This window comes from Corynebacterium sp. HMSC078A10 (assembly GCF_001811565.1).
In the GTDB taxonomy this organism is placed as follows: domain Bacteria; phylum Actinomycetota; class Actinomycetes; order Mycobacteriales; family Mycobacteriaceae; genus Corynebacterium; species Corynebacterium hesseae.
Map to the genome: position 1 here is coordinate 171319 of NZ_KV805195.1, position 56819 is coordinate 228137.

General features: G+C 60.3%; 55 protein-coding genes (1 of these 55 running past the window's edge). 40 read left to right on the plus strand and 15 right to left on the minus strand.

Annotated elements, in window-relative coordinates; all coding sequences use genetic code 11:
* Positions 1–256 precede the first annotated feature (256 nt).
* The 9 genes from HMPREF2808_RS04480 (at position 257) to HMPREF2808_RS04520 (ending at position 8914) form a co-directional block, all read left to right on the plus strand.
* Positions 257–844, plus strand: a complete 588-nt coding sequence (locus HMPREF2808_RS04480) for a copper resistance CopC family protein (protein ID WP_070562965.1) — start codon at positions 257–259, stop codon at positions 842–844.
* Positions 845–920: 76 nt separating this feature from the next.
* A complete protein-coding gene (locus HMPREF2808_RS04485) occupies positions 921–1616 on the plus strand; it encodes a copper chaperone PCu(A)C (protein ID WP_070623932.1) in 696 nt (231 codons plus the stop codon).
* Positions 1617–1680: 64 nt separating this feature from the next.
* Complete coding sequence (locus tag HMPREF2808_RS04490) at positions 1681–2961, plus strand: Dyp-type peroxidase (protein WP_070522076.1); 1281 nt, start codon at positions 1681–1683, stop codon at positions 2959–2961.
* Positions 2962–3054: 93 nt separating this feature from the next.
* Entirely contained in the window at positions 3055–5118 is a 2064-nt protein-coding gene (thrS, locus tag HMPREF2808_RS04495) for a threonine--tRNA ligase (RefSeq protein WP_070623936.1), read from the plus strand.
* A gap of 6 nt (positions 5119–5124) precedes the next feature.
* Positions 5125–5742 carry an ATP adenylyltransferase gene (locus HMPREF2808_RS04500; RefSeq protein ID WP_070522237.1) on the plus strand — a complete coding sequence of 206 codons (618 nt, stop codon included), beginning with the start codon at positions 5125–5127 and terminating at the stop codon, positions 5740–5742.
* On the plus strand, positions 5735–6370 hold the full coding sequence (pgsA, locus tag HMPREF2808_RS04505; RefSeq protein ID WP_070623937.1) for a phosphatidylinositol phosphate synthase: 636 nt from the start codon (positions 5735–5737) through the stop codon (positions 6368–6370). The genes HMPREF2808_RS04500 and pgsA overlap by 8 nt, the downstream gene beginning before the upstream one ends.
* 63 nt (positions 6371–6433) lie before the next feature.
* On the plus strand, positions 6434–7336 hold the full coding sequence (locus HMPREF2808_RS04510; protein WP_070623940.1) for a phosphatidylinositol mannoside acyltransferase: 903 nt from the start codon (positions 6434–6436) through the stop codon (positions 7334–7336).
* Between the two features lie 18 nt (positions 7337–7354).
* Positions 7355–8455, plus strand: a complete 1101-nt coding sequence (locus tag HMPREF2808_RS04515; protein WP_070562976.1) for a glycosyltransferase family 4 protein — start codon at positions 7355–7357, stop codon at positions 8453–8455.
* Positions 8456–8914 (plus strand): LemA family protein, encoded by a 459-nt coding sequence (locus HMPREF2808_RS04520; RefSeq protein WP_070563239.1) that lies wholly within the window; start codon positions 8456–8458, stop codon positions 8912–8914. It abuts the gene before it with no gap.
* Here the strand turns inward: HMPREF2808_RS04520 and HMPREF2808_RS04525 are convergent.
* Both HMPREF2808_RS04525 and HMPREF2808_RS04530 read right to left on the minus strand, forming a co-directional pair.
* Positions 8899–10101 carry a diguanylate cyclase family protein gene (locus HMPREF2808_RS04525; protein ID WP_083309028.1) on the minus strand — a complete coding sequence of 401 codons (1203 nt, stop codon included), beginning with the start codon at positions 10099–10101 and terminating at the stop codon, positions 8899–8901. The two genes, HMPREF2808_RS04520 and HMPREF2808_RS04525, sit on opposite strands and share 16 nt — an antisense overlap.
* A gap of 52 nt (positions 10102–10153) precedes the next feature.
* A complete protein-coding gene (locus tag HMPREF2808_RS04530; protein ID WP_070624057.1) occupies positions 10154–10636 on the minus strand; it encodes a DUF3817 domain-containing protein in 483 nt (160 codons plus the stop codon).
* Between the two features lie 101 nt (positions 10637–10737).
* On the opposite strand from HMPREF2808_RS04530, the gene HMPREF2808_RS04535 reads away from it, so the two are divergent.
* Complete coding sequence (locus tag HMPREF2808_RS04535) at positions 10738–11604, plus strand: acyl-CoA thioesterase (protein WP_070623946.1); 867 nt, start codon at positions 10738–10740, stop codon at positions 11602–11604.
* 129 nt (positions 11605–11733) lie between these two features.
* The gene (locus HMPREF2808_RS04540) at positions 11734–12489 is read left to right on the plus strand and encodes a YebC/PmpR family DNA-binding transcriptional regulator (RefSeq protein WP_070529978.1); all 756 of its coding nucleotides are present in this window, start codon (positions 11734–11736) and stop codon (positions 12487–12489) included.
* Positions 12490–12495: 6 nt separating this feature from the next.
* Here HMPREF2808_RS04540 and HMPREF2808_RS04545 read toward each other — a convergent pair whose 3' ends face one another.
* The gene (locus HMPREF2808_RS04545) at positions 12496–13191 is read right to left on the minus strand and encodes a nitroreductase (protein ID WP_083309029.1); all 696 of its coding nucleotides are present in this window, start codon (positions 13189–13191) and stop codon (positions 12496–12498) included.
* Between the two features lie 156 nt (positions 13192–13347).
* Here HMPREF2808_RS04545 and ruvC point away from each other — a divergent pair, with 156 nt between their 5' ends.
* From ruvC to HMPREF2808_RS04600, 11 genes are all read left to right on the plus strand, one after another.
* A complete protein-coding gene (ruvC, locus tag HMPREF2808_RS04550; protein WP_070562988.1) occupies positions 13348–13959 on the plus strand; it encodes a crossover junction endodeoxyribonuclease RuvC in 612 nt (203 codons plus the stop codon).
* Positions 13960–14000: 41 nt separating this feature from the next.
* Positions 14001–14609: a Holliday junction branch migration protein RuvA gene (gene ruvA, locus HMPREF2808_RS04555; protein WP_070562990.1), complete on the plus strand. Its 609-nt coding sequence runs from the start codon at positions 14001–14003 to the stop codon at positions 14607–14609.
* 15 nt (positions 14610–14624) lie between these two features.
* Positions 14625–15710, plus strand: a complete 1086-nt coding sequence (ruvB, locus tag HMPREF2808_RS04560) for a Holliday junction branch migration DNA helicase RuvB (protein ID WP_070522109.1) — start codon at positions 14625–14627, stop codon at positions 15708–15710.
* Positions 15711–15749: 39 nt separating this feature from the next.
* A complete protein-coding gene (gene yajC / locus HMPREF2808_RS04565) occupies positions 15750–16082 on the plus strand; it encodes a preprotein translocase subunit YajC (protein ID WP_070623949.1) in 333 nt (110 codons plus the stop codon).
* A gap of 186 nt (positions 16083–16268) precedes the next feature.
* Positions 16269–18116 carry a protein translocase subunit SecD gene (gene secD / locus HMPREF2808_RS04570; protein ID WP_070623952.1) on the plus strand — a complete coding sequence of 616 codons (1848 nt, stop codon included), beginning with the start codon at positions 16269–16271 and terminating at the stop codon, positions 18114–18116.
* 2 nt (positions 18117–18118) lie between these two features.
* Positions 18119–19270 (plus strand): protein translocase subunit SecF, encoded by a 1152-nt coding sequence (gene secF, locus HMPREF2808_RS04575; protein ID WP_070529989.1) that lies wholly within the window; start codon positions 18119–18121, stop codon positions 19268–19270.
* Between the two features lie 3 nt (positions 19271–19273).
* The gene (locus HMPREF2808_RS04580; protein ID WP_083309030.1) at positions 19274–20884 is read left to right on the plus strand and encodes an ABC transporter substrate-binding protein; all 1611 of its coding nucleotides are present in this window, start codon (positions 19274–19276) and stop codon (positions 20882–20884) included.
* On the plus strand, positions 20881–21435 hold the full coding sequence (locus HMPREF2808_RS04585; RefSeq protein ID WP_070522126.1) for an adenine phosphoribosyltransferase: 555 nt from the start codon (positions 20881–20883) through the stop codon (positions 21433–21435). Before HMPREF2808_RS04580 ends, HMPREF2808_RS04585 begins: the two co-directional genes overlap by 4 nt.
* A gap of 34 nt (positions 21436–21469) precedes the next feature.
* On the plus strand, positions 21470–23767 hold the full coding sequence (locus HMPREF2808_RS04590; RefSeq protein ID WP_070563258.1) for a RelA/SpoT family protein: 2298 nt from the start codon (positions 21470–21472) through the stop codon (positions 23765–23767).
* Positions 23768–23938: 171 nt separating this feature from the next.
* Positions 23939–26047, plus strand: coding sequence for a bifunctional metallophosphatase/5'-nucleotidase (locus HMPREF2808_RS04595; protein WP_070563261.1), 2109 nt, complete (start codon positions 23939–23941; stop codon positions 26045–26047).
* 101 nt (positions 26048–26148) lie between these two features.
* On the plus strand, positions 26149–26706 hold the full coding sequence (locus HMPREF2808_RS04600; protein WP_210386955.1) for a DUF421 domain-containing protein: 558 nt from the start codon (positions 26149–26151) through the stop codon (positions 26704–26706).
* A 121-nt stretch (positions 26707–26827) separates the two neighbouring features.
* Here the strand turns inward: HMPREF2808_RS04600 and HMPREF2808_RS04605 are convergent, their stop codons facing one another.
* The 3 genes from HMPREF2808_RS04605 to HMPREF2808_RS04615 all read right to left on the minus strand — a co-directional run bounded on the left by HMPREF2808_RS04605 (position 26828) and on the right by HMPREF2808_RS04615 (position 28638).
* The gene (locus HMPREF2808_RS04605) at positions 26828–27079 is read right to left on the minus strand and encodes a hypothetical protein (protein ID WP_070623958.1); all 252 of its coding nucleotides are present in this window, start codon (positions 27077–27079) and stop codon (positions 26828–26830) included.
* Positions 27080–27126: 47 nt separating this feature from the next.
* The gene (locus tag HMPREF2808_RS04610; protein WP_070623961.1) at positions 27127–27489 is read right to left on the minus strand and encodes a hypothetical protein; all 363 of its coding nucleotides are present in this window, start codon (positions 27487–27489) and stop codon (positions 27127–27129) included.
* A 288-nt stretch (positions 27490–27777) separates the two neighbouring features.
* Positions 27778–28638 (minus strand): peptidylprolyl isomerase, encoded by an 861-nt coding sequence (locus HMPREF2808_RS04615; protein ID WP_070623965.1) that lies wholly within the window; start codon positions 28636–28638, stop codon positions 27778–27780.
* Between the two features lie 106 nt (positions 28639–28744).
* Between HMPREF2808_RS04615 and tpx the strand changes: the two genes are divergently transcribed.
* The 3 genes from tpx to hisS are packed head-to-tail and all read left to right on the plus strand — an operon-like array spanning position 28745 to position 31169.
* Complete coding sequence (gene tpx, locus HMPREF2808_RS04620; protein WP_070623968.1) at positions 28745–29242, plus strand: thiol peroxidase; 498 nt, start codon at positions 28745–28747, stop codon at positions 29240–29242.
* On the plus strand, positions 29242–29886 hold the full coding sequence (locus HMPREF2808_RS04625; protein ID WP_070623971.1) for an MBL fold metallo-hydrolase: 645 nt from the start codon (positions 29242–29244) through the stop codon (positions 29884–29886). Before tpx ends, HMPREF2808_RS04625 begins: the two co-directional genes overlap by 1 nt.
* Positions 29887–29891: 5 nt before the next feature.
* Complete coding sequence (hisS, locus tag HMPREF2808_RS04630; protein ID WP_070623974.1) at positions 29892–31169, plus strand: histidine--tRNA ligase; 1278 nt, start codon at positions 29892–29894, stop codon at positions 31167–31169.
* Here the strand turns inward: hisS and HMPREF2808_RS04635 are convergent.
* From HMPREF2808_RS04635 to HMPREF2808_RS04660, 6 genes are all read right to left on the minus strand, one after another.
* The gene (locus tag HMPREF2808_RS04635; RefSeq protein WP_070596723.1) at positions 31166–32575 is read right to left on the minus strand and encodes an L-serine ammonia-lyase; all 1410 of its coding nucleotides are present in this window, start codon (positions 32573–32575) and stop codon (positions 31166–31168) included. The two genes, hisS and HMPREF2808_RS04635, sit on opposite strands and share 4 nt — an antisense overlap.
* A 74-nt stretch (positions 32576–32649) precedes the next feature.
* Positions 32650–33327 (minus strand): FMN reductase, encoded by a 678-nt coding sequence (locus HMPREF2808_RS04640; protein ID WP_070596724.1) that lies wholly within the window; start codon positions 33325–33327, stop codon positions 32650–32652.
* Positions 33328–34434: an LLM class flavin-dependent oxidoreductase gene (locus HMPREF2808_RS04645; protein ID WP_070623977.1), complete on the minus strand. Its 1107-nt coding sequence runs from the start codon at positions 34432–34434 to the stop codon at positions 33328–33330. It lies immediately after the preceding gene.
* Positions 34435–34479: 45 nt separating this feature from the next.
* Positions 34480–35202, minus strand: a complete 723-nt coding sequence (locus HMPREF2808_RS04650; RefSeq protein WP_070623980.1) for a CBS domain-containing protein — start codon at positions 35200–35202, stop codon at positions 34480–34482.
* 128 nt (positions 35203–35330) lie between these two features.
* Positions 35331–36920, minus strand: coding sequence for an inorganic phosphate transporter (locus HMPREF2808_RS04655; RefSeq protein WP_210386591.1), 1590 nt, complete (start codon positions 36918–36920; stop codon positions 35331–35333).
* Positions 36921–37247: 327 nt separating this feature from the next.
* The gene (locus tag HMPREF2808_RS04660; RefSeq protein WP_070563032.1) at positions 37248–38141 is read right to left on the minus strand and encodes a KPN_02809 family neutral zinc metallopeptidase; all 894 of its coding nucleotides are present in this window, start codon (positions 38139–38141) and stop codon (positions 37248–37250) included.
* A gap of 204 nt (positions 38142–38345) precedes the next feature.
* On the opposite strand from HMPREF2808_RS04660, the gene aspS reads away from it, so the two are divergent.
* The 15 genes from aspS (at position 38346) to nusB (ending at position 54324) form a co-directional block, all read left to right on the plus strand.
* On the plus strand, positions 38346–40166 hold the full coding sequence (gene aspS, locus HMPREF2808_RS04665; RefSeq protein ID WP_070563035.1) for an aspartate--tRNA ligase: 1821 nt from the start codon (positions 38346–38348) through the stop codon (positions 40164–40166).
* 83 nt (positions 40167–40249) lie between these two features.
* Positions 40250–41452, plus strand: a complete 1203-nt coding sequence (locus HMPREF2808_RS04670) for a phosphotransferase family protein (RefSeq protein ID WP_070563177.1) — start codon at positions 40250–40252, stop codon at positions 41450–41452.
* Positions 41452–42807, plus strand: a complete 1356-nt coding sequence (locus HMPREF2808_RS04675; RefSeq protein ID WP_070563038.1) for a replication-associated recombination protein A — start codon at positions 41452–41454, stop codon at positions 42805–42807. The genes HMPREF2808_RS04670 and HMPREF2808_RS04675 overlap by 1 nt, the downstream gene beginning before the upstream one ends.
* Positions 42808–42874: 67 nt before the next feature.
* Complete coding sequence (gene alaS / locus HMPREF2808_RS04680; RefSeq protein WP_070563289.1) at positions 42875–45562, plus strand: alanine--tRNA ligase; 2688 nt, start codon at positions 42875–42877, stop codon at positions 45560–45562.
* A gap of 57 nt (positions 45563–45619) precedes the next feature.
* Complete coding sequence (gene ruvX, locus HMPREF2808_RS04685) at positions 45620–46168, plus strand: Holliday junction resolvase RuvX (RefSeq protein ID WP_070563044.1); 549 nt, start codon at positions 45620–45622, stop codon at positions 46166–46168.
* 22 nt (positions 46169–46190) lie between these two features.
* Positions 46191–47381, plus strand: coding sequence for an endolytic transglycosylase MltG (gene mltG, locus HMPREF2808_RS04690; protein ID WP_070563047.1), 1191 nt, complete (start codon positions 46191–46193; stop codon positions 47379–47381).
* 4 nt (positions 47382–47385) lie between these two features.
* Entirely contained in the window at positions 47386–48192 is an 807-nt protein-coding gene (locus tag HMPREF2808_RS04695) for a shikimate dehydrogenase (protein WP_070623983.1), read from the plus strand.
* Positions 48193–48248: 56 nt separating this feature from the next.
* Positions 48249–48641, plus strand: a complete 393-nt coding sequence (locus HMPREF2808_RS04700; RefSeq protein WP_070623986.1) for a prepilin peptidase — start codon at positions 48249–48251, stop codon at positions 48639–48641.
* 51 nt (positions 48642–48692) lie between these two features.
* Positions 48693–49904 carry a chorismate synthase gene (gene aroC / locus HMPREF2808_RS04705; protein WP_070529862.1) on the plus strand — a complete coding sequence of 404 codons (1212 nt, stop codon included), beginning with the start codon at positions 48693–48695 and terminating at the stop codon, positions 49902–49904.
* A complete protein-coding gene (locus HMPREF2808_RS04710; protein ID WP_070563060.1) occupies positions 49901–50410 on the plus strand; it encodes a shikimate kinase in 510 nt (169 codons plus the stop codon). The genes aroC and HMPREF2808_RS04710 overlap by 4 nt, the downstream gene beginning before the upstream one ends.
* Positions 50411–50485: 75 nt before the next feature.
* Positions 50486–51556, plus strand: a complete 1071-nt coding sequence (gene aroB, locus HMPREF2808_RS04715; RefSeq protein ID WP_070623989.1) for a 3-dehydroquinate synthase — start codon at positions 50486–50488, stop codon at positions 51554–51556.
* An 18-nt stretch (positions 51557–51574) separates the two neighbouring features.
* Entirely contained in the window at positions 51575–52000 is a 426-nt protein-coding gene (gene aroQ, locus HMPREF2808_RS04720) for a type II 3-dehydroquinate dehydratase (protein WP_070623991.1), read from the plus strand.
* Positions 52001–52042: 42 nt separating this feature from the next.
* Positions 52043–53134 (plus strand): M24 family metallopeptidase, encoded by a 1092-nt coding sequence (locus HMPREF2808_RS04725; protein ID WP_070623993.1) that lies wholly within the window; start codon positions 52043–52045, stop codon positions 53132–53134.
* Positions 53135–53228: 94 nt separating this feature from the next.
* Positions 53229–53792 (plus strand): elongation factor P, encoded by a 564-nt coding sequence (gene efp, locus HMPREF2808_RS04730; protein WP_070623996.1) that lies wholly within the window; start codon positions 53229–53231, stop codon positions 53790–53792.
* A gap of 1 nt (position 53793) precedes the next feature.
* A complete protein-coding gene (nusB, locus tag HMPREF2808_RS04735) occupies positions 53794–54324 on the plus strand; it encodes a transcription antitermination factor NusB (protein ID WP_070623999.1) in 531 nt (176 codons plus the stop codon).
* Between the two features lie 179 nt (positions 54325–54503).
* Here nusB and HMPREF2808_RS04740 read toward each other — a convergent pair whose 3' ends face one another.
* The 3 genes in view from HMPREF2808_RS04740 to HMPREF2808_RS04750 are tightly spaced (each overlapping or abutting the next) and all read right to left on the minus strand, a layout consistent with a single transcriptional unit that may run on beyond the window.
* The gene (locus tag HMPREF2808_RS04740) at positions 54504–55268 is read right to left on the minus strand and encodes an amino acid ABC transporter ATP-binding protein (RefSeq protein WP_070522216.1); all 765 of its coding nucleotides are present in this window, start codon (positions 55266–55268) and stop codon (positions 54504–54506) included.
* Entirely contained in the window at positions 55268–56221 is a 954-nt protein-coding gene (locus HMPREF2808_RS04745; protein ID WP_070624002.1) for an amino acid ABC transporter permease, read from the minus strand. Before HMPREF2808_RS04745 ends, HMPREF2808_RS04740 begins: the two co-directional genes overlap by 1 nt.
* Positions 56214–56819, minus strand: the 3' portion of a protein-coding gene (locus HMPREF2808_RS04750) for an ABC transporter substrate-binding protein (RefSeq protein ID WP_070624004.1). The gene runs 276 nt beyond the window's last position; only the last 606 of its 882 coding nucleotides appear in the window; its start codon lies beyond the right edge, outside the window; it ends in the stop codon at positions 56214–56216. Before HMPREF2808_RS04750 ends, HMPREF2808_RS04745 begins: the two co-directional genes overlap by 8 nt.

The following is a 56819-nucleotide window of genomic DNA, read 5'->3' on the forward strand; positions in this document are numbered from 1 at the left end:
GGTCGCGAGTTCGAGTCTCGTCATCCGCTCCACGTCGAGTGCCCCTCCACTATGGAGGGGCACTTTTCGTTTTCTTGTTTGCCGGGGTGTATGGCTAGGGGCGGTCCAGGGAACTTTTCCACTGCATGCAACGACTACTTGGTAACCTCGCACAATCCGTGCGGGGTAAGGATTGGCTCGAGGATCCCTCCCGGCGATAGGATGAGGGAACCTTCAACCAAAAGTTTCATCAGACCATCAAGGAGTTGTTCTGGACATGCAGCTGCGTCAGGTCACCACAGGGATTGCTGCCGGGGCAGCCTGCCTCGCGGTCGGGCTGTCCGCGCCACTAGCGGCGGCACATGACTCAGTCATAGGCGGCAACGTTGTGAGTGATACGCCGCTGGAGGAATTCCCCCGCGAAATCACGTTGGAATTCTCTGGTATTCCAAAGGACAACTTCAACACCTTTGCCGTGAGCGATAAGACAAGCGGCGACGTTCTCTTTGACGCAACCCCGACCATTGACGGCCGAAACCTCACCGTCGAAGTCCCCCAGGACGTCGAGCCCGGTGATGGTGACTACCAAGTAGGTTTCCGCATTACGTCCTCCGATGGGCACTCCACACTCGGTTCCGTGCCATTTAGCGTGGCCTCCGGGGCTGGGGGAGATAAGACTGCAGATGCTTCTGCCGATGGTGCCAAGGAAAGCGACGATGCAGAAGAGTCTCAGGATCCCCTGAGTTCCTTGCCAACCGCGGCCAAATGGATCATTGGTGTAGGAGCAGTTCTCGTCGTCGGCGCAGCCCTTTTCGCCTTCGGAGCAAAGACCCGCCGCTCTGGTGGAGAAGACCCAGAAGGCTAAGCACCACACGGTTCTGATGATGCGAGAGTCAAACCGCATTTTCCTTAACTACTGTTACTGCAGAAAGGCATGTCACATGCTGAATTCCCGTATTTTCCTCCGCGCTTCCGTCGTTGCCGTTGCTGCTGCCAGCCTTGCACTGGCAAGCTGCTCGACGAGCGAGGAAGATTCCACCGCAGCCCCATCGAGCGCTGCAGCCAGCACTGAGAATGGCGCTGAGAAGGACAAGGAAGCAGCGACCAGTGGTTCGGCTACTTCCTCCGCTGAGTCGGGTGTCACCTTCGAGGATGCTGTCGTGCGCGCCATGGAGAAGGATTCGGATATGACCGCGATCTTCGGCACCCTCCACAACCACACGGACAAGGACATCAACGTGGTTGGCTTCACCTCGTCGGTGAAGGCGGAGCACTACGAGATCCATGAGGTCGTCGATGGCGTCATGAAGGAGAAGGAAGGCGGCTTCGATATCCCTGCTGGCGAATCCGTCGAGCTCGCACCGGGTAGCTTCCACTTCATGCTGATGGGAGTTACAGAGCCCGTTATGGCTGGCGAGACCGCCACACTGACGCTGGAGCTTAGCGACGGCTCAACGGTCGACCTGGGCGACATCCCCGTGCGTTCCATCGGCGCAGGCGACGAGAACTATGGCGATATGGGCGGCATGGATCACGGCGACGATATGGACCATGGCGACATGAAGCATGGTGATCACATGGACCACTCAGAGTCCGCAGACATGTCGGGCATGAAGACGGAAGAGCACGCTCACTAGAAAAGCGTTCTCTGGGTCAAGGTAGGCAAGTTATCGGTTCTCACGAGATAGGGAGACAACAACGATGAGCGGGTTCGAGGAACCTGTCAGCCGGCGTGGATTGCTCGCCGGAAGTGCTGTGGCTGCAAGCGCGGTAGCCCTCGCTGGTTGCGCGAAGGGGGAGGAGCCAGGGCAATCTTCGGCGGAGTCTGCAGACGCTTCCCAAGCAGCGCAGGCCGGTGACGCCGGAAGCACCGGGCCGGAGCGCCGCGAGGAAACCATGGGTGGCGATATCGTCGCCTTCGATGGTAAGCATCAAGCAGGCATCCAAACCCCGGTCCAGGCCCACGTGGAATTGGTCGGCTTCAACCTGAAGAAGGAGACCACCGCACGCGGTGCGGCCGCACTCATGCGTCTGTGGACGGAGGACGCTCGCCGCCTGTGCACCGGCGAGAACCCGCTGGGCAGCCTCGAGCCTGAATTGTCTACCACCCCGGCAAACCTCACCGTCACGTGCGGTTGGGGAGAAGGATTCTTTGACACGGTGGGCGTCGCCAAGCCCAGCTGGCTGCGAGATATCCAGGACTTTGAACACGATGATTTGCGCCCTGAATGGGGGCAGACCGATATAGTCCTACAGATCTGCAGTGATGATGCCTTCACCGCGGCCTATGTACTGCGGCATATGACTCGTGCCGGTAAAGACTACGCCGACGTCGCGTGGATTCAACAGGGGTTTAGCCACGCTTATGGTTCCGCACCGAAGGGGACAACCGCGCGCAACCTTTTTGGGCAAAAAGACGGCACGGTCAACCCGCGAAGCGATGAAGATTTCAATGAGCAAGTGTGGATCGAGGACGGCCCCTTTGCCGGCGGCAGCGCCATGGTGGTTCGCCGCATCCACATGAACCTCGATACGTGGGAGCAACTTGATCGTGCTGCGCGTGAAAACGCTACGGGCCGAGCTCTCGATACCGGCGCACCTCTAGGTGGCAAGGACGAATTCGACGAGGTTGACCTGGACGCGCGAAACGAGTTTGGCCTCAAGGCCATTGATGAAAACTCGCATGTTGCCCGGGCGCATCCTCCGGTCGATTCTCCTCATCAGAAGCTGCTGCGCCGTCCGTATAACTACAACCTTCCGCCTTCCCCGGAGACCACCAAGCGCGGTGAACTCAGCAACGCTGGATTGATCTTCATTTGCTACCAGAAGGATCCTACGGCGCAGTTCGAGCCCATCCAGGCGCGGCTCGACAAAGCGGATCGCCTCAACGAGTGGATTACCCACATCGGCTCGGCCGTGTACTACATGCCGGCCGGAACTGAGGGCGAAACCTTTTGGGGCGAATCGCTCATCCGCAGTTAAGAGGGGTAGACTAAGCCGCTGTAACTTTCTCGTTGAGCGCTGCTCGGCCAGGTATGTCGAGCGGCGCGTGAGCGCAAAGGAGCGCAACAAGTCATGGCGGAAATGATTCCAGCAGTCCCGGTGAACTACGAGCCGATCGCGGTCCCGGCCGGTACTGCCGTGGGAGCAGCGATGCGCGAGCATGAGCTGCCCAACAAGGGCCCCGAAGCAGTAGTCGTCGTCCGCGGCGCCGACGGTACTCTCTACGACCTTTCCCACACGCCGGACACTGACGCCGAGTTCACTCCGGTTGCTGCCTGCGAGGAAGACGGCCGCGCCGTTATTCGCCACTCCTGCGGGCACGTCATGGCCCAGGCCGTGCAGGCGGAGTTCCCCGGTACCAAGCTGGGCATCGGCCCGGCCATCGAGAACGGCTTCTACTTCGACTTCCAGACCGCAGAGCCCTTCACTCCGGAGGACCTCAAGGCCATTGAGAAGCGCATGAAGAAGATCATCAAGGGGGGCCAGCGCTTCGAGCGCCACGTCTACTCCTCCCCGGAGGAAGCGGAGCAGGCGCTTGCTGCCGAGCCGTTTAAGCTCGAGCTGGTCCAGGACAAGGGCAACGTGGACCCTGATTCCGATGAGGCTGCCGAGGTTGGTGCCGGCGATCTGACCCACTATGACAACGTCAACCCGCGCACCGGCGAGGTGGAGTGGTTTGACCTCTGCCGCGGTCCGCACGTGCCGACCACCAAGTACATCCCGGCATTCACCCTGACGCGTTCCTCTGCTGCCTACTGGCGCGGCGACCAGTCCAAGGCTGGCCTGCAGCGCATTTATGGCACCGCCTTCGAATCCAAGGAAGCACTTGAGTCCTACAAGACCATGGTGGAAGAGGCGGAAAAGCGCGACCACCGCCGTTTGGGTGCCGAGCTGGACCTGTTCTCCTTCCCGGATGAGATCGGTTCCGGTTTCCCGGTGTTCCACCCCAATGGCGCTACCGTGCGCATGGAGATGGAAGAGCACTCCCGCCGTCGTCACATCGCTGATGGCTACTCCTTCGTGTCCACCCCGCACCTGACCAAGGGAGACCTCTTCAAGAAGTCCGGCCACCTGGACTTCTACGCCGATGGCATGTTCCCGCCGATGCAGCTCGACGGCGAGTGGGATGAGGACGGTAATTGCACCAAGCAGCCGCAGGACTACTACGCCAAGCCGATGAACTGCCCGATGCACAACCTCATCTTCGCTTCTCGTGGCCGCTCTTACCGCGAGCTGCCGCTGCGCCTCTTCGAGTTCGGTACGGTGTACCGCTATGAAAAGTCCGGCGTTGTTCATGGTCTGACTCGCGCCCGTGGCTTCACCCAGGATGACTCCCACATCTACTGCACCCCTGAGCAGCTCGAAGATGAACTGACCAAGGTTCTGGAGTTCATCATTTCTCTGCTCAAGGACTACGGCTTGGACGACTTCTACCTGGAGCTGTCCACCAAGGATCCGAATAAGTACGTCGGTTCTGATGAGATTTGGGAGCGCTCGACGGCTATTCTGCAGTCCGTGGCGGAGAAGTCCGGTCTTGAGCTGGTTCCGGACCCGGCGGGCGCGGCCTTCTATGGCCCGAAGATCTCTGTCCAGGCTCGCGATGCCATCGGCCGTACCTGGCAGATGTCCACCGTGCAGCTGGACTTCAACCTGCCGGAGCGCTTCGAGCTGGAGTACACGGCGTCGGATGGCAGCAAGCAACGCCCGATCATGATTCACCGCGCGCTCTTCGGTTCCATTGAGCGCTTCTTCGGCGTGCTGCTGGAGCACTACGCCGGCGCCTTCCCGGCATGGCTGGCCCCGCACCAGGTGGTGGGCATCCCGGTGGCGGATACCTTCGCCCCGCACCTCGAGAAGGTATGCGCCGAGCTGCGCTCCCGCGGCCTGCGCGCTGACGTCGATACTTCCGACGACCGCATGCAGAAGAAGATCCGCAATCACACCACTGGCAAGGTCCCGTTCATGTTGCTGGCGGGCGAGCGCGACGTTGAGGCAGACGCCGTGTCCTTCCGCTTCCTTGACGGCACGCAAGTTAACGGCGTGCCCGTGGAAGCTGCAGTCAACGTCATCGAGGCTTGGGTGCGTGAGCGCAACAACGATCAACCGACCAAGGAAACCATCGCCGAGCGTGTCTAGGTGCAGATGCATCTAGACAGAGCTGAGAAAGGGAGCACACACAGAGTGGGAGAGTACGTCGATACCGGCCTGGGAACCCCCGACCGCTTAGAGCGCCTGTGGGCGCCGTACCGTATGAGCTACATCAAGCGTGAGGGCGGCGCCGGCGACGTGCCAAAGGAAGCCCGTAACCCGTTCGTGGAGATCCCACAGATGTCGGACGAGGACGGGCTCATCGTTGCCCGCGGTGAGCTTGTCTATTGCGTGCTCAACCTTTATCCCTATAACGCCGGCCACATGATGGTCATCCCGTACCGCCAGGAATCTGAGCTGGAAAACCTCACCGAGGAGGAGTCCCGCGAGCTCTTCCAGTTTGCCCAGGCCGCCATCCGGGTCCTGAAGAAGGTGTCCGGCCCCGATGCCGTCAACGCCGGTTTTAACCTGGGGCGGGCCTCGGGCGGATCGGTGGGGCAGCACCTGCACATGCACATCGTTCCGCGGTGGAGCGGAGATTCAAACTTCATGACTATTGTGGATGGCGTTAAAGTGTTGCCGCAGCTCCTCAAAGACACCCGTTCCCTTCTTGCTCAGGGATGGGCGGAGCTCGCCGCCGAAGGAATCATCTCAGGAGAAGCGCATGCTTAGTGTTCACGGGCGCAAACCCGCCGCCGTGGTTGTGGTCCCGGTGGCCAAGCTCTTCCTCAAGATGGGCCTGACCCCGAATATCGTCACCATTGTGGGAACGATCGTCACCATTGCCATTTCGGTCATCCTCATCCCACTTGATCACCTTTTGGCCGCCGCGCTGTTGTCGGGTCTCTTCGCGGCCTTCGACATGCTCGACGGCACGATGGCGCGCCTGACCACGGGTGGCTCCAACTTCGGTGCTACTCTCGACGCCTCCTGCGACCGCATTACTGACGGTGCCTTGTTCGCGGCGATCGCTTACTGGATGGTGTACGTCGACAACGCTCACCCCATCAACTTCGCCGCCTGCATGGTGGTGCTGGTTAGTTCCCAGGTCATCTCTTATGTCAAGGCGCGCGGCGAGGCCTCCGGTTTCAAGATGGTTGGCGGCCTCGTCGAGCGCCCAGAGCGCCTCATCCTAGGACTCGGCGGCGTGGGGTTGGAAGGCCTGGGCGTGCCTTATGCGCTGGAAGTCGCCCTGTGGCTGCTGGCTGTGGGGTCTATCTTCACCATTTACCAGCGCATGCGCCAAGCGGCGCGTCAGGACACCAAGGCGCGTTTCAAGAAGGAACTGAAGCACCTATAGCTCAATCCCCGCTCCCACCGGAAGGTACCGTGCCCCCGGCCCGCACAGAAAGGCTCCTGAACTGTGGCTCTACTGGATCGTGACCGGCTGACCGCCGCCGCGTACATCGCGTGCTGGAAGGTCGTGCGCTTCCTCCCGCAGCCTCTCGCTGCCTGGCTCTTCGAGCGGGGCGCGGACTGGGCTAGCGACAACGGCAAGGGCATGGAGCAGCTGCGCCAGAACTTGAACCGGGTTGTGGGGCCCGAAAACGTTACGCGGGAGCTGGTGCGGAACTCGATGCGCTCCTACATGCGCTACTGGCTCGAGGCCTTCCGCTTGCCGGCCATCCACTCGGACCCTGAACTGCAGAAGCGGTTGCTGGCTGGCCTGCGTGGCAAGGAGTACTCGGATGAGTCGGTGGCATCTGGGCGCGGGGTGATTTTTGCGCTGCCGCACTCAGGCAACTGGGACATGGCGGGCGTCTTCTGTGTGGGCCACTATGGCGGCTTTACTACGGTGGCTGAGCGCTTAAAGCCGGAGGCGCTTTTCGATGCCTTCGTGGACTACCGCGAGAGCCTCGGATTCACTGTTCTGCCGCTGACAGGAGGCAGCTCTTCGCCTTATCCGCGCCTCAAGGATGCCTTGGAACGGGGCGGAGTGGTGTGTTTGCTGTCCGAGCGTGATCTCACGCGCACCGGCGTGCCCGTAGACTTCATGGGCGAAGAAGCCAACGTTGCCGCCGGCCCCGCCCAACTCGCCATTGAAACAGGGGCGGCTCTCCACGTGGTGCATTCGTGGTTCGACGGCAAAGGTTGGGGGCTGTCCGTCAGCCCCGAGGTTGAGGTCACGACTCTTCAGGAGACGTGCCAGCGCCTCGCGGACGGCTTCGCAGAAAACATCCGGGCGCATCCGGAAGATTGGCACATGTTGCAACCGCACTGGAATGCGGACGTCGAGCGCCGGCGCGCTGCTCGCCACAAGAAGTAGAAAGGCAGAACACACTCCATGCGCATAGGTATTATCTGCCCCTATTCCTTCGACGAACCCGGCGGAGTTCAGGCCCACATCCTTGACCTAGCCACAGTCTTCATTGAACAGGGGCACCACGTGGAGGTGCTGGGGCCGGCGTCGACAAGCACGCAGGTGCCCAGCTTTGTGCGCAAGGGTGGCTGGGCCGTGCCAATTACCTATAACGGCTCGGTGGCTCGCCTGTCTATCGGCCCGCACGTGCGCCGCAACATTAAGCGCTTCATTCGCGAAGGGAACTTCGACATCCTACACATCCACGAGCCGAATTCCCCGAGCTATTCCATGGCTGCGCTGGCAGCGGCACGTGGCCCTATTGTGGCGACGTACCATGCTTCGGCATCAAGCTCCGTGGCGCTGACCCTGGCCAAACCTTTCCTGCGCCCGTACCTGGAAAAGATCCGGGGAGGCATTGCGGTCTCAGAGATGGCTCGCCGTTGGCAGGTAGAGCAGTTGGGTGGTGACCCCGTGCTCATTCCCAATGGGGTAGATACCTCTGTATATGCGCGCGAGCGTGCTTGTGCCGAGCATAAAGAGAATGATTCAGAGATTGAGATCGTGTTCTTGGGGCGTCTCGATGAGCCGCGAAAGGGCCTGGACATTCTTCTTGAGGCCCTCACCCTGCTCCCAGAGAAGGTGCGCGTGACAGTCATGGGCGGCGGTCATCCGCGGAGCGTTCCGGGAGTCGACTTTGTGGGGCGCGTCAGCGATGCCGAGAAAGCGGCCATCTTAGGGCGCGCCGATATCTACGTGGCTCCCAACACCGGCGGCGAGAGCTTCGGCATCGTTCTGGTTGAGGCAATGGCAGCTGGCTGTGCAGTGGTGGCTTCGGATCTAGAGGCCTTCGCTGCAGTGTGCAATGCCGACTCGGAAGAACCTGCTGGTGCCTTGTTCAGAACCGGCGACGCTACGGACTTGGCGCGCGTGCTGCAGGATGTAGTGAACGATACGGACAAGCGACAGGCCTTGATCAAGGCAGGGGTGGAGCGCGCCCGCGACTACGATTGGGATCATGTGGCCGCTGCCGTCATGCGCGTGTACGAGACGGTGGCGGATGGCACGAAAGTGCGGGTGTCTTAAATGCCCATTGAAGTTGTCATTGCTCTTGCCGTCCTCCTCATCCTGGGGATGTGGGCGCTCTATACGGCGCAGCGGCTGAACTCCCTCCATATCCGCACAGACGCGGCCCTGGCTCAGCTTGAGGCCACGCTGGATCGCCGCGCGGCGGTGGTTAGCGCGCTAGCTCCCGAGCTTGAGGGCATTGCGGCGCGCGCAGAGGCGACGGAGCTTGCGCAGGGGAGTTTCGATGAACGGGCCACCCGGGAGCGTGAGCTGTCGGCGGCCATCGCACAGCGCTTTGAAGCGCGTCCGGCCGTGCTTGCCGACGCCGAAGGGCGCATCCACTTAGCTCACCGCTTCTACAACGAGGCGGTCAGCGATACCCGCGCGCTGCGCCTGCGCCCGGCCGTCAAGCTGCTGCGCTTGGGAGGCACGGCGAAGCTGCCGGAGTATTTCGAGCTGAGTCAGATTGAGGTGTGATCCACCTGGGACTGTTGAGCCCGCGCCACGCGGGACTCGAGGGAGTACCAGTACAGAGCAAAAGCGGTCATCGCCAGGATGAGGAGGTTGCGCAACACGAGTGCGTACACCGGGTTGAGGTTTTCGCCCACAAAGAACCAGATGTAGTCATAGCCATAGGGGTAGATGACGGTTCCCAGGGCTGCTGTTCCCACGGCGAGTACTGCCATGATGGCGCGCACCCCAGCGATACTAGCGGCCTTGTTTCGGTAGGAAGCAGACTCCACGGGGACGGGGGAGCGGAGCGCCACCGCCAGAATCGGCCCAAGCCACACGATATATTGCGGAGAAAAGACCTTATTCGTCGCCATAAGCAGCAGGATTGCCGCGATGAAGAAAACAAGTGTGGAACGTGGGCTCCATCCGCCGCCCAGAAAGTGAACGAGCGCTACTGCAATGATCCAGAGGAGCGCGGCACCCATCGCGATGGTGCTCACAGTAATCGCCGTATCGACACCAGGCCCGGAGATCTCAAAGCTTTTCGACGCCGCGTATTCCATCGTCCACACTCCAGGCTGGTGATGGGCTTGGTAGACGAACCAGGTGGCGGCTAGAGATTCAATCTGGAGGCCGCGTTGACCTTGATATGTCAGAGGAGAGAGCAACCTATCCACACCGGCTATCGCAGCTACGCCGAGGCAGAGGGCGGCGAGGCTTCCGAAAAAAGCGGCCAACCGCTGCCAAGTACCACGAGAGGTTGCGCGTCCGACGAGCCCGGCAGCGAGGACCCCGGGCCACAGCTTGGCTGCGGTGGCCCAGGCCAACAAAGCCGAGGCAAGACGCGGGCGGGTGGCCAGAAGTGCGCCCGCACCGGCGACGAGCAAGGCGGGATAGAGGTCCAGCCGCCACGCGAAAACGTGGCCTGCCGCGGTGCCGAAAAACACCCAAAACCATCCGGCGCTATACGCTGCGGGGTTGTCGCGGTGATGGCGCAGGAGGAGGGCAAGGAAGGTTGCGTCGGCAAGCAGCACCATGGCCGTAAAGCCGATGGCATAGCGGTCAAAGTCGTAGCCAGTAAGCCACGCGAGCAGGACGCTGGGCCAAGTTCCGACCTGCGGATACTCCGTCATGTCTTGAGGATTATCGCCAAAGACGCCCTCGAGGTAATACCGAACGTCTCCGAGCGGGTCCGTGTCGTTGACGAGCATGTAAACGAGGAGAAGTCGCGCCAGGACCCAGCCAGCCCAAATACTTGGAGTTTTAGCGATTATTTTCAATGGCGGACTCTACATCAACGGGTGGTCCCAACACGAGCAGGATGCTAAACACTACGGCGACGACGAGTAGCGCGATGAGCGCGCTGCGCACTGGGTGGCGGATGACCTGTGCCAAAACCGAATCGAAGAAGCCGTGCGGCTGCGCGTCGTCGGTAAAGCGCCACGGCCCATCAACGAGTCCGCGCCGAGATACCCAGACCGCATAGGGTAGCGCCGCGAAGGGAATCACGGTCACTACCAGGCCCAGGATTCCAACCCCCACCGGCCACCGGTTGTTGATCCACACCAGGGCCGTCATGAGCAGGAAGCAGAGGAAGCCGAAGCCGTGGATGCCACCTGCAATCGGTGTGAGCGCCTCGGTGGTGCCGGAGTACTTGAGGATCATGGAGAGGATCAGCAGACCCCACGTGATCATTTCTAGGTAGGCGGCCACGCGGTGCACGCTGTGCGGGGTGGTTGAAGTCATGCGGAACATAGTACGCAACTCCCAGGAGCAGATCAGCTCGTGAGTAGGATGGTCGGAGTGAGTGTGGCGGGCGCCATAACAGCGATGGAAATGGAGTAAAGATGGCATCGGTGGCTCAAGCAGTCGACATCGAGCGGATTGGCGATGACGAATTTCGCGCCCCCGCGGTTCCCTCGCTCATCGCTCGCACCTTTGGGGGACAAACCATGGCGCAAGCGCTTCGGGCGGCGCAGCTCACCGTTGATGACAAGTTGGCGCACTCCATGCACTGCTACTTCGTGGGGCCTGGTGACTCCAGTGCGCCCACAACCATCCGCGTGGAGCGGATACGGGATGGCCGCTCTTTTGCGCATCGCCACGTGCGCGTCTACCAAAAGGACCGCATGATCTTCATGCTCAGCGCTGGTTTCCACGCGTCAGGCGATGTTGGTCCGGAACATCAGGCAGGCATGCCGCAGGTGCCGCCGCCGGAGAGCATTACAGAATCCCCGTACTCCACCCGGATCATCTTGAAGGAGTGGGAAGACTGGGACGTGAGGCTGGTCCCCGACGCATCCCGCGATGACGTCGCCGCGGAAACCACAGGCGCTGGGTTTCGAAATATCTGGTTCCGTAACACGGGTGCCTTGCTTGCCGACGCCCCCGATCCGTCCCTCCATCAATCGGCGCTGCTCTACATGTCCGACATGACGTTGATTCGCTCAGCGCTGCTCCCGCACCAAGGGGAGAGGATCCAACTAGCCAGCTTGGATCATTCATTGTGGTTCTTGCGTCCGGTCCGGGTCGATGAATGGATGTTGTACTCACAGTCGAGTCCCTCAGCACAGACCGGGACTGGTCTTGCACAGGGCAAGATATACAACCAACGCGGGGAGCTACTCGCGGTGGCCATGCAGGAGGGGCTGACGCGGACCATGCATCCTGAAAGTGAAGGCACCAGCGCCAACGGCAATTGGCAAAATGTGTGATGCTACAGCGAACCGACAGTTAGGAATGAGGCTTCCACGCGTACCCCTGTGCGGAGGTACGTGGCGTGAGGCCGTATAATTGCACCAGTTTCTAGCAATTTATTGCACAGCCATATCGAAAGGGATGACATGTCAGGCCACTCCAAATGGGCAACGACTAAGCACAAGAAGGCTGCCAACGATGCCAAGCGCGGCAAGGAATTTGCCAAGCTGATTAAGAATATCGAGGTGGCGGCCCGCACAGGCGGCGGCGACCCGGCGGCGAATCCCACCCTCGATGACATGATTAAGAAGGCCAAGAAGGCCTCCGTTCCGAACGACAACATTGAGCGTGCCCGCAAGCGCGGTTCCGGCGAAGAGGCCGGCGGCGCAGATTGGGAGACCATCATGTACGAGGGCTACGGCCCCAACGGTGTGGCCATGCTCATCGAGTGCCTGACGGATAACCGCAACCGCGCAGCCACCGACGTTCGTACCGCGATGTCCAAGAACGGCGGCAACCTCGGCGAGTCCGGTTCCGTCGCGTACATGTTCTCCCGCACCGGCTTGGTCATGGTGGAGAAGGGTGAGCTTAGCGAAGATGACATTCTGCTCGCTGTGCTGGAAGCTGGCGCCGAGGAGGTCAACGACAACGGCGAGAAGTTCGAGATCACCTGTGCACCGGGTGATGTTCCGGCCGTGCGCGAGGCCCTTGTTGCTGCTGACATCGAAGTTGATGACACCGACACCGATTTCCGCGCGTCCGTTGAGGTTCCGCTGCAGGCAAATGATGCCCGCAAGATCTTCCGCCTCATCGATGCGCTTGAGGATTCGGACGATGTCCAGAACGTCTACACCAACATGGACCTCAGCGATGAGGTTCTCGCCGAGCTCGACGAGGACTAAGGGCTTCTAGCTGAGCTTAAGGCCTTCCAGGCCATGTACCGTCACCGTCTCTGATAACGGCGCGCGCCCCGGGGCAGTCTTGAACACAGGGCTGGATTCATCGGCCACGCCGAAGGTGAGGGCGGTGACGAGCTTGTACTCCTCGTCCACCCCGAGGAATTCACGGACCGTGGGCGCGAGGAGTGAAATCATGCCCTGTGGGACACCGTGGTAGCCGTGTGCCTGCAGCGAGAGCAAAAAGTTCTCAGCATAGGTGCCTTGATCGAAGGCAGCGCGAATGCGATCACCCAGCGGTGGAATGAAAAGCAGCGCCGCGTGCGGGGCTCCGAAGAAACGAAGGTTTTCGCGGATGAACTCCGTGCGCGCCTCTTTATCCTCGCGCGCAATGCCGAGCAGCCCGTACATCTTGGCGGCGAGCTGCTGCGAGCGTTGCGGGTGGACTCCCTGACCATAGTCAATCGTGAAGTCTGGATTAATTCCGTTCTTATCGAACTCCGCGATCAGCGCGGCGCTTAATTCTTTCAAAGCAGCGCCGCCCACGAGGTGTACGTTCCACGGTTGAGTGTTGGAATTGGAAGGCGCGGATTGGGCGTCGATAAGCACCTGCTCGATGACATCAGTGGGGATGGGATCCGGCAGGAACGCCCGCGGGGAATGACGGGATCGGATAAAGCCTGAATAGTCATTTGGTTGTTGAGACATGCGCGCCACTCTACCCGCGGTGATGAAGAGGAAACAGATGGGATGGGCCTGACTGATTTGGCAGGCATCGTTCGCAGGGCGCTGATTGCGCTAGAACACATGTGTGTACACTATGCCCCAGGCAAGTGAGTTCATCAGTAGGGCGAGGAGGCGGCCGTGAATTTGGAAGGGCTGCGCGTCATGGGTATTGATCCTGGATTGACGCGCTGCGGCCTGTCCGTTGTCCAAGCAGGACGTGGGCGCGCGGTTATTCCCATCGCAGTAGGTGTCGTGCGCACCCCCAGTGACAAAGAGTTGGGGGAACGCCTGAAGCGGCTATCTGTGGCGGTGAGGGAATGGATGGATGACTACCAGCCGCATGTCGTGGCGCTCGAGCGCGTATTCGAACGCGGCCAAGTGTCAACCGTCATGCAGACCGCTCATGCCGTCGGAGTCTTGGTGCTCGCGGCAGCAGAGCGCGATATTCCTGTGCACATGTACACGCCCTCCGAGGTGAAGAAGGCGATTTCAGGAAATGGGCGCGCTGACAAGAAACAGATGACAGCCATGATTACCCGTATCTTGGGGCTGAGTGAGGCCCCCAAGCCGGCTGATGCGGCGGATGCTTTGGCCCTTGCGGTCTGTCACTGCTGGCGTGCTCCAGCGCTGGCATGGATGAGTGGCGGTGACACGAGCGCCGGCATAGGGGCGGGCGCACGAACAAGCGGGGTACGGGGTTCTTCACCGCGTACCGCGTCTGTCTCTCGCGCGGCAAAGTCAACCTCTTAAGCTAACTGGCATAACCCTTCGAACCAAGGAATTTTTATTTAATGATTGCATCTCTGCGCGGAACAGTCCTCGACATCCAGCTTGATCACGCCGTGCTCGAATGTGCCGGCGTGGGCTATAAGGTCCTTGCCACCCCGGCCACGTTGGGGACGCTCCAGCGCGGTGAAGAGGCCAGGGTTATGACTACGCTCGTGGTGAAGGAAGACTCGATGACGCTGTATGGCTTCACGAGCCACGATGACCGCGACATGTTCCACGTGCTCCAGACGGTCTCTGGGTTGGGGCCAAAACTGGCCTTGGCCGCCCTGTCGGTGATGAGCGCCGGCGATTTAGCTCAGGCGATTGCGGGGGAGGAGACAGCACGCCTGCAAAAGATTCCGGGTGTGGGCAAACGAGTTGCACAACGATTGATTCTTGAGCTCAAGGACAAGGTTCAAGCTTTTGCTTCTGTGGATGGCGGAGATTCTTCGGTTGCTGCGCAGACCGCGTCCGGACCGGTTGTTGAGGATGTTGTTGAGGCGCTCGTCGGGTTGGGCTTTACGGACAAGATGGCTCGCCCGGTGGTGGAATCAGTTGTGGCTGAAAAACCTGAGGCGGCGACACCAGTGGTGCTGCGCGCAGCACTCAGCAAGCTGGGGTCCAAGAAATAGGGGAGAGTGGGTGACATGTCAGACGTAGAACGCACAGAATTCTCACTGCCGGACGGGGTGGAGCTTAACTCTCCACTCCAGCGCAACCAGGATATGGATGCCACCGAGCAACAGGGCGAGCACGATATTGAGCGCTCGTTGCGTCCGAAGTCGCTCGGCGAGTTCATTGGCCAGCCTAAGGTGCGCGAGCAGCTATCCCTTGTGCTTAATGGAGCGAAAAATCGCGGCGTAACGCCAGATCACGTGTTGCTATCCGGCCCTCCCGGACTGGGCAAGACGACGATGGCGATGATCATCGCCCAAGAGCTGGGAAGCTCGCTTCGCATGACTTCGGGGCCAGCTCTGGAGCGAGCAGGTGACCTGGCTGCGATGTTGTCGAATTTGATGGAGGGCGATGTGCTCTTCATCGACGAGATTCACCGCATTGCCCGCCCGGCTGAAGAAATGCTCTACATGGCGATGGAGGATTTCCGTATTGACGTCATCGTGGGCAAGGGCCCAGGGGCTACCTCTATCCCGTTGGAAATTCCGCCTTTTACCCTGGTGGGGGCGACTACTCGCGCCGGAATGCTGACCGGGCCGTTGCGTGATCGCTTCGGCTTCACCGCGCAAATGGAGTACTACGATACCGAGGACCTCACCCAGGTCATCACCCGCGCAGCGCGAATCTTGGAGGTTGACATTGACCAAGATGCTGCGGTGGAGATTGGATCTCGGTCGCGCGGAACTCCGCGAATTGCCAACCGCCTCCTGCGCCGGGTCCGTGACTACGCCGAGGTCAATGGGGATGGTCACATCAACGTTGGCGCAGCACAAGCAGCGCTGCGGGTTTTTGACGTGGACGAACGTGGGCTGGACCGCCTTGACCGTGCGGTACTCGAGGCTCTCATTAAAGGGCACGGCGGTGGCCCCGTGGGTGTCAATACTCTGGCCATCGCGGTGGGCGAGGAGCCGTCGACAGTGGAGGAGGTGTGCGAGCCCTACCTCGTGCGCGCGGGGATGATCTCGCGAACGGGCAGAGGCCGTGTCGCGACTGCGGCGGCATGGCACCACCTAGGCCTTGAGGCGCCCGAGGGAACGGTGGGCGGGACCCTCTTCTAATTGGCCCAGAGGCGGGAAGGTCTGGCACACTGACCACTTATGAACGGAACCCAGATTCTTCTACTCCTCGTACTCGCAATTCTCGTTATTTTGCCGAGCTTTATGTCAATGCGCGCTCAGCGCAAACGCCAAGCGCAGATGCAAGAATTGCAATCCTCCTTGAAGCCTGGCCTGGAGGTGATTACCGCCGGTGGACTGCACGGCACCGTGGTGGAAGCCGGTAAGCAGCAGGTTGATTTGCGCGTTAAAGACGGCACCGTGATTACCTTCGACACGATGGCTATCGTGCGAACTGCTGAGCAGGCTGGCACGGTCAACGATGCGCCGGCTGAGGCGGAGGGCGACAACGACGAACGCTTCCCGAAGCTCTAATTCGAGTTGCGCTCGTCACACTGCGGGCGCCTCACCTTAAGCCTGTTAAGGAAAACCGCGGTCCATGACGTACCATGGTGGACCGTGCTTTAGTCATGGTGGCGTCATGGCGCTCAATCGCGTCGTGGAGATGGCTACCATGACCTATGATTTTTAGCCCTGTTCCACACAACACAGGAGAACTTTGTGTCCGCTTCGAAACGTGGTGGCGTTAGCAGCCGTCAACGGCAATGGCCTAAGCGCGCGATAGCGCTGTTTGCGCTCATTGTCATCGTGATTTACGCACTGATATTTCTGACCGGTGAAAAGTCACCAACCCCAAAGCTCGGCATTGATCTACAGGGTGGTACTCGCGTAACCCTGGTTCCGCAGGGTGAGGACCCAACCCAGGAGCAGCTGCAGCAGGCGCGCACCATCCTCGAGCAGCGTGTGAACGGCATGGGTGTTTCCGGCTCTGAGGTCGTCATCAGTGGATCCAGCTTGGTTATTACTGTTCCGGGCGAAGATGCGTCCCAGGCGCAGGCAGTGGGCCAAACCTCTCAGCTGCTGTTCCGACCGGTGGGCGAGCAGCCCATGCCGGATATGGACAAGCTTGAGAAGTCCATGACTGATACGGCTAACCGCTGGGTCAAGTACGGAGTCGTGACGCCAGAGCAGGCCAATGAGGCGCTGGCCTCCATCCACGATGCGCTCAACCAGAACGCTGATGCAGCCGCCCAAGGCGGGGAGAAGAAGGACGAAAAGAAGTCTCCGGCTCCTACTGTGAGCGAGAAGCCGCTTCCGGCCCCAGCGAACTCTCTCGAGGAATCTGAGCGCCGCGATAAGGTTACTGAGGTTCTGCTTAAGGACCGCCAGTCTGAGGATCCCACCCAACAAACGGCAGCACTGGGCTTGATGACGTGTGACGCGGAATCCGACCCATTGGCCGGAACCGATGACCCGGCAAAGCCGTTGGTGGCTTGCGACTACTCTAATAAGCAGCCCTACCTGCTCAAGCCAGCTCCGCTTCTGGACGGTATTGAGGATCCGAACGGAACCCGTCTGACTGGTAACGAGATTGATAGCAACTCTCCGATTCAGGGCGGCCTGAATTCCCAGACCGGCCAGATGGAGATCAGCTTCGCCTTCAAGACCGGCGATGGTCCCAATGGCTCGCAGACGTGGTCCACCTTGACCCAGGAGTACCTGCAAAAGCAGGTGGCCATCACCCTCGACTCCGGCGTGATTTCTGCTCCGGTAATCCAGGGCGCGACCCCGGTTGGTGCCGCTACCTCCATCACTGGTGATTTCTCTCAGGAGGAAGCACAGAACCTGGCAAATAACCTGCGTTATGGTGCACTGCCGCTGTCCTTTACCGGCTCCAATGGCGAGCCGGGCGGAACGGTGGAGACCGTGCCGCCGTCACTGGGCAAGGCCGCCCTTGAGGCAGCACTCATCGCCGGCATCGTCGGCCTGATTCTGGTTTCGCTGTACTCCATCTACTATTTCCGCGCTCTGTCTTCGGTGGCGCTGCTGGTGCTCGTCACCACCTGCGTCATGCTGTACGGTGCCCTGGTCCTGCTGGGTCGGTGGATCGGCTACTCGCTTGATCTTTCTGGCATGGCGGGCTTGATCATTGGTATTGGTGCCACGGCCGACTCCTTCGTTGTCTACTACGAACGTATGAAGGATGAGATCCTGGGCGGGCGCACATTCCGGTCTGCCACCCGCACGGGTTGGGAGCGCTCGCGGGCAACGATTGTCACGGGCAAGGCCGTGACGCTTATCGGCTCCGTCGTGGTGTACTTCCTCTCTATTGGCGCCGTCAAGGGCTTTGCCTTCACCATGGGCTTGACCACCATCTTCGACCTCATCGTTTCCTTCCTGATCATGGCGCCGCTGATGCAGCTCCTTGGCAGCCACCCAGCTTTTGCCAAACCGTCGATGAACGGCCTCGGCGGCATCTACAACCTCGTGGAGGAGCGCCGCGAACGCGGCTTTTATGCCAAACCGGCCAAGAAACCCGTCGCTACTGCTACGGATGAGGAGAAGTAATCATGGCTGTCGAAACTACTAACCGCAAGATTTCCCGCTTTGACCGTCTCTACGTAGACGGCAGTGGATTTGACTTCGTAGGTCGGGCCAAGACCTGGTACACCATCGCCGGTGTGCTGCTCATCGCCTCCATCTTGGCTATTGCACTTCGTGGCTTCAATCTCTCTCTGGACTTTGAGGGAGGCACGAAGCTCAACATGCCAGCTGGGGATCTGTCCACCGAACAGGTAGAGGAAACCTTTACGGAGGCCACCGGTGTTACCCCAGAGCTGGTGCAGATCGTGGGCGCGGGTTCCTCGGAGACGCTGGAAATCACCTCCGAGCGTCTGAGCCAGGATGAGGTTAATCAGGCCCGCCAAGCCATCTTTGAGAAGTATCAGGTCAAGGATGATAACGGTAAGCCGAGCCCGGATGCGATTGGTTCTTCGACGGTGTCGGAATCGTGGGGCTCGTCGATTACCAAGCGCATGGTCATCGCGATGGCCGTATTCCTCGTGCTGGCCACCATTTACGTGGCGGTCCGCCTGCAGCGGGACATGGCCTTTGCGGCAATTCTTGCCCTCATTTTTGATGGTGTGTTCATTGCCGGTATCTATGCGCTCTTTGGCATCGAGGTGTCCCCGGCAGTCATCATTGGTCTGCTGACGGTGCTGACCTTCTCCCTCTACGACTCCGTCATTGTCTTTGACAAGGTGGACGAGAATACGACGGGATTGGAAGGCCAGCGCAAGAAGACCTATGGGGAGCTCACCAACTTGGCCATTAACCAAACGGTGATGCGTTCGATCTCCACGTCTATTATCTCAGCCCTGCCGATCATCGCTCTGTTCGTTGTCGCCGTATGGCTGATGGGTATCGGCACACTGCGAGATCTTGCTCTTGTGCAGTTCATTGGCGTTATCGAGGGCGTATTCTCCTCAATCTTCCTCGCTACGACGCTTCTGGTGACTTTGTCGAACCAGCGAAAGAGCGTGAAGAAGCACAACGCCGTGGTTGCTGCCTACCGTGCGGAGGGCGAGCCTACGAAGGCAGGCGAAGGCGATGAGGAACCGAAGGCTACGCGCACCGTCGTTTCCCCATCCGCGGCTTCGCATTCTGAGCCCGAGTCACGCACTGACGAGTCGGGTGGGGCGTCCTGGCGCCCCGGGCGTTAAGCCGTGCGTACTTCTCCAGTCGCGGCACTGCTGGCCCTAGCCCTCACCGTGACAGCGTGCGGCTCTAATGAGGAGGGTGCGGGGGAGGACTCTTCGGCATCACGTTTCGCGGTGCTGAGCGATTCCCCCCTTGCTACTAGTAACGCAGCCTCCGCGTGGGGCGATGCCGTCGGGGCTGCCCAGCTAGCAAGCCGCGTCTATCCTGCGCTGTACGTACCGGGCCCAGCCGGGCAGATGGTGCCCAACTCAGATCTTGCTCACGCGGAGTATTTCGCTCCCGACGGCGATGAGACCGGGGCACACGTGGACTTCACGCTGACGGAGCAGGCTCGCTTCGCCGACGGTGAGGCAGTGACCTGTGACGATTACCTCTTGGCCTACACTGCTGGCCAGTTGAGTGAGACCTTTGGCTCCCACCTTCCGCTGATGGAAGAGGTCAGCGGAGTGGAATGCGCGCCTCACAGCAAGAAATTTACCGTGTGGTTTACGCCCGATGCGGGGTCGCGGTGGCGCTACTTGTTTGGCCCCGGCACGGTTCTCCCAGCGCACGTGATGGCTAAGCGGGCGGGGATGAGCGTCGAAGAGCTTAACGCGGCGCTTCATGCTCAGGACATGGCAACCTTGCAACCAGTGGCGGAGGCTTGGCGCGATGGCTTTTCGACGGAACCGGGGCGTTTTGACCCGGACATGCAGGTTTCCTTCGGGCCATATCAGATTGACCGCGTCGAGGATGATGGCTCAATCGTTCTGACGGCGAATGACAACTACTACGGCGACAAGCCTGCCGTGCGTGAAGTAGTCATGTTGCCCAGCAGCGCGGATGCGGCAGCGTTTGTAGCCTCAGACGAGCTTCGCGTTGCAGAGTCGCCCACGGCTTCACCCTCGTGGTTGGACCGCAATGCCGAGGGGAAGCCGGTGGACGTGACATCCGTAGCGGGTAGCCTGACCGACACTCTGGTCTTCTCGGAGGCTGGGATTTTTGCCCAGCCGTGGGCACGCGCCGCATTCGCCGCGTGCGTGGATACGGAGCGCTTGGCGCAGGCCTCCTCCAAGGAATCAGGCGTGGATGTTCCTGCCGTCACCGTGCGCACGGTGCGCAACGATGATCCAGTTGCGGCCCAGATGGCCTCGCTAACAACAGTCCCCGTCGACAACGCAGCTGCGTCGGGTCTGTCCGGTTACACCATCGGCGTAGGCTACCTCGCTCCCAACCCTCGCTATAAGGCAATGGTTGAGCAGTTGCGCGCGGCCTGCGAGCCCGCAGGAATCACCGTGGAAGACCGCTCCGGAGACCGTGTTTCCCGCGAACAATTGTCCGCGGATCCCGCGACAGGCCAGCCGGAGATCGACGTCTACCTTGGGGCAGTAGATCCGATGCGTGAGCATTCCGCTCCCGCCTCCAGCGTGAAGAATGCGTCGGCATTGCGCACGTTGGAACAGGATTTGTGGGAGGAATTGCCGTCTATTCCCATATCCGCGCAGCCCCGGACCTTTATCACTGACCGCGCTGTGACAGGCGTGGTGCCCTACACTGGCCCTGCGGGTATCGGGTGGAACCTCGACCGTTGGAGCTATACCCCACAAACAGCAACCGAAACTAAGGAAGAGTCGTGAGCGAGATTTACGTCGCAGCAGCACAAGCCTTGAAGGATAAGGTCCGCCTTGTCCAAGACTTCCCGGAGGAGGGAATCCTGTTTGAGGACCTGACCCCGGTATTGGCAGATGCGGAGTCCTTCGCCGCCGTGGTCGATGGCTTGGCTGAGGCCTGCAAGGAGCTCGGTGCCGATTTGGTCGGTGGCCTCGATGCGCGCGGGTTCCTTCTTGGTTCCGCCGTGGCGTACAAGTTGGGGGTGGGAATCCTCGCCATCCGCAAGAAGGGCAAGCTTCCGCCACCCGTGTTGACCCAGGAATATGAGCTGGAGTACGGCACGGCAGCGCTGGAGATCCCAAACAGTGGTATTGACATTAAGGGCAAGCGCATCGTGCTTGTCGACGACGTCCTCGCCACCGGCGGTACCCTCCACGGAGCCGCATTGCTGCTGGAATCAGCGGGCGCGGAAGTGGCGGGCAACGTCGTGGTTCTGGAGGTCAATGGACTCCAAGGACGTGAGCGACTGCAAGGTTCCCCGCTAATTGTGCTCAATCAGATGGGAGCAAAGGACTAAGGTTGTATGCCTAAGCTACTTCGCGGAGGCAGACATGACGACTGAAAAGCAGGACAAGACTGCGTGGCGGCCGGGCAGTGTGCGCGGCATGTCCGCCCGCTTGGCGCGCTCGCTGACGGGCGGTCGCGTAAAGATCAATCCGGCGCTGGACCCGTTGATGTCTATCCACCGGGAGTTTCACCCGAAGGCAGACGCGGAGCTTCTCAACAAGGCCTATGCGACGGCGGAGCGGCTGCACGAAGGCGTATTTCGCAAGTCCGGCGAGCCTTACATCACGCATCCGCTTGCGGTGGCAACCATCGCGGCGGAGATCGGCATGGACACCACGACCGTTGCGGCGGCCTTGCTGCACGATACAGTGGAAGATACTGACTATTCGCTGGAGGACCTCACCCGTGATTTCGGTCCCGAGGTGGCCCGGTTGGTCGATGGCGTAACGAAGCTCGACAAGGTCGCCCTCGGCGCCGCCGCCGAAGCCGAGACGATTCGGAAGATGATCGTGGCTATGGCTACGGACCCGCGCGTGCTCGTCATTAAGGTGTGCGATCGCCTGCACAACATGCGAACCATGCGCTTCCTCCCGCCGGAGAAGCAGGCGAAGAAGGCACGGCAAACCCTTGACGTCATTGCGCCGCTTGCTCACCGCCTGGGCATGGCAAGCGTTAAGTGGGAACTCGAAGATCTTGCTTTCGCGATTCTGTATCCCAAGAAGTACGACGAGATCGTGCGCATGGTGGCAGATCGCGCTCCCTCACGCGATAAAGCGCTTAAGGAAATCAAGGCCCAAGTAAGCCAAGCCCTCAAGGCAAACGGCATTCAAGCCGAGGTAATGGGGCGCCCGAAACACTACTGGTCGATTTATCAGAAGATGATCGTTCGTGGGCGTGACTTTGCGGAGATCTTTGATCTCGTCGGAATCCGCATCCTCGTCGACGACATCAACTCCTGTTACGCCGCCATCGGCGTGGTGCACTCGTTGTACCAGGCTCTTCCGGGGCGCTTCAAGGATTACATCTCCTCGCCTCGCTTCGGCGTCTACCAGTCGCTGCATACCACCGTTATCGCGGACGGCGGCTCCACACTTGAGGTGCAGGTGCGCACGCACGAGATGCATTACAACGCCGAGTTTGGCGTTGCGGCACACTGGCGCTACAAGGAGACCAAGGGCAGGAATTCCGGCCACCAAGAAGAAGTGGATCAGATGGCGTGGATGCGCCAGCTGTTGGATTGGCAGAAGGAAGCCGCCGATCCCAACGAGTTCCTGGACTCTCTGCGTTATGACCTGACCGCCAAGCAAATCTTTGCGTTTACCCCGAAGGGTGACGTGATCAATTTGCCCGCTGGTTCCACCCCCGTGGATTTCGCCTATGCGGTGCATACGGAGGTAGGCCATAGGTGCATTGGTGCCAAGGTCAACGGCAAGCTCGTGGCATTGGAATCGGAGCTGAAATCCGGCGATAAAGTTGAGATTTTCACCTCCAAGGATCCGAATGCGGGTCCCTCGCGGGATTGGCAGGAGTTCTTGGTCTCGCCACGGGCTAAGACGAAGGTGCGGCAATGGTTTGCCAAGGAACGCCGCGAGGAGCACCTCGAAGCCGGGCGGGATGCCTTGGCCGCCGAGGTTCAGCGTGGCGGTTTGCCCATGCACCGGCTGTTCACCGCTAGCTCGATGAAGCAGGTAGCCGAGCAGCTGCACTACCCGGATGTGGATGCGCTCTATACCGCCATCGGCGCCGGCCATGTCTCAGCTCAGCACGTTGCCAACCAGCTCATGGCGCTCTTCGGAGATAGGGACGATGCAGTCGATGCCTTGGCTTCTCGTACCCCGCTCAGCGAGCTGGAGAATTCCCGCGCTCAGCACACGAAGGATTCCGCATCCGGCACCGGAATTTTGGTGGAGGGCAGCCCGGACGTCATGGCCAAGCTGGCGAAGTGCTGCCAGCCTGTGCCTGGTGACGCCATCTTTGGCTTCGTGACCCGCGGCGGTGGCGTGTCCGTGCACCGAGCTGACTGCACCAATGCTGAAAAGCTCAAGTCCGAACCCGAGCGCATGATGCAGGTGGAGTGGGCTGGCGGGCCGAAGTCTTCCGGTGCCTTCTCCGCGACGCTGCAATTAGAGGCCATTGACCGTCAAGGTCTGCTCTTTGAGCTCACCCGGATCTTTAGCGATCAGAGCCTCAACGTATTGTCGATGACCTCCAATCGCGGCGATGACCACATTGCGACAGTGCGCTTCACCTTCTCGGTCTCTGACACCAAGCAGCTGGGGCAGTTGATGACAACCCTGCGTAATACCGAGGGCGTCTTCGACGTCTATCGCGTCACAGCTTAAGGCATCACCCCTCAACCGGGGGTGTGTGGCTGAACGGGAGGTTGCGCCTGGGTGAAACTAGGGGAGATGTTTGGTGAACGCGCTGGTCGTGGCGTCAGCAAGCGCTGCGCAATCGTGATGGATGCGTTATAAACACGTGGACAAGATTTCTCTCATACCCAGGAGATCCACGTGAACTTCCGTCGCTTTGGCCAGCTTCTGGCCGCCACCACCGTCACCGCCGTTGCCGTCTCCGGCGCGCCTGCCTTCGCCGCTGAGGCCGACCAGGTGACCATTTCCGTCACCAACTTCACCGACTTCCACGGCCACCTTGAGCTGGCCGAAAACTTTGACAAGGAATCCGAGGAACTGGTTGGTTACTCCGAGATGGGCGCTGCTCGCATGGCTGCGCTCATCAAGGCCGTCAACAAGGACCAGGAGTACGCCTTGACCTCCTCCGGTGATAACGTTGGTGGTTCCGCTTTTGTGTCTGCGATTTCTGAGGACAAGTACACCAACGAGGCCCTCAATGCTATGAATCTCGATGTCACGGCCGTGGGCAACCACGAGTTCGACAAGGGCACCGATGACCTGATGGGCCGTATCAAGGACCAGTCCAACTTCCCGATCCTGGGCGCCAACGTCACCAAAGATGGCAAGCCCCTGCTCGATGCTTCCTTCGTCAAGGAGGTAGACGGCGTGAAGGTGGGCTTCGTTGGTACCGTCACCGAGAACACCAAGTACAAGGTGTCCGCTGCGTCCATCCCGGGCGTCGAGTTCTCCGACCCGGTCGAGGCCACCAATAAGGAAGCCAGCCGACTGAAGGAATCCGGCAAGGCTGACGTCGTTGTGGCGCTCATGCACGAGGACGCTCAGCAGTACGCGGAGGGCTTCAGCAAGGATGTGGATATCCTCTTTGGCGGTGATACTCACGTTAAGACCCAGGGCGAGGTTGCTCGTGAGGGGGCAATGCCGCTGTACTGGGCACAGGGCTACGAGTACGGCAAGGTGCTTAACGACGCCGACATCACCTTCGACAAAGCCGAGAAGAAAATCACCAAGATTGATCTCAAGCAGTACGACGTGGCCAACGCAGAGGTCTTCGCCCAGCTGCAGGGCCTCGAAGACGACCCCGAGGTGGCTAAGATCGTCGAGGAAGCAAAGAAGGTAGCGGAGATTGAGGGTGCCAAGACTGCTGGTACCACCGAGAAGGCCATGTACCGCGGTTCTGATGAGGGCAAGGACACCGGTACCAACCGCGGTGTGGAGTCGACCCTCAACAACTTTATTGCCGATGGCCAGCGCTTTGCTCTATCTAAGCAGACGGACAAGGACATCGAAATCGGTGTTATGAACGCAGGCGGTGTGCGCGCTGACCTCAAGCAAGGTGATGTTTCCTACCAGGACATCTTTGCCGTTCAGCCATTCGGTAATTACGTGATCACCGCGGAGGTTAGCGGCGCAGACTTCATTACCGCGTTGGAGAACCAGTGGAAGCCTGGCCAGTCCCGCCCGCGCCTGGCTCTGGGCCTGTCCAACAACGTCACCGTTGTCTACGACCAGAAGGCTGAGCAGGGCAAGCGCGTTAAGTCTGTCACCATTAACGGTGAACCGATTGACCCGGAGAAGAACTACAGCATTGCTCTGTCCTCCTTCCTTGCCTCCAGCGAGACGGAGGCCGGCGGCGATGGCTTCTTTGAGCCCGGTTCCATCAAGAACCGCAATGACGTTGGCTACATGGACACCCAGGCGATGATTGACTACATCGCTTCCGGCGAGTCCAAGGTCCGCACCGGCCAGGGCCAGATTGGTGCCCACGTGTCTGGTGACCTGAAGCCGGGGGAGGAGATCACAGTCGACCTTTCCTCCCTGAACTACTCCAACGCAGAAGAGCCACAGGCTAAGAAGGTCACCGTTGCTCTGGGTGACGCTAAGGCCGAGGCAGACATTGACAACGCAGCACAGCCCGGTGACGAGCAGTTCGGCGAGCGTGGCCGCGCAACCGTCAAGCTCACCATCCCGGAGGGCCTAAAGGGCGAGCAGAAGCTGCTCATTACTACCGATGCTGGCACTGAAGCCGCCCTTCCGATTTCCCTCGACGGTGACGACGACGCGAAGGACCCGAAGGATACTGGTTCCGCCAAGGATGCAGCTTCCTCCATCGGCTTGGGTGTGGGTATCACCGCCGCTATCGCTGCCGCCATTGCCGCTGTGATTGGTGCCATCAACATGCCGGTTGCTGCGCTCCCAGCACCGGTGCAGCAGCTGATTGAGCAGCTGCGCAAGCAGTTCAACATCTAGTCTGTACTGATGCACAAGCCCGCACTATCGTGCGGGCTTTTCTCATGTGGAAGGTATGGTGGAAAGCTGTGGATACACTGAGGCTGTTTGGACGCGAGGCAATGTACCAGCTAGGTATCGAGCCTCACCGAATCCCACTGGTGATGCTCGCGACGCTGGGTATTTATTTGGCCTTTATGGTCTTGGTCAAGCTCTTTGGCAGCCGCGTTTTGACGTCCATCACCGCCTCCGATGCCGTCATTATCATTATGTTCGGTGCGGTCTCGGGCCGCGTTATTGTGGGCAACCCACCGACGCTTGCCGCCGGCATCATTGGCCTGTTTACCCTCATGCTTTTGGAGGCCGCCTTCGGCACATTCCGCCAATTGGTGACGTGGTCACGGTTTATTGACCGCAAGCCGGTATTGCTGGTCTATAAGGGGCAGCTGCAGGAAGACAATATGAGCTTTGCGCACATCACCGAAAGGGATATCAATTCCGCTGTGCGTAAGGCGGGCCTTGGTCGGCGCACCGACGTGCAGCTAATGATCTTGGAACCAACCGGCCAGATTTCCGTCATCCGACGAGGCCAGCTTGTTGACGCCTCCGTGTTCAAAGATGTGCTCGGCGCCGAGCGTATTCAGGAAGTTGAGGAAGATTCACAAAGGGATGGCAATTAGGTCTTAGCCCCTTGGAGAGGCTTAGCCCCTTTGAAGAGCCTTCGAACGAGCTTGGTGTACCGGAAAACGAAAAATCTCCTCTTGTGCACAGTGCACAAGAGGAGAGTGGCGAGTTCGCGGCTTACTTGCCAGCGAGCTGGTCGCCGAGACGCATTGCGTCATCCATCGCATCGATGATGGAGGTAAAGACCTTGATCCACTCGCGGATCTCCTTCGGGCTGACGTTGCCCTCATCGTCAGAAGAGAGAGCGAAGAAAGCCTTGGATGAGCTGTCATCCTCAACCGGAGCTGCAGAAGCAACTGCGGTGCCGGAGAAAGCGATGGTTGCGGCTGTAGTAGCGGCAACGATGGACTTACGGGAGAAGAACTTCATGGTGGTGTGTCCTAAACTGAATTGAAGGTGAACGGAGAACGTCCGACTTACTTAGCGTTAGGTGCGAGGTTCTTGTTGTAGAAAGCGAATGCGGTGCCCAGAGCGCCGATGATGGCGGTGAAGACGGCGATCCAGTCGCGGATTTCCTTCGGGTCCATGTCGGAGATGGAGGAACCCTTGGAGTCATCGGAGGAGGAAGAAGAAGAGTCCTCGTCGGTCTTGCTCGGGGTCGTGGTGGTCTCGTCGGCCGGCTTGGTGGTGGACGGAGCTGCCGGGGTGGTGGTGGACGGAGCTGCCGGGGTGGTGGCCTCCGGGGTGGTGGTCTCAGCGTTAGCAACGGTCACGCCGGACAGGGAAACGGTAGCGGCGGTAGCAGCAGCAACAAGGGCCTTACGGGAGAAGAGCTTCATTCTCGTTCCTTATACATCTCGGGAATTTCAAAGACCTCACAGATGCTACTGAGCTATTGCGGGTTTTGCAAGGGATCTAGCGATCAGCTGATGAATCTGTGTGGCTGCTGTCCGTCGTATGTGAGCTGGGGTTTGGTCCGGTGCAGGTTGTGGACGTGGGTAATAGTTTGCCAAATGAACAGCTCAAGGCTAAGAAATTCTTAATCCAGGTGGGGAGGGGCGGTTGGAATGGGAAAGGCCCCGCTCGCTGAATGCGAGCGGGGCCGGTCACCGTAAAGGGGGTAAAACTTAGCTCTCGACGGTTGCCTTGGTGATGCGAACTTCTTCAGCAGGAGCGCCGTCGGACTGTCCATCCTTGACGCCCTTGGCGGCAATGGCGTCGATGGTCTTCTGTCCCTTCTCCGTCAGGTCGCCAAAATAGGTGTAGGAGGGCGGAAGCTGCGAGTCCTTATAGTTAATGAAGAACTGGGAACCATTGGTGTCTTCGCCGGCATTAGCCATGGCGATGGAACCCTTCGGGTACAGAGCAGGCTGTGCCTTAGCGGCGTCGTCAGCCTCATCGGTCGGGTACTCATTGGCAAACTGGAAGCCCGGTCCACCAGAACCCTTGCCGGTCGGATCACCGCACTGCAGGACGGAGAGGGTGCCCTCCGTCATGCGGTGGCACACGGTGTCGTCGTAGTACTTCGCGGAAATCATGTCCGTGATTGCGTTGACGGTACACGGAGCAAGTGAGCGATCGAGAGTCATCTCAATATCGCCTTGCTTGGTGGCGAAATTGACGGTCACTTCACCCTTGGCAGGAATGTTCTTTCCTTGCGGAGTAGGGACATCGCGGGAAGCGTCGCCAGTCTCGTTGTACTCGCAGGTGACGGTCTCACCGAACGGCTTAGCACGCTTGCCGCTCAATGCTTCGGCGGTAGGGGCTTCAGTGGGCGTATCGGCGGCGGAGGTTTCCTTGGCCTGAATCTCTTCTTCCTCCGGCGAGCGCGTGGCCAAGAACCAGATACCGCCGACGAGGGCAACAATAACGACGGCGGCCATCAAAACGACGCCGAGCGGACGGCTCTTCTGTTTACGGTCGCGGGATTTCAGCTCGCGATCGAGCTGGTTGAGCGCATCATCCAAGCGCTGGCTGTTAGTAGACACCTATGTTTCCTCCACAGTGGTGGTTTAAAAACTTTGACCCACCTATCCTAACCGCACGCTAGTTCACCGTGGCGCGCCGCCCCGCACGTCAGTACGCTTGGGTGCCATGGCTACTACGAATTTTCAGAATGAACCCGTCGAAACCAATGCTGAGCTGCCGAAGGTCGGTGACGCCCTGGCGGGCTTCACCCTCGTCGGCACCGACTTGTCTGAGCTAACCAATGCGGACTTCGCTGGTAAGCGTCTGGTGGTGTCCTGCTTCCCGTCCGTGGATACCGGCGTGTGTGCAGCGCAGCTGCGCAAGTTCAATCAAGAGGCGGCTGGTCTGGAGAACACCGTTGTCCTGTCCGTCTCCCGTGACCTGCCGTTCGCACAGGAGCGTTTCTGCGCTGCTGAAGGTATCGACAACGTCGTCAGCGCTTCTGATTTCCGCTCCGATTTCGCCGACAAGCTGGGCCTCGTCCTGGAAGGCTCCCCGCTCAAGGGCCTGTTTGCCCGTGCGGTCATCGTCACCGACGAGAACCACAAGGTGACCTACACCGAGCTGGTTCCTGAGGTTACGACGGAGCCGGACTACGACGCAGCGTTGGCCGCCCTCAAGTAATGCACACACCGGATATCTACGGTTTCGCCGCAGGGCCTTATAAAACCAACACCTATGTTGTGGCCAACGGCTCGCGGGCGTTCATCGTGGATCCAGGGATGCACACGCGCGAGCGCCTTGAGCAGCTCGCGCGTGAGAAATCCCTGGAATTTGAGGCCGTCGTGCTCACCCACGGTCACATTGACCACACGCGTGATGCCGCTGAGTTTGACCTGCCGGTCTACATCCACCCGGATGACGCGTTCATGTTGGTGGATGGCTCCGGAGTATCTCCCGAGTCGCAAATGCTTTTCGCCGCCGCTTCCATGAAGCAGGTGGCGGACCGGCGTGATCTGCTGGGTGGTGAGACGCTGAGCCTCGTCGGCCTGGAGTTTGAATTACTCCATGCGCCGGGGCATTCACCGGGGTGCGTCATGCTCGTGGCCGGGGATTTTGCGCTGACCGGTGACGTGTTATTCAAGGGCTCGATCGGCCGTACAGACCTTCCGCATTCCGATCCCGCGGCGATGCAGCGCTCATTGCGCGGTCCGGTGTGGGGCCTTGATGATTCCCTTGCCATCTTGCCGGGCCACGGCCCAACATCGACGATGCGCCGCGAACGCGCGACTAATCCGTTTCTCCGTGCGGCGGGGGATGTACTCTAAAGGGCGTGAGTGATAAGAAGCAGTTCAAAGCCCTGTCCGCGCCCAAGGGTGTGCCGGACTACGTTCCGCCGCAATCGGCCATCTTTGCCAAGGTTCGTGAGACCTTCGTGCATCAGGCACATCTGTCCGGCTTCCAACACATCGAACTCCCCGTCTTTGAGGACACGTCGCTTTTCGCCCGAGGCGTGGGGGAGTCCACGGACGTCGTGTCGAAGGAGATGTATACCTTCGCCGATCGCGGCGACCGCTCCGTGACTCTGCGCCCCGAAGGTACCGCGGGTGTTATGCGCGCAGTTATTGAGCACAACCTCGACCGCGGCCAGTTGCCGGTCAAGCTCAATTACTTTGGCCCCTTCTTCCGCTACGAACGCCCGCAGGCTGGCCGCTACCGCCAGCTGCAGCAGGTCGGTGTCGAGGCCATTGGTGTCGATGATCCGGCGCTGGACGCGGAAATCATCGCGCTAGCGGACCGCTCCTACCGCAGCCTGGGGCTTAGCCAGTTCCGTCTGGAGCTGACCAGCTTGGGTGACCACGACTGCCGCCCGGCCTACCGCGAAAAGCTGCAGGAATTCCTGTTCAAGCTGGACCTCGACGAGGAAACCAGGGCCCGCGCGAAGCTGAACCCGCTGCGCGTGCTCGATGACAAGCGCCCGGAGGTCCAGGAGCAGCTTGTCGACGCCCCCCTCATGCTCGACCACCTCAATGCCGAGTGCCGCGAGCACTTTGAGACGGTCACTGGCTTGCTCGATGACATGGGCGTGCCCTACACCATCAACCCGCGCATGGTCCGCGGTCTTGATTACTACACGAAGACCTGTTTCGAATTCGTCCACGATGGCCTCGGTGCGCAATCCGGCATTGGCGGCGGCGGCCGCTACGATGGCCTCATGGCTCAGCTCGGCGGACAGGAATTGTCCGGTATCGGCTATGGCCTCGGCGTGGACCGCACGGTTTTGGCCCTGGAAGCCGAGGGCGTGGAGCTCGACGGCGTCGAAGAGCGCGTGGCTGTTTATGGCGTTGCTTTGGGCGCTGCGGCAAAGAAGAAGATGGTCAGCATCATTAATGACCTGCGCAAGGCCGGTATTTCCGCGGACATGTCCTTCGGTGACCGCGGCCTCAAGGGAGCGATGAAGGGCGCTGATCGCGCCAACGCTCGTTTCGCGCTGGTCCTCGGTGACCAGGAGCTAGAGTCTGACACCGTGGCGCTGAAGGATCTGCGCGCGCACGAGCAGCACGACGTCCCGGTGGGGGACGTCGTCAAGCAGCTCAGAGCAGTGGTTTAGCACTCCACCTGCGAGACGGTGAAGCCCATCGTCTTCGCCAGGCCGCCGAGCGAGGTCTCCTTGTACTTGGAGAGCATGTCGCGTCCGGTTTCGGCCATGGTGCGCACCGCGTTATCGAGGGTAACGTGGTGCGTTCCCTCACCCATGAGCGCAAGGCGCGCGGCGTTGATGGACTTGACGGCACCGATGGCGTTGCGCTCGATACAGGGAATCTGCACGAGGCCGCCGACGGGGTCACAGGTCAGGCCGAGGTTGTGCTCAAGGGCAATCTCGGCGGCATTTTCAACCTGTTCCGGTGTTGCTCCGAGTAGTTCTGCCATGCCAGCAGCTGCCATGGAGGACGCTGAGCCAACCTCGCCCTGGCAGCCCACCTCGGCGCCGGAAATCGAGGCATTGGACTTGATGATGATGCCAATGGCACCTGCGGTCAGCAGGTAGCGGCGGGCATCGGAGCGGGTGAAATCAGCCTGGAAGTCACGCGCGTAGTGCAGCACCGCGGGGATGATGCCACACGCGCCGTTAGTGGGGGCGGTGATGACGCGGCCGCCGGCGGCGTTCTGTTCGTTGACGGCAAGCGCGTAGAGGTTGACCCATTCCATCGCAGACAAGCCACAGGACTCATCGTTTTGCTTGGCCAGAAGTTGGTGGTACATGCGTGGCGCGCGGCGGTTCACGCGTAGGCCACCGGGAAGGATTCCCTTGGAGGAAATGCCCTCGGTCACGCACTCGCGCATGATATCCCAGACCAAGTCGAGGTGCTGGTAGACGTAGTCGAGACCGCCTTCTTCGCGGTGCAACACGGCCTCGTTGGCGGCGACGATTTCCCAGATAGCTTTGTCATTGGCCGCACACAGGTGAAGCAGGTGTTCGCCGGACTGGAACTCATAAGGAACGGTGTCCTCAGCGGTGGCCGCGGCGACACCGGCTGGCACACCGGTGTCTGTTTGGAGCTGGGCATCGTATTCCTCGCGGGACAGGATAAAACCGCCGCCGACGGAGAAGTACTCTGCATTCTCGGCGAGTACCGTGCCGTTCTCGTCCCAGGCCGTAAAGATGAGGCAGTTCGGGTGTTCCGGCACCGGTTCGTTGTTGAATTCGATGCTGTACTGCACTTCGCCTGCGGGGCCAGAAATGGTGCCCTCGGTGGGGATAAAGGCATCGGCGCGTGGCTCTGCGTCGAGCGGTACGGACAGCGGATCCCATCCGGCGAGGCCCAGAATCACGGCGCGATCCGTGGCGTGGCCGCGGCCGGTAGCGGACAGGGAACCGCGCAGTACGGTGTGGACCTTGGCCGGGTGTTGATCAAGCGCCTCGAGGAAGGCCTTAGCCGCGCGCATGGGGCCGACTGTATGGGAGGAGGAGGGGCCGATTCCGATGGAGAAGATATCGGTCACGCTAATTGTCATGTGGGGGTGAAACCTCCTTGGGAGCGTTAGATAAGTGTCGCCTTACGATAGTACCGAGAGCCCTCCGCAACCGCTTAGCTCGGCTGCCCGTCGTGGCGGGAAAGCAGCGCGCGGAATCCTGAAGGGTCTGGATCGACGTCCTGTGATAGCTCCCCCTGGGGCGCTTCCTCCGCCTCGCCGAGCCTCCCGGCAAGTCCAGAGACCCGGTCGAGCGGGCGCACCATGAGGTCCGCTAGCTCCTCGGCGGCGCGTTCTATGCGTTTGTCATTGCGCGCGCCTTCTGCAGTGCCAAAGTCTTCCGTGGCCTGGAAGATCCCGGTGGGGACCACTGTGGCATGCAGGTAGTTAAGCAGCGGGCGCAGAGCATAGTCGAGCACAAGCGCGTGCCGGCTTGAGCCGCCAGTGGCAGCGATGAGCGTGGGCAGTCCTTCCAGTGAATGCGGCTCCAAAGTGTCGAAGAACATCTTGAACAAACCCGAATAACTGCCCTGGAACACCGGGCTGACGGCGATGAGACCGTCCGCCTTGGTCACGGCAGTCTGCGCGGCATGGAGGCGGGGTGTGGGTGAAACCCAGTTGGTCATGGCTTCTGCCAATTCGCCGGCAAGCTCGCGCAGCTCAACGACGGTCACGTCGACGCCTTCACCTCGGGCACTAACGCGGGCGGTGGTGGCGGCGGAGAGGGCGTCGCCAAGTGCACGCGTCGAGGAGGGTGATGAGAGTCCAGCCGTAACGAGTACGAGAGAGCGCAACTACTTCTCCTCTCCAGGGTTGACCAGCGCGTGCGGGGCATAAGCGCCGAGCGTGGCATGGGTGGGCGGGTCAGAAGGTACATGATCTGCGCAGCGTTCCTCAAAGCGGCGGCGCAGCTCGGGCACCACCTGTGTACCAAGGATTTCGATCTGCTCGAGCACCACCTCTTGAGGCAGTCCGGCGTGGTCGATGAGGAAGAGCTGGCGCTGGTAATCACCCACCCAATCTGCGAACTGTAGTGTGCGCTCCACCACCTGCTCTACGGTGCCTACGGTGAGCGGGGTCTGTGCCGTGAACTCCTCCAAGGAGGGGCCATGACCGTACACCGGGGCATTGTCGAAGTAGGGGCGGAAGAAGTCCTTTGCCTGCTGCTCCGTGGGCGCGATGAAGACATGCCCGCCGAGGCCCACGATGGCCTGGTCGGCGCGGCCGTGGCCATAGGACTCGTAGCGATTGCGGTAGAGGTTCACCATCTTCGCGGTGTGCTCCTTGTTCCAGAAGATGTTGTTGTGGAAGAAGCCATCGCCGTAAAAAGCCGCCTGTTCCGCAATCTGTGGGGAGCGAATGGAGCCGTGCCAGACAAAGGGTGGGATGCCATCGAGAGGCGCGGGCGTGGAAGTAAAACCCTGCAGCGGGGTGCGGAACTTTCCTTGCCAGGACACGACGGGTTCGCGCCAGAGGCGGCGCAGCAAGTGGTAGTTCTCCACTGCGAGCGGAATGCCCTCACGGATGTCCTTGCCAAACCACGGGTAAACCGGGCCGGTGTTGCCGCGGCCTAGCATGAGGTCGACGCGCCCATCTGCCAGGTGCTGGAGGAATGCGTAGTCCTCCGCGAGGCGAACAGGGTCGTTGGTAGTGATCAGCGTGGTGGCAGTGGAGAGCTGAAGGTTCTTCGTCTGTGCCGCAATGTATGCCAGGTGGGTGGTGGGGGCCGAAGGCACAAAGGGCGGGTTGTGGTGCTCGCCGGTGGCGAAGACGTCGAGGCCCACCTCTTCTGCTTTGAGGGCAATCTCCGTGATAGCGCGGATGCGCTCGGCCTCAGTGGGGGTGTGGCCGGTGGTCGGGTCCTGGGTGACATCGCCGATGCTAAAGACTCCAAATTGCATGACATCCTCCTTTCTATGTCATGTCAACAAGGTTAGGGAGGGGAGTTATTCCCATTCGACTGCAGCAACCAATGTCGCGAGGTCGGCAGGCGTAGCAATGGATACAGGAAGTTGGGAAGGTTTGCCGTGCTCGGTGAGGAGGACCGCGCCGGGGTGGGTGCCGTCTGCCGCAGGGTCGGTGAGGGCATCGATGACCTCTTGCGCGCTGGCGGTGCGGGGCAGGAACTCTGCGCGGTCCTTGCGCTCTGCGAATTCCAGCACAGTGCTAATCGACGCCGCGTTAATCACACCGTCATCACCGAGATCTGCCGCAACCCATCGTGCAATGACGTTGGTGGTGAGAAGCGCCTGGTAAGTCCCGGATTCATAGATTGGGATCTGGGAATAGCCGGTCGTGTTAATAAGCTTCAAAGCCTCCATGATCGGGGTGTCAGGGGCAAGGGTGGTCACATCACGGCTAGCGAGCAGAGCCTGCGCTGTGGGTGGATCCGTGAGCAGGCGTTGCAGGTTTTCGAGCTGCTTGATGACGTGAGGGTGTGGGGTAGCGATGGGCTCACCGCTGAAGTAGCGGCCATGGGCGATGGCGTTGCGGAGGTTGCTAAAGTCCTTCAGCTGTTCTGCTTGGCGCTTGCTCAAAAGGTGTTTGTCGTGCGCGCGATCAACAATCCACCAGAAAGAATCAGAGTTCTTTGCCCCGATAGCTTGGCGGAGGAACTGCTCAATGTCATTAAAAGCGGAAAAGAATCTGGCCAAGGAGTTGTCGCTCATGCCGCCTAAGTGTACGGGTTCTTGGATTTGTGCTTAAGGCTCAAGCGATAAGAAAAATCTCGCCGTGAGCAACCCCGGTGGTCGGGGAAACTCACGGCGAGAATGCGGTATGCGCGATGCGTTGACCTTTAGAAGACGACGCGCAGGATGGACACCGTCGCCGCAGCGATGGCGGCGGCCGCCGGAAGGGTGATGACCCATGCCAAAGCGATGGGCTTCATCAGCTTCCAGTTGGCGGCGTGGTTCACAATGCCGACACCAAGGACGGCACCGATGAGGATGTGGGTCGAGGAGACCGGCAGGCCCAAGAGGGAAGCGGCCATGACGACGGCAGCAGCGGCCAGCTCGGCGGCGAAACCGGAGGAGGGGTGCATCTGGGTGAGGCCAGAACCAACGGTCTGGATGACGAAGCGGCCGATGAACCAGAGGCCGGCAACCAAGGCGATACCCATGGCTACCATGACCGGCAGCGGCACGGAAACTTCATCGGAGATCTGGTTGGTCTGCAAGACATCGAAGACCGCAGCGAAGGGGCCGATGGCGTTGGCGATGTCATTGGAACCGTGCGAGAACGCAAAGGCGGAGGCGGTGAAGACCTGCATCCAGGAGAAGAGGAGGAAGGTAGAGCGCTTCAGGGACTTCTTCTTCAGGGAGCGGGCAAAGATGAAGACGGCCATCCAGACGATGGCTCCAACCATGCCCATGACCAGGAAAGTTTCTAGGGCAGTGACATCGATGCCGGTGTGCTTCAGACCCTTGAAGAGCAACATCGCGGAGATAATCACGGCACCCAGAGCCGCGAGCAGCGGAACCCAGTTCTCGAGCGCGCGGTGTGCATTGACATCCTCGAGATCCTTGTTGAGGTTGTGCAGATCGCGGTAGTAGTCGGACTCGAGAGCCTCTGGGTCGTAGTCCTCTTCGGCGGTAAGAGCGGCGTCGCGAGCCATCGCATTTGTATAGGAGATCTGCTGCAGCTCGTTCATGCGCTCAAAGCGGGTCTTGTGCTCCTTGCGCAGCTCGGCGCGGCGAAGTTTGATGTCACGCAGGCGTTCGTCTGCGGCGTCGTTGTACACCAAGATGGAAGACTTGATCCACTTGAAAAGGAGGTACGCGGCAATACCGCCGAGAACCGGAGACAGCACCCAGGAGAAAGCGATGGTGCCAATTCCGCCCCATTGCACCATGTCCATGCCGCCCTTACCGGTGATGAAGCCGACGGTCAGAGCGGCGCCGACGATGCCGCCGACGATGGAGTGGGTGGTAGAAACCGGCCAACCCATGCGGGTGGCTACCAAAAGCCAGATGGCAGCGCCGAGCAGTGACGCCATCATGATGTAGACAAATTCCATCGGGTCGAGGCCATCGATGGCATCGAGGTCAACGATTCCGGAGCGGACCGTATCAGTCACCTCGCCGCCGGCGAGGATGGCACCGGATACCTCAAAGACCGCCGCGACAGCGAGGGCCTGCTTCATGGAGAGGGTTCCCGCGCCCACGGAGGTACCGAAGGAGTTGGCGACGTCATTGCCGCCAATGTTGAAGGCCATAAAGACAGCGAAGATAATTGCTGTAACAAGGACTACCTTGTTGGTTCCCTCAGCAACTTCTCCGTTGCCCCAAATGATGAAAAAGATCAGGGTGACAGCCGTGATGGCGCCGAAGAACAGGTGCCAAATCCAGTCCTTGTTCTTGCCATTCATCGACTCAAGATCAGGCATCGTCGGCGTGGCGGTGCTCAAGACGTCGTTCCTTTCATGAAGAGAACGCTGCGTGATGAGACAGTGTGAGCAGGCCGCGGGCGGGGCGCATTCGGCGTTGGCCCGGGCAGCGACATACCTGCCGCGGTGCAGGTGATAATGACATCACGCGCAGTTCTTTTATGCTTTTAAAGACAGAGCGGAACCCACCACGAACCGGCGGGAACTTGACTACCTTAAGGCATTAAGGTGTACGGCAGGTAAACATCTGGTGTATGTGAATCTAATCTGGGCTAATGGGGCACATTTGGGGGTGGTGCGACCTTGGGGTGGGCGCTTCTTAAGACCCTAAGACTTGTAAACCCCACGGCCTAAGGTGTCACACTGCTCCATTTTGCCGGAATTATAACCGGCGAGGAACGACTGCGCTCGGTCTTCGGAAGAGCCGTGCGTCCACGTATCGGGGCGTACTTCGCCGCCTGAGCGGCGCTGAATATTGTCATCACCCACGGCGCGTGCAGTGTTGACAGCATCAGTCACCTGCTGCTCGGTAATGGTTTCGAGCAGGGCATCGTCACCTTTGTCGGCGTAGTGCGCCCACAGGCCGGCATAGCAATCGGCCTGCAACTCAATCTTCACCGCGTTGGAATCCTCGCCGGGTTCGTTGTAATTCGACAGGCTGAGAGTTCCTTCCAGCTTTTGAATGTGGTGGCCGAATTCGTGGGCCACGATATACATTTGTGCCAATGGGGCGTTATCGCCGCCAAAGTTGCGGAGCTGATCAAAGAAGGCGGTGTCGAAGTAGGCCGACTCATCCGCCGGGCAGTAGAACGGGCCCGTGGCGCCGGAGGCCTGGCCACAGCCCGACATAGTGGTGTTGTTAAAAATGACGCGGCCAGGTTCGACGTAGTCGATGCCAGCCTGGTCTGGTAGCTGCTGCGCCCACACCTTGTCCACGGACTGGGCCGCAAACATGACGCGGCAATCGTCATACTTGTTGCCGTCTTCAGCGGTTTGGCAGTGCGCAAACGCGTCCTCCCCGCTTTCTTCGGGGCCGACCTGGGTCTGGTCGGCCTGGGGATCGCTTCCGGTGATGGCGCCGGGATCGCCGCCGAGAAGGAGATAGAGGCCGATGAGGAGGAGCGAACCAATGCCGCCGCCGGTAGCGATCATGCCGCCGCGGCCTCCACCGCCGGAGCTTGCTCGCTTACCATCAAAATTGGCGCCAGATTTAAAAGTCATGCTCCAGATTTTGCCACATGCTGGTGGTGGTGTCTGCTCGATAGTGGGTGCACCGCCATGCGCGCGGTGCTCACCCTAGCGCTGAGCAAGTCCGGTGCGGGCGGTAGACTTGGGCCGTTCAAGTACTTGCATCCCTCGGCGCGTGCTGTCTACGCGTGGCGTGAGTGGGTGTGAGCGTCAACGATGAGAAGGGATTGAACGAGAGTGCTGCGTACACATTTGGCAGGCGAACTGCGCAAGGAGTTGGCGGGGGAGACCGTCACCCTGACGGGGTGGGTCGCACGCCGTCGCGACCACGGTGGTGTTATCTTCATTGACCTGCGTGACCGCTCCGGCGTTGCCCAGGTTGTTTTCCGCGAGACCGAGGTAGCTGAGCGCGCCCACGATCTGCGTTCCGAGTACTGCGTCAAGGTCACTGGCGTCGTGGAGCCCCGCCCGGAGGGCTCGGCCAACCCGAACCTGGCCTCCGGCGAGATCGAGGTCAACGTCACGGACCTGGAGGTACTCAACAAGTCCGCAGCGCTGCCGTTCCAGATTGATGATCCATCCTCCTCCGGTGAGGTCGGTGAGGAGACCCGCCTGAAGTACCGCTACCTGGATCTGCGCCGCGAGCGCCAGCACGAGGCACTGCGCCTGCGCTCGGCCGCGAACCGCGCTGCCCGCCAGGTCCTGGACAGCCACGATTTCACTGAGATCGAAACCCCGACCCTGACTCGCTCCACCCCGGAGGGCGCCCGTGACTTCCTCGTGCCGGCACGCCTGAAGCCGGGCAGCTGGTATGCGCTCCCGCAGTCCCCGCAGCTGTTCAAGCAGCTGCTCATGGTCGCCGGAATGGAGCGCTACTACCAGATCGCTCGCTGCTACCGCGATGAGGACTTCCGTGCTGACCGCCAGCCGGAGTTTACGCAGCTCGACGTCGAAATGTCCTTCGTGGACCAGGATGATGTCATTGCTCTGGCAGAAGAGATCGTCTCCGCCCTGTGGAAGCTCATCGGCTACGAAATCAAGACCCCCATCCCGCGCATGACCTATGCCGATGCCATGAAGTACTACGGTTCCGACAAGCCGGACCTGCGCTTCGACATTAAGATCGTGGAGTGCACGGACTTCTTCAAGGACACCACCTTCCGCGTCTTCCAGAACGAATACGTCGGTGCCGTCGTCATGGAAGGCGGAGCCTCCCAGCCGCGCCGCCAGTTCGATGCATGGCAGGAGTGGGCAAAGCAGCGCGGTGCGAAGGGCCTGGCCTACATCACCGTTGCTGAGGATGGCACATTGGGTGGCCCGGTAGCCAAGAACATCACGGATGCCGAGCGCGAGGGTATTGCCGCCCACGTCGGCGCCAAGCCGGGCGATGCCATCTTCTTCGCTGCCGGCGAGACCAAGGCTTCCCGTGCGCTGCTGGGCGCAGCTCGCGGTGAGATTGCGAAGAAGCTCGACCTCATCAAGGACGGCGACTGGGCCTTCACCTGGGTCGTCGACGCACCGCTCTTCGAGCCCTCCGCCGATGCCACCGCCTCGGGTGACGTGGCTTTGGGCCACTCCAAGTGGACTGCAGTCCACCACGCCTTCACTTCGCCGAAGCCGGAGTACCTGGATAACTTTGACCAGAACCCGGGAGAGGCCTTGGCTTATGCCTACGACATTGTCTGCAATGGCAATGAGATTGGCGGCGGCTCCATCCGTATCCACGACCAGGATGTGCAGAAGCGCGTCTTCGACGTCATGGGCATCGGCGAAGAAGAAGCCCAGGAGAAGTTCGGCTTCCTGCTCGACGCCTTCCAGTTCGGTGCTCCGCCACACGGCGGCATCGCTTTCGGCTGGGATCGCATCGTCTCCCTGCTGGGTGGATTCGAGTCCATCCGCGATGTCATCGCCTTCCCGAAGTCCGGTGGCGGCGTCGACCCGCTGACCGACGCCCCCGGCACCATCCCCGCCGCGCAGCGCAAGGAGACCGGTGTGGACTTCAAGCCGGAGAAGGCTGCGAAGGCTGCCCAGGGTGAAAAGGCTGGGAAGGAGTCCTAAAGGCCCCACACCATGGGTGTACCTCATTGGGCCGACAACAAGTGGAAGCAGGCAAGCAAGTGAATCCGACGGGACACGAGTCCATGAATAATTCTGTGGCTGATGTCGTGGTAGCAGAAGCCTCACAGATGATTTCGCGCCGCTATGGCGGGGAGCCTGAGCTGAGTGACGTTGAGCAACTCACCGGCTCGGGCAATGCCGTGGTACTTCGTGCTCGGACGACTCCCAGCGCCTTCTTCCCGCATCGTTCGGTCGTCATCAAGTACAACCCGGTCACCGGGCACACTATTGATGACGCCGCACTTCTCCGTGAAGTGGTGGCCTATCAGTTCACCACGGCGCTGTCTGAGGAGGTCCGCCCAGGACCTGTGTTGCTCGCGCACGACGTGGACAAGCGCATTCTTGTGCTGTCCGACGCCGGCGAAGGCGACACCCTGGCGGACACCCTTGCGCGCAGCGGTGATGAAGACCGCGGCGAGCTGCTCAGGGCTCTGGGCAGCGCGTTGGGCAAAATGCATGCTGGGACCGCCGGGCGCGAAGAAGACTATGACGCCCTGCTCAAGCGCCAGTTACGTCGGCATCCCGAATACGCTGAGCACCAGGCATTGCGCGATGATTCCTTGCAGAGCTCCATTCTGATTGGTGCGGATATCCTCAGCGAGGCAGGACTGGAACCGCCGGAACACGTCCGCACATTGGCCCGTGCCGCCATGCAGAGTCTGAGTTCTGGCCGCAACCGCGCTTTTACTCCCTTCGACCTGTCCCCAGACAACATCATCGTCGGCTCAACGCTGACCTTCTTGGACTATGAGTGGGCCGGTTTCCGCAACGTCGGCTTTGACGTGGCCTGCGTGGTGGCCGGCTTCCCGCAGTTTCTTTTTTCTCGGCCGATCACTGATGCCGAGGCGGGGCTTTTCATCCATGCCTGGCAGCGCCGCATTGTCGATGTCTGGCCGCAGCTCGCCGATGAGAAGACGCTGCACGAGTTGCTCGTCTCCTGCCTCATCGGTTGGGCTCTGTCGAGCGTGACCACGATGTATGCCGGCGGGATCGAAGGGGTCGTCGCGTTGGCGGAAGGCAACGCTGAGATCTACCGTGACCCGCACCGTTCTCTGCTTCGTCGATCCGACCATGGTCCGTTCAGCGAGGATGAAATACTGATTCGGCGCGATCTTTATGAGACCTTCGAAGCGCTGTCGCGGTTTGCCGCGCAATGTAGCAATGACGGGTGCTCTGCGGTCGCCGAGTTTGGGCGAGCCGTGGCCTCTCGACTCCGGGAGCCCTGATGGGGCAGGAGTCACTCTTCGGCGATGACCAGTCAGCGCCAAGCCTGCCGGGTGGCCCCGATATGTTTGCAACCCACCCCGGTTCGCCGCTGGCCGCGCGCATGCGGCCGCAAAACCTCGATGAAGTAGTGGGGCAGAAGCACCTCCTGGAGCCGGGAACCCCGCTGCGTAGGCTGGTGGAAGGCTCAGGCGAGGCCTCCGTCATCCTGTACGGGCCGCCGGGAACCGGAAAGACGACGCTGGCCTCACTCATCGCATCTTCCTTGGGAGATAACTTCATTGGGCTTTCCGCCTTGGACTCCGGTGTGAAGCAGGTTCGAGAGGTGATCTCCCACGCCCGCCGTGAGCTGATTCAAGGGCGCCGCACCGTGCTGTTCATCGATGAGGTGCACCGCTTCTCCAAGACTCAGCAGGACGCGCTGCTCGCGGCCGTCGAAAACCGCACCGTGCTGCTCGTGGCCGCCACCACCGAAAATCCTTCCTTTTCCGTCGTGGCCCCGCTGCTTTCGCGTTCCTTGTTGCTGCACTTGGAGCCGCTGGACGACGCCTCCCTGCGCACCCTCGCCGAGCGCGCATTGACCAGCGAGCGGGGATTGGCGGGAAGGATCACCGCAACGGACGATGCTCTAGACCAGCTGGTGCTGCTCGCCGGGGGCGATGCTCGGCGCACACTGACCTATCTTGAGGCGGCGGCCGAGGCAGTGCCCGATGGCGGTGAACTCACCGTTGAGGTTCTCAAAGAAAACGTCAATCGCGCGGTGGTGCGCTATGACCGCGACGGCGACCAGCATTATGACGTGGTCTCCGCGTTTATTAAGTCCATCCGCGGTTCCGACGTGGATGCCGCGCTGCATTACCTGGCCCGCATGATTGAGGCAGGCGAAGACCCGCGTTTCATCGCCCGCCGGCTTATCGTGCATGCCTCCGAAGACATCGGAATGGCTGATCCCACCGCGCTGCCCACTGCCGTGGCCGCAGCGGAGGCCGCGGCCCTTATCGGATTACCCGAGGCGCGTATTCCGCTGGCTCAGGCGACAATCCATCTCGCTACGGCACCGAAATCCAATTCCGTTATCAACGCCATCAACGCGGCCCAGGCCGACGTTCGCGCCGGCAAGAGCGGGCATGTGCCCGCGCACCTGCGCGACGGCCATTATGAGGGAGCGAAACGCTTGGGCAATGCAGTGGGCTATCAGTACCCGCATGATGATCCGCGCGGTGTACTGTCCCAGCAGTATTTGCCGGAGACGCTGGCGGATGCCGAGTACTATCACCCCACCGACCATGGCGCGGAGAAGCGTGTGCGCGAGTACCTGGGAAGGCTGCGGGACATCATCCGGGGGCGGCGTCGCTAAGCACAGCACCGGACGGGTAAAGTTGAGCGCTGACTAGAAACCATTCAACAGTGAAGGAATTTTGCTCGTGAAGACTCATGAGATCCGGGAACGCTTTACCCAGCACTTCGTCAAGGCCGGCCACGAGGCCGTCCCCAGCGCGTCGCTGATCCTGGATGACCCGAACCTGCTCTTCGTTAACGCCGGCATGGTTCCCTTCAAGCCCTACTTCCTGGGCCAGCAGAACCCGCCTTTTGCTAACGGCACGGCGACCTCTATCCAGAAGTGCGTGCGCACCTTGGACATCGAGGAAGTGGGCATTACCACCCGTCACAATACCTTCTTCCAGATGGCGGGTAATTTTTCCTTTGGCCAGTACTTTAAGGAAGGCGCAATTACCCACGCCTGGAACCTGCTGACCACCTCCGTCGATGAAGGCGGTTTGGGCCTCGACCCGGAGCGTTTGTGGGTCACGGTCTACCTCGACGATGATGAGGCGGCCGATATTTGGCACAACAAGATCGGCGTGCCCACCGAGCGTATTCAGCGCCTAGGCATGGAAGACAACTACTGGTCCATGGGTATTCCCGGGCCGTGCGGTCCGTGCTCTGAGATCTACTATGACCGCGGGCCGGAATATGGCCAGGATGGCGGCCCGATTGCGGATGATAACCGCTACATGGAGATCTGGAACTTGGTCTTCATGCAGAACGAGCGTGGCGAAGGCATCGGCAAGGGCAACTTCGAGATCGTGGGCGAGCTGCCCAAGAAGAACATTGATACCGGCATGGGCATCGAGCGCGTGGCCTGCATCCTGCAGGGTGTGGACAACGTCTACGAGACGGACCTGCTGCGCCCGGTCATCGACGTAGCCGAGGAACTTACCGGTGCGACGTACGTTCCGGATGCTCCGAAGGAAGACCTCATTCGCTTCCGCGTGGTGGCGGACCACTCGCGTACCGGCATGATGCTCATTTTGGACGGCGTTACCCCCGGTAACGAGGGTCGTGGCTACATTCTGCGTCGCTTGCTGCGCCGCATCATCCGCTCCGCCAAGCTGCTTGGCGCGAAGGGTGAGACCATGGAGCGTTTCATGAACACCATCATGGACACCATGACCCCGTCCTACCCGGAGATCGCCGACAACCGCGAGCGTATCCTGCGCGTTGCCGTGGCGGAGGAGAAGGCCTTCCTGAAGACGCTGGAGTCAGGCACCAAGCTTTTCGACGAAGCCGTGGAGGAACTGAAGAGCACCTCTCGTGCGGCCACCCCGAAGGTCCTCTCCGGCGAGAAGGCTTTTGAGCTGCACGATACCTATGGTTTCCCCATCGACCTGACCTTGGAGATGGCTCAGGAAGCCGGTTTGACCGTAGACATGGAAGGCTTCGACGCCGCCATGGGCGAGCAGCGCCGCCGCGCCAAGGCCGATAATCAGGCTAAGAAGCATGGTCATGCTGACCTGTCGCTCTACCGCGAGTGGGTGGATAACCACCCGACGTTGTTCACGGGCTATGAAACCCTGGAGTCCGAGGCCAAGGTCATCGGCCTTGTGCGCGATGGTCAGAAGGTAACCGAGGTCGAGGCAGGAGATACCGTCGAGGTAATCCTGGACCAGTCGCCGCTTTATGCTGAAGCCGGTGGCCAGACCGCCGACCATGGTCGAATCTTCGCGGGCGAGACCCTCCTTGAGGTCAACGATGTGCAGAAGATTGGCAAGAAGCTGTGGGTGCACAAGGCTACGGTGACCGCCGGTGGGCTTGAGTTGGGCAACGGCGTGACGGCTGCCGTTGATGAACAATGGCGCCACGGCGCCGTGCAGGCGCACTCGGCGACGCACCTTATCCACGCAGCGCTGCGCCAGGTGCTAGGCCCGACTGCAGTCCAGGCTGGTTCCTTGAACCGACCCGGCTACCTGCGCTTTGACTTCAACTACACCGACCAGCTCACCCAGGAGCAGCTCGATGAGATCGCTTTGGTGACGAACCAGGCGGTGGACCAGCACTTCCCGGTCAATACCATCGAGACGTCTTTGGAGAAGGCCAAGGAGATGGGCGCGATGGCCCTCTTTGGTGAGAACTACGGTTCCGAGGTCCGCGTCGTGGAGATGGGTGGCCCGTTCTCCATCGAGCTCTGCGGTGGTACGCACGTGAAGAACACCGCTGAGATTGGCCCGGTGTCTGTCCTTGGCGAATCCTCCGTGGGTTCGGGCGCGCGCCGTATCGAGGCTTATTCGGGTCTGGATGCATTCCGCTTCTACTCCAAGGAGACCGCACTCGTGGAAGGCGTGTCCCGCGAGCTCAAGGTGCAGACTGAGGATCTTCCGGAGCGCATCGCGCAGCTGACGGAGAAGCTCAAGGCCGCTGAGAAGCAGATTGCGGAGCTGCACAAGGCCCAGCTCATGTCGCAGACCGCGGAGATGATTTCTGGTGCGACCACCGTTAATGGCTTCACCCTCGTATCGGTCAAACTTCCTAACGGAGTAAACGGCGGTGATCTGCGCACGTTGGCCTCGGATATCAAGAACCGTCTCGGTGATGTCGCCGGTGTGGTTGTCCTGGCATCGGAGAACGAGGGCGGCAAGCTCCCGTTCATCGTTGGCGCCACTAAGCCTGCCGTCGAGCGCGGCGTCAAGGCTGGTGACTTGGTCAAGGTTATTTCTGGCTATGTTGACGGCAAGGGCGGCGGAAAGCCCGATATGGCTCAAGGTTCCGGCGCCAACGCTGAAGGTCTCCAGCAGGCCTTCGACGCCGTCCGTGATGAGCTCGAAGCCCACTAACGAACGCGCCCTAGTTGGCTGCAGTTGTAGCTGACTCGCAGAATCAGGAGGAGCACGATGGCCGTAGAACCCGACAAACCAGTCGCGGACGATCCCGGCCCGGGGCGCCGTTTGGGCCTCGACGTCGGTACTGTCCGCATCGGCGTGGCCGTCTCTGACCGGGACGCGCGCTTGGCCATGCCGGTCGAAACCGTCCGGCGTGAGACCGGGTTTAAAGACCGCGATCAGGGTGATATCGACCGCCTGCTTGAGCTGATTTACGAGTATGACGTGGTTGAGGTAGCCGTTGGTTTGCCGCGCGATCTCAAGGGCAATGGTTCATCAAGTGTTAAACATGCCAAGGAAATCGCGTTTCGTATCCGCCGCCGCTTGGCAAAAGATGACAGGATGAAAGAACCTCCGCCCGTGCGTATGGTGGATGAACGCCTTACTACCGTGGTCGCCTCCTCCGCATTGCGGGCCTCTGGCGTATCAGAGAAGCGAGGTCGCTCGGTGATTGACCAAGCAGCCGCGGTGGAAATTTTGCAATCCTGGCTGGATGCGCGCCATTTCGCGTTGAACGGCCACAGCCCTTCAAACGTAGGAGACGAAGTACGTGAGCCGTAAACCTTCACGCATCGGACGCTCGATGGAACCCCAATATGTCAAGCGCCGTCAGCGCGGCATGGCCGTGCTCATTGCGAGCTTGGTCCTGATCATCGGTGGACTTGGCTACATTGGTTTCCGCCTGTTGGGAGGGGGCAGCACCTTGGACTATGAGGGGCAGGGCAATGGAGTAACCCAGCTTGTTCAGGTTCCGGAGGGCTCGTCGATGAGCGAGCTGGCACCTGAATTGGCGGAGAAGAACGTGGTGAAGACGCCCGAAGCTTTCTCTTCTGCGGCCAACTCGAATCCGCGCGCGAGCCAAATCAAGCCTGGATTCTACCGCCTTCAGGAGGAGATGAGCGCGAAGTCTGCCGTCGAAGCGCTGCTTGATGAAGGCAACATGGTTGACCTCCTCGACGTGCAGGGCGGAGCTACGCTTCTCGACGTCAACGTGGTCGGCGGTGATGTCCGCTACGGTATTTACTCGCTGATTTCTCAGGTCTCCTGCAAGGAGGGCGAATGCGTATCCGCCGAGGAGCTGGAGAAGATCGCGGCCACGGTGGATCCTGCTGAGCTGGGTGCGCCGGAGTGGGCATTGGAGGAAATTCGTGCCCGCGGTGAGGACCCCAAGCGTATTGAGGGCCTTATCGCTCCGGGCCAGTACGTCCTCGATCCGAACATGGACGCTAAGGAGATTCTGACGGATCTCATCACACGTTCGACGAAGAAGTACAACGACACCAATATCGTTGACCGCGCCCAGGCAATTGGCCTCAAGCCCTACGAGCTTCTTACTGCGGCTTCGCTGGTGGAGCGCGAGTCCCCGGCCGGTGAGTTCGACAAGGTCGCCCGTGTAATCCTCAACCGCCTTGATGAGCCGATGCGCCTCGAGCTGGACTCCACGGTCAACTATGGCCTCGAGGATGTTGAGCTGGCCACCACCGATGAGGATCGCCACCGCGAGACTCCTTGGAATACCTACGCGAAGGACGGTCTCCCTGACTCACCGATTGCCTCTCCTTCGGAGGAAGCTATCGGGGCCATGGAGAACCCCGCGGAGGGCAACTGGCTCTTCTTCGTCACCGTCGACGACAAGGGCACCACGGTGTTTACCGATAATTACGACGAGCACCTCGCCAACGTCGATGACGCTGTTCGCTCCGGCATCCTTGACAGCCAGCGCGAAGGCGCTGGCGAGCCGCCGGCCGGCGAGCCACCGGCTGAGGAGCAGTAACCTGATGCCCCGCGCCGCAGTTCTGGGCAGCCCTGTCGCTCATTCCTTGTCCCCGGTCCTCCATAACGCAGGCTATGAAGCTGTGAATTTGGAGGATTGGGACTACACCAAGATTGAGGTGACGGACCTAGCTGCCTTCCTCGCCGATGCGGGGGAGGAGTACCGCGGCTTTTCGGTCACCATGCCGCTCAAGTTCGACGCACTCGCCTGCGCGAACATCGTCAGCGAACGCGCCGAGCTCATCGGCTCCGCGAATACCTTGGTGCGCACCGAAGACGGGTGGCGTGCGGATAACACGGATACCGAGGGAGTACTGGGCGCGCTCGACGAGCTGCTTGGAACGTCCCAACCGTCGACGGCACTGCTCATCGGAGCAGGTGGAACCGCACGGCCTGTCCTGTGGGGCCTAGCCCAGCGCGGTGTGCAGGACGTTACGGTGCTCAATCGCTCCGACCGCATCGCCGAGCTGCGCCCGCTGGCTGATGACCTTGGCCTCACCCTCCACGCGGCAACGTTCAGCGATGATCTCGCGGGGCTTGCGCGTTCGGTAGATCTCGTGGTCTCCACCGTTCCCTCCGCCGCCGTGGAAGAGCACCTAACGCAGCTGGCCAAAGCTCCGGTATTTGACGTTATCTATGATCCGTGGCCAACTCCGTTGACCGTTTATGCCGCTGCCGACGGCTACCCGACAGTCGGCGGGCACGTCATGTTGGCCAACCAGGCCTATTCGCAGTTCGAGCAGTTTACAGGGCACACCGCTCCACGGGCAGAGATGCTGGCTGCTCTAAACAAGGCGCTCAAGCTACCCTGATCGGTTCCCCAAACCACTGCGTGCGCCTTGTCTTTCCGCGCGGTAGGCTGCGGGCTATGGGGGATGTGCTTTTCTTGGCGTGGGGGTGCGCCTTAATTGTTTATGACCTGCGTTTTAAGCGCTTGCCTAATTTTCTGACGCTGCCGGCCGCGGCTTTATCGTTGTGCTGGTTCAGTTTGGCGGGCCTGCTCTGGCTAGGCCTGTACGTGTTAGTGGCGCGTTTTAGCCGTGCAGGAAGCGTGGGCGGGGGCGACCTCAAGCTGGCTCTGCCTCTGGGAATGGTGACCGCCCACGCAGCGGGCCTACCAGGGGTTGCGTTGGCGATGATGGGGGCGGCGCTCAGCACGGTGTTGTGGGGAATCATCACGCGGGATAGGGCGCCTGCGCATGGTCCTGGGATGCTGTTTGCTGCGACTCTCGTCGTGTTCTTTAGCCCCAACACGGTGTGATAGTTGGCCTAGTGACCACGAAAGAAGCCCTGGCATGCGATAATAGTCCGCATGCTTCGTTGGACTACCGCAGGTGAATCTCACGGTCAAGCGCTCATTGCACTCATTGAGCACATGCCGGCAGGGGTTCCCGTTTCCCAAGACGACATCGCTCTCCAGCTCTCTCGCCGCCGCCTTGGCTATGGACGTGGCGCGCGCATGAAGTTTGAGGCTGATGACCTCACCCTGCTCAGCGGCATCCGCCACGGCTTGACCCTGGGCAGTCCTATCGCCATCATGATCGGCAACACTGAGTGGCCAAAGTGGACCACCATCATGTCGCCCGATGCCTTGGATCCGGAGGATCCGGAGTCCGCTAAAGCTATGGCTTCCGGTCGCGGCGCCCCGCTGACCCGCCCGCGCCCCGGCCACGCTGATTTTGCTGGCATGGTGAAGTTTGATCACTCGGAGGCGCGCCCCATCTTGGAGCGCTCTTCCGCGCGTGAGACCGCCGCCCGCGTGGCTGCAGCCACCGTCGCACGCAACTTCCTCCGTGAAACATTGGGCGTCGAAGTGCTCTCCCACGTGATCTCGATTGGCGCCTCCGAGCCCTATGAAGGCCCGTCGCCCAGCTTTGCAGAAATCGAAGCTATCGATGCTTCTCCGGTTCGGGCCTGCGATAAGGCCGCAGAGGAATCTATGATCTCAGAGATTGAAACCGCTAAGAAGCAAGGCGATACCCTTGGCGGCATCGTTGAGGTCATCGTGGAGGGCCTGCCAATTGGCTTGGGCTCGCACACGTCAGGGGAGGACCGTCTCGACGCACAGCTCGCCGCTGCCTTGATGGGCATTCAGGCCATCAAGGGCGTTGAAGTCGGTGATGGTTTTGCTGAGGCCCGCCGTCGCGGAAGCGAGGCTCATGATGAGATGGTCCGAACCGATCGCGGCGTGGATCGAGAAACTAACCGGGCGGGCGGTCTAGAAGGTGGAATGACTAACGGCCAGACGCTGCGCTTGCGCGCGGCGATGAAGCCGATTTCCACAGTTCCGCGTGCCTTGAAGACGGTGGATATGGCCACAGGTGGAGCGGCGACCGCCATCCATCAGCGCTCCGATGTGTGTGCGGTTCCGGCTGCTGGTGTTGTTGCAGAAGCAATGGTGGCGTTGGTCCTTGCGCGCGCCGTGTTGGAAAAGTTTGGTGGAGATAGCCTCGCTGAGACTAAGCGGAACATCGCCTCCTACCAGGACTATGTGGCAAGCCGCCTGGATTGGGGTGAAGCATGAGCTCCCCACACGTCGTCTTAGTTGGGCCTCCCGGCTCTGGAAAGACTACGATTGGTCGCCGCTTGTCACGGGCGCTGAACTGTGACGTTGTTGATTCTGATGATCTGATCGAGGCCCGCTACGGCAAGGCCTGCGGTGAAGTGTTTTCTGAACTGGGTGAGCCGGCATTCCGTGAGGTAGAAGCAGAAGCGGTGCGCGAGGCACTGGCCACCACTGGGGTCGTGAGCCTCGGCGGCGGAGCAGTGCTGACCGAATCCACACGTGCCTTGCTCGATAACCTGACCGTCGTATTCCTCGATGTCACGCCGGAAGAAGGCGTAAGCCGCACGTTGGGTGATGCGAACCGCCCCGTGTTGGAATCTGCAGATCCATTGGCGCACTATACCCAGCTTTTGGAGGCGCGCCGCCCCCTTTACTCGGAGGTAGCTGATTTGAAGGTGCGCACCGGTGTGCGCTCCCCGCAACAGGTAGTGGGCGATATTTTGAGTTTCCTTGAAACCCTCTAAAACACCGGCTGCTTTGCTTTAACCTCATGATGAAGCCGCACAATCACCGCTAGCCCAACCAAAGGAGCACTACTCATGCACACTATTCCGGTTAATGGACCTTCACCTTATGAAGTCACAATTGGCACTGGTCTGAGCACAGAAATTATTGGGCGCGTGGCGGACATTGGAGCGGTTAAGGTGGCGGTCATTCACCAGCCGCCGCTCGCGCAGGCTGCCGGTGACCTCGCCGAGCAAGCTCGTGCACAGGGAATTGAGGCAACTCTGGTCGAAGTGCCCGATGCAGAGGCAGCTAAGCAGCTCGATGTACTTGCCCGGCTTTGGGATACCTTCGGGGAGGCTGGTTTCAGCCGCCGTGACGCCGTTATTGGTCTCGGCGGCGGTGCCGTGACCGACTTGGCAGGCTTTGCCGCAGCGACGTGGATGCGCGGCATCCCCGTAATCCAGGCGCCGACCACACTGCTAGCGATGGTGGACGCGGCCGTTGGTGGAAAGACAGGTATTAACACTGCCGCAGGCAAGAACCTTGTTGGGGCTTTCCACGAGCCGGACTCAGTCTTTGTCGATCTGGACCACCTGCGCACCCTACCTGCCGACGAAATCGTCGCCGGTTCCGCAGAAATCATCAAGACTGGCTTCATCCATGATCCGCGCATCATCGAGCATTACCTTGCGGATCCTGCCGCTTGCCTGGAGCCCGACGGCCTGCTGCCCGAGCTCATCCAGCGTTCCATCGCGGTCAAGGCGCACGTGGTGGGCCAGGACTTAAAGGAATCGGGGCTGCGCGAAACCCTCAATTACGGCCACACCTTCGGCCACGCCGTAGAGCGCCGCGAAAACTACACTTGGCGCCACGGCCGCGCGGTAGCAGTGGGCATGATGTTCATCGCCTACTTGTCCCACGCACGCGGGCTTATCGACGCCAACCTGGTAGCCACCCACCGCGACATTCTCACCCGAATTGGGTTGCCCACAACCTATGAGCAGGGCCATTTCGAACAGCTGCTGGATGGCATGCGCCATGACAAGAAGAACCGCGGTGGCCACATCCGTTTTGTGGCCCTCACGGGAATCGGGGAAACCACGCGCTTGGAAGATGCTACCGTCGACGAGCTACGCGCAGCCTATGCGCAGCTCGCCTCATAAAAGCTTAAGGAGTTTGCCATGACCATTCTCGTTCTCAACGGCCCGAACCTCAACCGTCTGGGCAAGCGTCAACCAGAAATCTATGGCAGCGAAACCCTAGAGGACATCGAGCGTCGCGTCCGCGCAGCGGCGGGGGAGGAAGAGATCGTCTTCTTCCAGTCCAACCACGAGGGCGAGCTCATCGAGCAGGTGCATCGTGCCGCCGACGAAGGCTGGCCCGTCATCATCAATCCGGGTGGGTTTACGCATACGTCGGTGGCACTGCGCGATGCCCTAGCGGAAGTAGCCGATGGTCCAGGTTTCGTTGAGGTACACCTATCTAATGTGCACGCGCGGGAAGCATTCCGTCAGCACTCCTACCTGAGCCCGATAGCACGCGGTGTCATCGCTGGGCTTGGCTCTTATGGATATGTCGCGGCACTGGGGTACTTCCTCGCAAATTAGCTATCATGGAGTATCGCTTGAAATGAATGGAGTGGTTCTCATATGGCATTAGCCGATACTCGTTATAGCAACCGCCGCCGCAAGCTCATGACCGTGCTCTCTGGTCAGCGCGTCGACGCGATCATCGTCACCCATTTGACGCACGTGCGCTACCTTACCGGCTTCTCCGGTTCGAATGGTGGTCTATTGTTGCGCAAGGACCTCTCCGCGCTCATGGCTACGGACGGCCGCTACACCACACAAATTGCTGAAGAGGTCCCGGATATCGAAGCCAGCCTCGGTCGCGATGTGGGCCCGCACCTGCTGGGGCAGGTTTCTGAGGACCTTCGCGTTGGCTATGAAGCCGACTATGTCACCGTTTCACAACTTGAGCGGCTGGAGAAAGCAAAACCGGAGGGCGTTACTCTGGTGCCTGTCACCGGCGTAGTAGAGAAGATTCGCCTCGTCAAGGACAATGTCGAGCTTCAAAAACTCGAAGAAATCGCAGCTTTGGCAAACCAGGCGCTGACCGAACTCGTCGAGGCCGGGGAAGTAGCCGCTGGACGCACGGAGCGCCAGGTGGCCGCCGACCTTGAATACCGGATGCGCATGCTTGGCTCGGAACGCGTGAGCTTCGACACCATCGTGGCCTCCGGCGAGAACTCTGCAAAGCCCCACCATGGTGCGGATGACCGCGAACTGCGCAAGGGCGATTTGGTAACGATTGACTTCGGCGCTCACCTCCGCGGCTTTAACTCAGACTGCACCCGTACCTTCGTCATCGGTGAGGTTTCTGATTTCGCCCGCGAAATCTATGACATTGTCCTGCGCGCCCAGGAAGCGGGTGTCAAGGCAGCGGTGCCAGGTGCCAAGCTTCTCGACGTCGACGCGGCCTGCCGCGACATTATTGCCGATGCTGGCTATGGTGACTACTTCGTTCACTCCACCGGCCACGGCATTGGTCTCGACGTGCATGAAGGGCCTTATGCGGCCACAACCGGAAAGGGTACGTTGGCTGAGGGCATGACCCTGACCATTGAGCCCGGCATCTACGTCCCAGGCAAGGGAGGAGTGCGCATCGAGGACAGCCTCATTATCACTTCAGGGGCCCCGAAGATCATCACGGCTTACCCGAAGGACCTTCAGGTGCTGTAGCTAGCACCCCTTGGCGCCGTACTTGATGCGCGTACGGTATGCTTAGACACTGTTTTCATAGTTTCGACTACAAGTTATTTGGGAGAGTCATTTCATGGCAGATACCACTGATTTCAAGAACGGCCTCGTTCTGAAGATCGACAACAAGCTGCAGCAGATTGTTGAGTTCCAGCACGTCAAGCCCGGCAAGGGCCCGGCATTCGTGCGCACCAAGCTCAAGGACGTGGTCTCTGGCAAGGTGACCGACAAGACCTTTAACGCTGGTGTGAAGGTGGAGACCGCCAACGTCGACCGCCGCGACATGACCTACCTGTACAACGATGGCCAGAACTACGTGGTCATGGATGATAAGACTTTTGAGCAGTTCGAGCTTCCGTTTGATAAGTTCGGCGACGCTGGCAAGTTCCTGCTGGAGAACATGCGCGTTCAGGTGTCCTTCCATGACGCTGAGGCTTTGTTCGGCGAGCTGCCGATCTCCGTTGACCTGAAGGTGGAGCACACCGAACCGGGCCTGCAGGGTGACCGCTCCAATGGTGGCACCAAGCCGGCAACGCTCGAGACCGGTGCCGAGATTCAGGTTCCGCTGTTCATTGAGATCGGAAACGTTCTCAAGATTGATACCCGTACCGGCGAGTACCTCTCTCGCGTCAACAACTAAGATGACCCAACCAGAGCCAAACTATAAGCGCCACACGGCGCGCTACCGAGCACGTCGCCGCGCCGCGGATATTCTTTTCGAAGCTGAATCGCGCGACGTCGATCCGGTAGCCATCGTTGAGGACCGCGTAGAGCTGGCCCGCGACCCTGAAAACGGCGTGGCGCCGGTCGCGGACTATACCCGTGAAATCGTCAGCGGAGCTGCCGAAGAACTGGATGACATCGATGACGCGATCGCCCGCTACCTCTCCAGCGAGTGGTCGCTCGAGCGCATCCCGGCTGTCGATCGTGCGATCATGCGCGTAGCGGTATGGGAAATCCTCTTTAACGCGGACGTTCCTAACGCTACCGCGCTCGTCGAAGGCGTGGAGCTTGCCTCGGAATACTCCAATGACAAGGCAGCACCTTATATCCACGCTGTGTTGGATGACGTCATCCAGGCCCAGTCTGCGGATAGCCCAATGGACTCGGCATCTGCCGTGGAATCTGAAGAACCCGCTGAGACTGCGGAAGATGAAGGCGACTCCGAGTAGAGCCTACGTCTTTCCCTGAATCCCGAAACTCCGGCCAACTAACCTTTGTGGACTGGCCGGAGTTTTGTCTTGGTCGAGTTCAAATAGGAAACTGCCCTAGCTGCCAATGATCCTGAACCTGCCTGCGGCAGGAGCAAAGGTGTTGGCAACTAGGGCAGTTGCGGTAGTGATGCTGCGTGCTAGAGCAGCGAAGAGAGGAAATCCTTAGTGCGCTGGTGCTGCGGATTGTCCAAGACTTGCTCGGGGGTGCCGGTTTCAATGACGCTGCCGCCGTCCATGAAGACGATGTTGTCGGCGACTTCACGTGCAAAGCCCATCTCGTGAGTAACGACGAGCATGGTCATGCCATCGGCGGCAAGCTCCTTCATAACGCGGAGGACTTCGCCGACCAGCTCGGGGTCGAGGGCGGAGGTGGGTTCGTCGAAAAGCATCAGCTTTGGATCCATGGCCACAGAGCGGGCAATGGCGACGCGCTGCTGCTGACCACCGGAAAGCTGCACCGGGTACGCATCTGCCTTGTGCGCGAGGCCCACCTTTTCCAGCAGTTCCATCGCTTTCTTCTTTGCCTGTTCTGGATTCTGCTTTTTCACCTGGACGGGGGCCTCGATGATGTTCTCCAGGACTGTGCGGTGGCTGAACAGATTGAACTGTTGGAACACCATGCCGATGTCTTGGCGTTGAGCGGCGGCTTCCTTTTCGGAGATTTCATAGAGCACGCCGTTGCGTTCACGGAATCCGATGAGTTCGCCGTCGACGTAGAGGCGGCCGGCCGTGACCTTCTCTAGGTGATTGCAGCAGCGAAGGAAGGTTGATTTTCCGGAACCGGAGGGGCCCAGTAGGCAGGTGACCTCGCCGGGCATGACGGTGAGATCGATGCCCTTGAGAACCTCGAGCTGACCGAAGGATTTATACACATTCTGTGCAGAGATCATTGGGGTGGTCATTAGTTCTTTACCTCCGGGATGACAGACACGTTGCGGGGAATGGTTCCTTCAGCATCCGCCAGCGCAGCCAGCTGGCGGCCGGTGAGCTCGCGGGTGGCGCCACGTTCGAAGCGGCGCTCCAAGAAGTACTGGCCCACCATAAGAAGCGAGGTGATGGCCAGGTACCACGTCGCTGCCACCATGAGTAGCGGGATGGGCTCGAAAAGCGCAGCGGAGATATCCGTGGCGCGGCCGAAAATCTCTGCGGTGTAGGGAATTGCCACCACAAGGGAAGACGTCTTCAGCAAGGAAATGAACTCATTACCGGTCGGCGGGATGATGATGCGCATGGCCTGCGGGAGAACCGTGCGGCGCATGGTCATCCACCAGCCCATACCCAGGGCCTTGCTGGCTTCCTTCTGGCCCTCGGGAACCGAAGAGATGCCGGAGCGGACGATTTCCGCCATGTAGGCGGCTTCGTTCAGGCCCAAACCGAGCACGGAGAGCAGGAATGCATTGGTGAGTACCTCCGTGAGAGAAATCTCCGTAAACCCGAGGTTGATGGATTGGTAGAGCGCGGAGAGCAGGCCCCAGAAGACGAGCTGCACGTAGATCGGGGTTCCTCGGAATAGCCACAGGAAGATCCAGGACACACCCCCGAGCACGGGGTTGGGGGACATACGCATCACGGCGAGAGCGGCGCCGCCCACGACGCCAATGATCATCGCCAGAATCGTAATCGCGATGGTGTGCAGCGCGGCGGTGGCGATGCGAGTGTCGAAGAGGTATTGGAAGTAAGTGCCCCACCCGAAGGCCTCGTTGCGCGCCGAAGAGATGATGAACCACACAGCAAGAAGAACGAGGAGGGCGGCGAAGATCCATCGCCACGGGTGGCGAAGTGGCCGGGCTTCGATCTTCGGTGGGGTAGCCGAAGCCGCAGAATCCGATGCTGCCGGGAGAGAGGAATTAGTCATTGATCGGCCTTTCATTAATCATTGCGTGTTCGACGAGCCCCTCGGTAACGCCCCATTTTTCGAGGATTTCTGCGTAGGCCCCGGTGTCAATAAGGTGCTGGAGCGCGGCTGCCACGGCAGGTCCGAGTTCGGAGTCCTTAGGTACGGCAAACCCATAGGGAGCGGCGTCAAACATTTCGCCGACCATGGACATACGCCCGTCCGAGCGGTTGACCGCCCACGCAGAGACTGGTGAGTCCGCCGAAAGCGCGTCCGCGCGGCCCATGAGTACCGCGAGGGCGGCGTTGTCACTCGTGTCATAGGGGAGGATGGTCAGGTCCCCATCGCAGGCTTCTTGCTTCGGACGTAAGTCGTCCGTCTCGGACACGGTGGTGCGCTGCACCGCGACGGTGAGGCCACAGGGATTCGATGGATCAACCTTGTTGGGGCCGTCGGTGAGCTCCGCCCACTGAATGCCGGCGTAGAGGATATCGACGAAATCGAAGTTCTCACGGCGCTCGTCAGTATCGGTAAACCCAGACCCGCCGAGATCGATCTGCCCGGACTGGACTGCCGGCAAAATCATGGAAAAGTCCTGCTCCACCGGCTGGAATTTGAG

What these genes read in the sequence shown, in the direction of transcription:
- HMPREF2808_RS04480 (WP_070562965.1), top strand. Translation starts at nt 257, where the DNA reads ATGCAGCTGCGTCAGGTCACCACAGGGATTGCTGCCGGGGCAGCCTGC.
- HMPREF2808_RS04485 (WP_070623932.1), top strand. Translation starts at nt 921, where the DNA reads ATGCTGAATTCCCGTATTTTCCTCCGCGCTTCCGTCGTTGCCGTTGCT.
- HMPREF2808_RS04490 (WP_070522076.1), top strand. Translation starts at nt 1,681, where the DNA reads ATGAGCGGGTTCGAGGAACCTGTCAGCCGGCGTGGATTGCTCGCCGGA.
- thrS (WP_070623936.1), top strand. Translation starts at nt 3,055, where the DNA reads ATGGCGGAAATGATTCCAGCAGTCCCGGTGAACTACGAGCCGATCGCG.
- HMPREF2808_RS04500 (WP_070522237.1), top strand. Translation starts at nt 5,125, where the DNA reads ATGCATCTAGACAGAGCTGAGAAAGGGAGCACACACAGAGTGGGAGAG.
- pgsA (WP_070623937.1), top strand. Translation starts at nt 5,735, where the DNA reads ATGCTTAGTGTTCACGGGCGCAAACCCGCCGCCGTGGTTGTGGTCCCG.
- HMPREF2808_RS04515 (WP_070562976.1), top strand. Translation starts at nt 7,355, where the DNA reads ATGCGCATAGGTATTATCTGCCCCTATTCCTTCGACGAACCCGGCGGA.
- HMPREF2808_RS04520 (WP_070563239.1), top strand. Translation starts at nt 8,456, where the DNA reads ATGCCCATTGAAGTTGTCATTGCTCTTGCCGTCCTCCTCATCCTGGGG.
- HMPREF2808_RS04525 (WP_083309028.1), bottom strand. Translation starts at nt 10,101, where the DNA reads ATGCTCGTCAACGACACGGACCCGCTCGGAGACGTTCGGTATTACCTC.
- HMPREF2808_RS04530 (WP_070624057.1), bottom strand. Translation starts at nt 10,636, where the DNA reads ATGACTTCAACCACCCCGCACAGCGTGCACCGCGTGGCCGCCTACCTA.
- HMPREF2808_RS04535 (WP_070623946.1), top strand. Translation starts at nt 10,738, where the DNA reads ATGGCATCGGTGGCTCAAGCAGTCGACATCGAGCGGATTGGCGATGAC.
- HMPREF2808_RS04540 (WP_070529978.1), top strand. Translation starts at nt 11,734, where the DNA reads ATGTCAGGCCACTCCAAATGGGCAACGACTAAGCACAAGAAGGCTGCC.
- HMPREF2808_RS04545 (WP_083309029.1), bottom strand. Translation starts at nt 13,191, where the DNA reads ATGTCTCAACAACCAAATGACTATTCAGGCTTTATCCGATCCCGTCAT.
- ruvA (WP_070562990.1), top strand. Translation starts at nt 14,001, where the DNA reads ATGATTGCATCTCTGCGCGGAACAGTCCTCGACATCCAGCTTGATCAC.
- ruvB (WP_070522109.1), top strand. Translation starts at nt 14,625, where the DNA reads ATGTCAGACGTAGAACGCACAGAATTCTCACTGCCGGACGGGGTGGAG.
- yajC (WP_070623949.1), top strand. Translation starts at nt 15,750, where the DNA reads ATGAACGGAACCCAGATTCTTCTACTCCTCGTACTCGCAATTCTCGTT.
- secF (WP_070529989.1), top strand. Translation starts at nt 18,119, where the DNA reads ATGGCTGTCGAAACTACTAACCGCAAGATTTCCCGCTTTGACCGTCTC.
- HMPREF2808_RS04590 (WP_070563258.1), top strand. Translation starts at nt 21,470, where the DNA reads ATGACGACTGAAAAGCAGGACAAGACTGCGTGGCGGCCGGGCAGTGTG.
- HMPREF2808_RS04600 (WP_210386955.1), top strand. Translation starts at nt 26,149, where the DNA reads ATGTACCAGCTAGGTATCGAGCCTCACCGAATCCCACTGGTGATGCTC.
- HMPREF2808_RS04605 (WP_070623958.1), bottom strand. Translation starts at nt 27,079, where the DNA reads ATGAAGTTCTTCTCCCGTAAGTCCATCGTTGCCGCTACTACAGCCGCA.
- HMPREF2808_RS04610 (WP_070623961.1), bottom strand. Translation starts at nt 27,489, where the DNA reads ATGAAGCTCTTCTCCCGTAAGGCCCTTGTTGCTGCTGCTACCGCCGCT.
- tpx (WP_070623968.1), top strand. Translation starts at nt 28,745, where the DNA reads ATGGCTACTACGAATTTTCAGAATGAACCCGTCGAAACCAATGCTGAG.
- HMPREF2808_RS04625 (WP_070623971.1), top strand. Translation starts at nt 29,242, where the DNA reads ATGCACACACCGGATATCTACGGTTTCGCCGCAGGGCCTTATAAAACC.
- HMPREF2808_RS04635 (WP_070596723.1), bottom strand. Translation starts at nt 32,575, where the DNA reads ATGACAATTAGCGTGACCGATATCTTCTCCATCGGAATCGGCCCCTCC.
- HMPREF2808_RS04645 (WP_070623977.1), bottom strand. Translation starts at nt 34,434, where the DNA reads ATGCAATTTGGAGTCTTTAGCATCGGCGATGTCACCCAGGACCCGACC.
- HMPREF2808_RS04650 (WP_070623980.1), bottom strand. Translation starts at nt 35,202, where the DNA reads ATGAGCGACAACTCCTTGGCCAGATTCTTTTCCGCTTTTAATGACATT.
- HMPREF2808_RS04655 (WP_210386591.1), bottom strand. Translation starts at nt 36,920, where the DNA reads ATGCCTGATCTTGAGTCGATGAATGGCAAGAACAAGGACTGGATTTGG.
- HMPREF2808_RS04660 (WP_070563032.1), bottom strand. Translation starts at nt 38,141, where the DNA reads ATGACTTTTAAATCTGGCGCCAATTTTGATGGTAAGCGAGCAAGCTCC.
- HMPREF2808_RS04670 (WP_070563177.1), top strand. Translation starts at nt 40,250, where the DNA reads ATGAATAATTCTGTGGCTGATGTCGTGGTAGCAGAAGCCTCACAGATG.
- HMPREF2808_RS04675 (WP_070563038.1), top strand. Translation starts at nt 41,452, where the DNA reads ATGGGGCAGGAGTCACTCTTCGGCGATGACCAGTCAGCGCCAAGCCTG.
- ruvX (WP_070563044.1), top strand. Translation starts at nt 45,620, where the DNA reads ATGGCCGTAGAACCCGACAAACCAGTCGCGGACGATCCCGGCCCGGGG.
- mltG (WP_070563047.1), top strand. Translation starts at nt 46,191, where the DNA reads ATGGAACCCCAATATGTCAAGCGCCGTCAGCGCGGCATGGCCGTGCTC.
- HMPREF2808_RS04695 (WP_070623983.1), top strand. Translation starts at nt 47,386, where the DNA reads ATGCCCCGCGCCGCAGTTCTGGGCAGCCCTGTCGCTCATTCCTTGTCC.
- HMPREF2808_RS04700 (WP_070623986.1), top strand. Translation starts at nt 48,249, where the DNA reads ATGGGGGATGTGCTTTTCTTGGCGTGGGGGTGCGCCTTAATTGTTTAT.
- aroC (WP_070529862.1), top strand. Translation starts at nt 48,693, where the DNA reads ATGCTTCGTTGGACTACCGCAGGTGAATCTCACGGTCAAGCGCTCATT.
- HMPREF2808_RS04710 (WP_070563060.1), top strand. Translation starts at nt 49,901, where the DNA reads ATGAGCTCCCCACACGTCGTCTTAGTTGGGCCTCCCGGCTCTGGAAAG.
- aroB (WP_070623989.1), top strand. Translation starts at nt 50,486, where the DNA reads ATGCACACTATTCCGGTTAATGGACCTTCACCTTATGAAGTCACAATT.
- aroQ (WP_070623991.1), top strand. Translation starts at nt 51,575, where the DNA reads ATGACCATTCTCGTTCTCAACGGCCCGAACCTCAACCGTCTGGGCAAG.
- HMPREF2808_RS04725 (WP_070623993.1), top strand. Translation starts at nt 52,043, where the DNA reads ATGGCATTAGCCGATACTCGTTATAGCAACCGCCGCCGCAAGCTCATG.
- efp (WP_070623996.1), top strand. Translation starts at nt 53,229, where the DNA reads ATGGCAGATACCACTGATTTCAAGAACGGCCTCGTTCTGAAGATCGAC.
- nusB (WP_070623999.1), top strand. Translation starts at nt 53,794, where the DNA reads ATGACCCAACCAGAGCCAAACTATAAGCGCCACACGGCGCGCTACCGA.
- HMPREF2808_RS04740 (WP_070522216.1), bottom strand. Translation starts at nt 55,268, where the DNA reads ATGACCACCCCAATGATCTCTGCACAGAATGTGTATAAATCCTTCGGT.
- HMPREF2808_RS04745 (WP_070624002.1), bottom strand. Translation starts at nt 56,221, where the DNA reads ATGACTAATTCCTCTCTCCCGGCAGCATCGGATTCTGCGGCTTCGGCT.